Consider the following 57,671-nt stretch of genomic DNA (forward strand, 5'->3'; position numbering starts at 1 on the left):
GAAATTTCTTGACCCATAACACTTTCTATATTTTTTGTAAAATTTTGAAGCTCAAGCCGAATATCTCGGACATCACTAAATGTTCTTATAATAAAACCATTTTCTATTTCTTCTATAGCTTCTTTGGTAATCTCTAATGCTTTATCCTTTAAAAGCCATAAAAAATTATCTGCTTTGACAATGAGGGAATTATAACAGGGATCCATTTCTAATCATTTACGCCTAAAACAGCTTCTAATTTCTCTTTTAGGACCTGGGGAGTGAAAGGTTTAACAATATAGTTATTTACTCCAGCTTTAAGTGCGGTAATAACTTCCGCTTTACCACCTTCTGTTGTAACCATAATAATAGGAATATCTTTAAATCGTTCATCAGCACGAACTTTCTTAACTAAATCTAAACCATTCATCTCGGGCATATTCCAGTCTGTAATCAACACTTTAACATCAGCGTTTTTATCCATTTTATCCCAGCCTTCAACACCATTTTCGCCTTCTAAAATATCATTATAACCTAGTCGTGCCAAAGTATTTTTTATAATTCGTCTCATAGTTGAACTATCATCAACAACAACCATTTTCAAGCTAAACTCCTTAAAATTGCAATCAATGATTCGCTATTTAATCAATGATTCGCTATTTGTTGAATATAATAATAGCATAAATTGCCACTTACAATAATAAATTTTTACGAATTTCCAAATTTTTGGAAGGCTTTTTGTAGATCGATTTTTCTTTCATAAAACGCCTTACCTACAATCACTGCTTTAATTCCATTATCTTTTAATATCTGCAAATCTTCTAGACTTGATAAACCTCCACTAGCGATAGTAAAAACTCCGCTTGCTTTAGCGATTGCTTGGGTAAAACTTATATTAATCCCCTCAAGCATTCCATCTCGTGCAATATCTGTGCAGATAATAGCCTCTATCTTGCTCCCTAAAAACTCCCTAGCAAAGTCTTGGGCTAAAATACTTTGTGTATCTCCCCACCCATTAATAGCAACTTTTCCATCTTTTGCATCAACCCCTATGACAATAGGATATTTCTCCGCCATAGCTAAAGCAAAATCTAGCTTTTGTAATGCAATAGAACCTAAAATTACACGGGTAATTCCCATATCTAAATAGCCCTTAATGGTATCCTCATTCCGAATCCCTCCACCCACTTCAATTTTTAGCTTACAATCCCTGCAAATTCGTTCAATAATAGCTCTATTCTTAGGTCTCCCCAAAAAAGCACCATCTAAATCCACAATATGGAGATATTCTGCTCCCAAATCTTCAAAAATAGCGCAAAGGTTTAAAGGGTTTTTATCATAAATCTTTGCACTTTGCATATCCCCTTGTTTTAGCCTTACAGCATAACCATCTTTTAAATCAATTGCAGGGATAATTTGCATTTTAATCCTTTAAATGTATAAAATTTTGTAAGATTTTCAAGCCCACATTATGTGACTTTTCTGGATGAGGCTGAATCCCAATAATATTATCCTTTTGCACTATAGAGGCAAACTCAATACCATAATGACTAACACCTATAGCATTGCTAAGATTCCTCACACAAAAGCTATGCACAAAATATAAATAAAAATCTGTAGGTATGCCTTTAAAAAGGGGACTATCTTGATGCATCTTAACAAGATTCCAGCCCATATGCGGTATCTTCTCCCCCTTTTTTAATCCTCTAATCTTAAGAACCTCGCCTTCTAACAAACCAAGCCCTAAATGCTCTCCAAACTCCTCACTCCTTTGGAATAAAAGCTGCATTCCAAGACAAATCCCTAATAAATACTTACCACTTTTTACATATTCTAAAATAGCCTCTTGCATACCACTTCTTCTTAAATGCTCCATAGCATCTCCAAATGCACCAACACCGGGCAATACAAGTAAGCTACATATTTTAACCTTCTGTGGGTCTTCTATAAGAACTACCTCTTGATTAAGCCTTTTAAAAGCATTTTGCACACTTGCTAAATTCCCAATTTTATAATTAATAATCCCTAACATAGACTCTTGCATTAACCTTTACGCACTACTGCTGTAAATTTAACATAAAGCGACAAACCAATTAAAAGTGAAGTAACACCAGCAATTAAATACACCGCATAAATTAACTTATCAGGCTCTGTAATTGTCATTTTAAAGACAAGCATTAAGGCTTCAATTGCTAAAGCAATGATAATAGAACCTAAAAATCGAATCATTGTTTGATGCACAACTTTAGAATCTTGGGATTTATGCCTCCCTAAAACTTCTTCTTCGAAAATAGCACTCACTAAATCAAAAATCGCTAAAGAAAGTGTGATTAAAATCGTAGCTTCAAAAACATCTTTAATATCTAAGTTATTAAAATTCCCTAAAGCATCCCACATACTAACACTTCCTTTAACAAGCAATAAAACACAAATCGCAAAAAGGGCTAAAGACATTACAAAATAAACCATTTTTCTAAAATTTGAAGAGATGCCAAAAAGAAAAGTTGGATTAACAAGATGGGGGATTTTCTCTAAGGGTAAATCTATACAGGCAACATATATAAGCTCACCCCTATCATTATATAAAGGATAGGCTGCTGTTACAACTAAAGTCCCACTCGCCACAGAGGGGTAAGGGTCGGTTAAAATACATTTCTTCTCTTTAATAGCACGATAAAAATAAGCCCTATCGTTGTGATTCTCTCCTTTTTTACATTTCAAACTTGTATTGCTTGTAATGCCATCAATAACTAAATTTCCAGCAGAATCTAAAATATAAAGTATCTCAAAAATACCGACTTCTTTTTCAATTTTATGCAATCCCTCAATAATTTTATTAAGCTCAATATAAGGGAGATAATTCTTAATATTGCGTTGGAATAAAAAACATAAATACGCTCTAATCTCATATCTTATTTCATTGAAATGCAAAATCTCTTTTGATAACATACTTTTCCTTATAAACTTTCAATTTGTTGCGTGATTGTATCAAAAAATATCCGATAATATGCTTTATCTTGTGGGAGAGCGTCTCTCCAATGCAATAAAATATTTTGATACTCTTGCACACTTAAATTCCCGGATAAAAGCTCATAATTAAGGTATAATCCATAGGTATTTAAAACATCACTTTGACAATAGGTGTTAATCTTTTCATATTCTTTTTTATAATATAAATCAAGCACCATATGCCCACAAACATCAAACTTACCCGGAAACCCTACAAGATTTGCTAAAACATCAAGTTTCAATCCTCTAGTAGCACCATAATTCCCTAATATATCCAATAAATCGGTATGGAATCGCTCACTATACCTTTGGCGATAATTTTCCCATTTACTCTTATTAAATTGCAGATTCTCTACTTCAAAATAAGCATTAGCTGATAGTTTATACTTCATTGCCCTAAGTAATAGCATTGGCATATCAAATCCCCTACCATTAAAGCTTACAAGCTTAGGTTGATGTTTATTTAAATACTCCAAAAATCCTTTAATAAGCGACTTCTCTTGCTCCTCTTTAGTATTTCCAACACTTGAAAAATTCCCCACTTTCTTAAAGTTTCCATATTCATCACAAAAAACCGCAGCAATAGAAACAACTTGATGATAACAAAGGGGTAAAAACTCACTACCACTTAACTCCTTTTGTATTTTTTGGGCTTCTTTACTAATCTCTAAATCATCTTGTGTAACTATATCCCTACTTTGAAACTCACTTTGAAAAGTTTTTTTAATCAATGCCACATCTGGGATAGTCTCGCAATCAAAAACCATTACCATAACAAACATCCTTTTAAAGTAATTTTAGTTAAAATCTTACACAAATCTACCAAAAAGGAAAAGTATGCTACTTGGAGTAAATATTGATCATATAGCAACTTTGCGTGAAGCAAGAGCTATTAATGACCCCGATCCTTTAGAAGCTATTTTCATCGCTAAAAGAGCAGGGGCACACCAAATCACGATACATTTACGCGAAGATAGACGGCATATTCACGATTTAGATATTCAAAATATTCTACAATCCTCTTTTTTACCTGTTAATATTGAATGCTCTATTAATCCCCAAATTATAGAATCTCTCTTAAATCTTAAACCCCAAAGGATAACCTTAGTCCCTGAAAATAGAGAGGAAATAACAACAGAGGGGGGATTAGATATTCAAGCAAACTTCCAAAGAATCCAAGAAATCATACAAGCTTTTCATTACATTGGCACCGAAGTTTCACTTTTTATCGATACTGATATTGCACAAATTTGTGCCGCTAAAGAAGTTAGAGCAGAGATGATAGAACTACACACAGGCACTTATGCGAATTTGCATTTAATGCTTTTTTCAAACCTCCCTAGAACCCAGCATAGCCTCAAAAGTTTAGAGATTTCAAGAGCATCTCTAAAAGAGCTTTATGAAAAATCTATCCAAGACTTACAAAATGCCGCAAAAGAAGCTAAATGGCTAGGATTAGAAGTCGCTGCAGGACACGGCTTAAACTATCACAATCTAAAACCTATTCTAAAAATCCCAGAAATCTTTGAATTAAATATCGGGCAAAGTATTATTGCTAGAGCTATTTTTAGTGGATTAGAACAAGCCATTAAAGATATGCTTACCTTAATGCAAAATAAAGGGGCTAAAGACTAACTATAGAGGGAAAACGCACAGGAATTCCTTCATCTCTCAAAAATTCCTTTAACTCCATAATGCTTATTTCTTGGTAATGAAAAATAGAAGCCGCCAAAGTAGCATCTGCACCATTTCTAAAAGCCTCAAGGATATGCTCCTTACTCCCTGCACCACCACTTGCAATAAGGGGTATATCTACAAGGCTAGAAACTTCCCCCAAAACCTCTAAATCATAACCACTCTTTGTCCCATCACAATCCATACTTGTTAGCAAAATCTCTCCAGCACCGCGATTATAAACTTCTTTTACCCATTGCAATAAACCAATCTCTGTATTTTTTCGTCCTCCGTGTGTATAAACCTCTAGTTTTGCGGGGTTACTTGCATTTCTTTTTACATCAATAGCTACTATTATACATTGAGAGCCAAATCTCTTTGCACCTTGCGTGATTAAATCAGGATTAGCAAGAGCAGAAGAATTTAAACTTACCTTATCACAGCCCACATTCAAAAGATTATACATATCCTCTAAATTTCGGATTCCGCCACCAACACTTAAGGGAATAAATATTTCTTTAGCAACTGCTTTTACTATCTCAAGTGTAATGTTACGATTATCACTAGTAGCGGTAATATCTAAAAAAACAATTTCATCAGCCCCCTCATCATTATAACCTTTAGCTACCTCTACAGGATCTCCTGCATCTTGCAATCCTAAGAAATTTACCCCCTTGACTACACGTCCTTCTTTAATATCCAAACAAGGTATAATGCGTTTTGTCAAGGGCGAAAACATCAATCTAAAATTCCTAAGACTTGGTAAAGGGGAAGTTTTTCCATAAACTCTTTGACTACTGCTTCAATTTTTTTGATATTTTCCGAATCTTTCTCAATAACAACACCATTTTCTACGACTTTCTTACCATACTTCTTAAAGAGTTCAAAGGTTTTTAATGCAAGCTTATGTTTATCTTTATCCTTATCCTTGTCTTTAACATTTTCTATATAGGTTTTCATAACCAATTGCTCTATAATGCCTACCCCAATGCAAGAATTAATAAGAGGAGCAGCTACATAAACATTTGTTTCATCGTGAAGTTGTTGGTTAAATAAAATCTCATTATAGGCTCTTGCACGTTTCTTGATTGTTTCATCTATGTTTTGTGTAGGGAAAAGCATACTTTGCTTAATTAAAACTAGCACTGATGTCACTAAACTTGAAAAATCTATATCACACTCTTGCATAATCTCTGAACCAGACTTTGGTCTATAAGATTGGGATTGCAAATATTCTAAAACTTTTTTATATAAATCTTTATCTAAAGACAAAGTCCCAAGCACTACATCCATCTCACTTTTAAAGTCCTTAATAAGTGTAATTAAAACAAATTTTGTATTTAAAATCCTTTGCATAGAAATATTCTGTGCAAACCTTTGCATTCCTTTCACAAAAATATCACCCCTAAAATTACGATTGACATAATAATCCTTAAGCTGCTCTCTAAAGATAGGATCGGCTATACCTCTTAGAAACTCTCTTGCCTCCTCACTTAAATTACAACTATCTAAATGATCTAGAGGATCTGTATTAACCGCAAAAGAACATTTAACATTTTCCATCATTTTAGCGATTTCATAAAAATAAAAAGGTTTCCAATCGGCATTTAAATATTCGTGTGCTAGATAAGTAATACCTGAATCTTTCATATCTTGAATTCGTGCCATAAAATTACTAACATCAGAATTTCTCATAAACAACGGATTAGTCTTAGTAAATTCAGAGAGAAAATCCATACTCCTTAAAACCCGATCATTAACATTGACATTAATACTATGGTTTAATTGATAATGTAAAAATAAAATCTCTTTAATAGGCAAAGAATAAGTTTGTTGGGGGAAGCAATTATAGCTATTATAAACCACTCCACCAACTTTTAAAAATTTATAAACAATCTCTAACAAAATCTCTTGATTCTCTTTAGAAATCCAAGAAAAAATCCCGTGAAAGCAAATATAATCAAAGGTTATTTTTTCTTTCTCTAATCTAGCTAAAAACTCTTTAAAACTTTCATTATACAAAGTAATATTATCTGATTTAGCATAGGTATTTGCATAAGCGAAATGTTCAGGATTAAAATCTACGGCACTATAATATCCCCTGCTCGTAGAAGCGTGAATATTAACACTAATCCCCATACCAAAACCAAGTTCAAGATAATTAAACTCTAGGGGGGGGATATATCCTCTGCACTTTCATCTATGGTATTGCTTTTAATACCCGCTAAGGCTAAATGAAAGTTCATTAGCAGTGGATTAATAGCTGCATAATAACCCTTAGTGTAAGAAAAATCTGAAAAATAACCCTCATTCCAATTTTGCATTACTATTCCTTAAAATTTTTGCTTTATTATATAATAATTTAGTTTGCTATTTTTTAATATTTCCTTAAGTAATATATCTATATTGTCCTTTACTTAAACACCATCCCTTCAAATAATTTTATTTTGTTATTCATCTATAAATCTCACATTTAAAACTTATTAAAGTTTCACCAAAACAGGATTCCACGCTTTAGAGCTTAATACTACCAAATCCCCAATTTTTAACCCCTCAATCTCCTCACTAGATGCTGTAATTTTTACAATATTATTCCCTGCTAACACAGAGACGACAAAAACTAAACCGCTCTCCACTATCTCTAATACCACACCATTTTGTAAAAACTTGCCACTAGGAATCTGGTTTAAAAAAACCTGCTCGGGAGGACCTTCTTTATCAACTCTTCCCTTACTTAGATGCAAGACATAATTAGAAAGAGAAAATACTTCACTAAAGTTATGGCTAACTAAAAAAGTGCTTAATCCAAAATGCCGATGAATCCCTAAAAGCTCTGTTTGAAGCTTCTGTGCAGTTACTAAATCTAAAGCGGAGAAAGGTTCATCCAAAAGTAGAACTTTAGGCTTTCTTACTAAAGCTCTAGCTAAAGCTACCCGTTGTTGCTGTCCTCCACTTAAAGCATTAGGCTTGACTTTCCTTAAAGTACCCAACTCTACCATTTCTAAAAGAGTTTCAACAATCCTTTTATCTTCCCCCTTAGGCAGAGCAAAATAAAGATTCTCCTCTACGCTCATATTAGGAAAGAGTGCATAATCTTGAAAAACAAAACCTATTTCTCTCCTTTGTGGAGGAATATTAATCTTAGAATCAAACCACACCTTTCCGCCCACTTCAATAAATCCACAATCAGGATTGACAAGACCGGCTAAAATCCTTAAAATCGTAGTTTTTCCTGCACCACTTTTGCCAAAAAAGGTAATGAGTTGATTTTCCTCTAATTGGGTATCTATTTCTAAAGATAGATTTCCCTCTGTGCTATGCAGTTTTTTTTGGATTTTTAGGGTTATCATAAAGATTTTCTTTTCTTGAGATAAAAAGTAAGGAGCAAAATGCAAAAAGTTATGATAAAAAGTGCTAAGGCGTATTGATTAGCTAAAGCATAATTAAGGGATTCCACCTCATCATAAATAGCAATACTAGCAACCCTAGTTTGACCTTGTATATTCCCCCCTATCATCATCACCACCCCAAATTCCCCGATAGTATGGGCAAAAGCTATGACTACCCCCATCCAAATAGAATGCGAAATATTAGGCAATAACACCCTTAAGAGTATGCTTAAACGACTTTTTCCTAAAGTCAATGCTGCTTCAAAAAGTGATTTTGGCAAACTTGCAAAACCCGCTTGAATGGGATTAACCATAAAAGGTAGGCTAAAAATTACAGAGGCTAAAATCAACCCTTCAAAACTAAAAACTAGTTTAAGGTTAAAATATTCTAATAAAAAACCACCAAAGGCATTTTGTGGGCTAAAGGCAAGTAATAGATAAAACCCTAGCACACTTGGGGAAGCACTAAAGGCATAGAGACTATTGCTTCTAAAACAGAGGTTATCTTATTTTGAGAAAATGCTAAAAAATACGCTAAAGGAATAGCAAAGATTAAAAGTAAAAATGTAGTAATAGTAGCGACTTTAAAAGTCAAAAACATCGTGGATAAAAAACTACTAAACTCCATCATATTCTTAAACTTTATTATCTTGCCAAAACCATAATTTCACTCTCTAAGATATGCCAAAATACCTTTTCACTCCTTATAAGATTCTTTCCACATTCATAAGAGGTTAATACCTTAATATCACCATTTTCTGCGGCTTTACATTCTAAGGATAAACGCATAAATAAATGATCATTTTCAAAAGAGAGAATCTTTGCCTCAAAAGTATTACTAACCCCCTCTATTCTACTAGCAATTACAACATTACTTTCTTTAAAACCTATGCAAATATCTTTATTTAAATAATTTTTTAAAGAGGCGCAATCTTCTAAAAGCAAAACAAAAAAAACCAATTCTTCAGCTTCTACTTCTAATCGCGAAATTCCTCCTTGTGAAACAAAAGCCTTTAATACCCCAAAAATTTTATTCAACACTATACCCAAATTCTAAGAATCTCTTTTTTGCCTCTTTGCTTAAAATATAATTTTTAAACTCCAAAGCAAGTTTAGAATTTTCACCAAATTTAGGGATAATAAGGGCTTGATTGATAGGCTTATAAAGATTCTCATCAATAGCTACAAAACTCATAGTATTAGTATTAATTCCATTATCACCTAGCATAGATAAAGCAGTAAATCCTACTTCAGCGTTTTTAGATTCCACATAAGTAGTAGCAGCCCCGATACTCTCTCCAGTTACAAATTTACCCTCCACGCTCTTAAGCATTTTTGTAGATTCTAAAGCTTCTATACTTGCCCTACCATAAGGAGCTAATTTGGGATTAGGGATAGCAATATGGGTAATTTTTGGATTTAAAATATCTTTGAATTTTGTAATTTTAAAATCCTTATTATTGCTCCATAATACAAGTTTGCCTTTAGCATAAATTTCCTCTTTTTGTGAAGCTAATTTATCTTCATAAAGCTTTGCGGGATAACTAACATCTGCAGAAACAAATAAATGCACAGGAGCACCATTTTTAATTTGTGCATAAGCCTTACCGCTCGAGAGATAAGATATATCAATTTTATCCCCTTTTCTAGACTTTAAAAAATCCTCTTTGATAGATTCTAAAACATATTTTAAAGACGCTGCACCTAAAACCCTAATCTCCTCCGCATAAGCACCATTAAAAACTAATATCCCTACTAAAACTGCTCTTTTAAAAAACTTCCACATTTTATCTCCTTAAATTTAAATTCCTAAAATCACATTATTTGCTTTAAACCCAAACCAAACTCTCTCTCCAACCTCTAAATCTAGGTTCTCTTTAGATTCTTCTGTAATAACCGCGCATAAAGGCACACCATTACTATCAATTTCTACTTCAGCATTAACACTGCCTCCTTTTATAGACTTTACCACCCCTACTAAGATATTTCGCAAAGATAACTGCTTAGGCTCTTCTTTAAAAACTACAACCCAATTTGACTTAATAAGCACATAGCATTGCATTCCAACTTTTAAACCGAGCTCTTTTAAAGAATGTAAAGTGATAGCACTAACAATCATTGTGTTTTCTTTCAACTTTAAAACAACCTCTGCATTGACTTGACCTTCTTTAATGGAAACAATCTCACCATAAAGCTGATTCCTAGCGCTCGTTTTCATTACTACTCCTTTGAATAAGATTTAAGATTTTATCCCTTTGCTCTAAAAACTCTTCCCAAGCATACAAATTTCTTTCCAAAAATTCCAACAATTGTTCGTGAAACTCCCTCATTTGGTGAAAGATTTTAATCATTTCTTGCCCTTTTTGCGTAACTTGAGTTCCACCGCCATTTTTACCACCTTTAATAGTAAGAACTAAAGGCTCTTTAGAAAGTTTATTCATCGCATCAACACAATCCCAAGCTGCTTTATAACTCATTCGCATTTCTTTTGCTGCTTTTGAAATGGAACCGCTCTTTGCTATCCTCTCCAATAATTCAACCTTACCATATCCTAAGAAATTTTTTCCTTTTTCTTTAATCCAGATTCTGCCTTGAATTTCCATAACTAATAAAACCCCTTATTTTTGAGGATTAAGAGCAAATTATATTTAAATATATATCGATTTGTCAAGATAAAAACTCCGCAAATAGTGCTATAATTAGTAGTATAATCCAAATAAGGATATTTTATGACAGTCCTATCACAAGAGACTCAACAAATCTTAGCAGAAGATGTAAAGGTTTCTAGCTTAGAAAACTTAACTTTAAGCATAGAATACATTTTACATTCTAAAGAAATAGAACCCCAAAGAGTGTGTTTTCTAAAAGTTCCACAATCTTGTAAAAAATTCCTTTATAGTAAAGATTGGTTTTGGGATGGGGAAAAACTACTTATTTACCAAGGAGATTAAGGAGAAAATATGCAAGGAAAAGTCTGGAAATTTGGCGATAATATTGATACAGATCTCATTATCGCAGCAAGATACTTAAATACTAGTGATGAGTCTATTCTAGCCTCTCATCTTATGGAGGACGCAAGAGCAGGTTTTATTAAAGAGATTAATAAAGGAGATATTATTGTAGGAGGAGAAAATTTTGGCTGTGGTTCTAGCAGAGAACACGCCCCTGTAGCCATAAAGGCTGCGGGTATTAGTGCAGTTATTGCTAAGAGTTATGCAAGGATTTTTTATCGCAATGCCTTTAATACAGGTTTGCCTATTTTAGAGATTAAAGAAGTGGATTCTATTAATGAGGGGGATAGCTTAGAGATTAATTTACAAGATGGAATCATCAAAAACCTTACCCAAAAAACACAATATACCTTTACGCCTATCCCACCTTTTATGTTAGAACTCCTAAAGAGTGGAGGTCTTATCCCTTATGCAAAAAACCAAAAAAGGGATTAAATAATGAAAAATTATAAAATAGCGGTTATTAAGGGTGATGGGATTGGTCCTGAAATTATCAATGAAGCCATCAAAGTCTTAGAAGTTGTTGCTAAAAAATTTAGTTTTACTCTCACTTTTGAAAATTACTTAATGGGGGGCATTGCTTATGATTTAACTAAAAATCCTCTCCCTGATGAAACTATTGAGGGTTGTTTGGGAGCAGATGCCATACTCTTTGGTGCTATTGGAGGGGATAAATGGGACAACCTACCAAGAGAGTTGCGTCCAGAGAGTGGATTATTACGACTTAGAAAATCCCTAGAAGTTTTTGCAAATTTTCGTCCTACTAAAGTTTATGATGAACTTTTAGAATCTAGTCCGCTTAAAAAAGAAATTATCAAGGGTGTAGATATTTTAGTGGTGCGTGAATTAATCGGGGGAATCTATTTTGGCACCCCTAAGGGTAGAGAAAAAAATAGAGCCTATAATACAATGGTTTATAGTGTTGATGAGATTAAAAGGATAGCCCATATCGCCTTTGAAGCTGCACAAAAACGCAATAAAAAGCTTTGCTCTGTGGATAAAGCAAATGTTTTAGATGTTTCACAACTATGGCGGGAGGTTGTCAATGAAGTCGCACAAGAATACCCAGAAGTCCATCTAAGCCATATGTATGTGGATAATGCGGCAATGCAATTAATTAAAGACCCCAGAGCCTTTGATGTTATCTTAACAGAAAACCTATTTGGCGATATTTTAAGTGACGAAGCGAGTATGATAAGTGGCTCTATTGGGCTTTTACCTTCTGCTTCTATTGGGGGAAAGAGTGCGATTTATGAACCCATACACGGATCTGCACCAGATATTGCGGGCTTAGGCATTGCAAACCCTATTGCAACCATTGCTAGTGCTAGTATGATGTTGCGTTATTCCCTCCAACAAGAAAAAGCAGCAGATTGCGTGGATTATGCTATACAAACCACTCTTAAAGAGGGTTATCGCACAAAAGACATTGCGAGTTTTGGGGCTAAAAAGATTTGTAACACACAAGAACTAGGAAGCATTATCGCACAAAAGATCCTTGATTAAAACTCCCCTAAAATCTCTTGGAGGGATTTTATAATATACACTACTTGTTCTTGTGTAATAATATAAGGAGGCATTAAATAAATCGTATTACCTAAAGGACGGAGCAACAAACCCTTTTTTAGCCCAGCATTAAAAACCTCTAAACCTTTCCTTACACCTTCAAATCCTACCAAATCAAAGGCAAATACCATTCCACAATATCGCAGATTCTTCACACACGCAAAGGTCTTTAAGACCTGCATTTTCTCCCAAATAAACTTTGATAGAATCTTATTAGATTCTAAGATATTATTTTGTTCAAAAATATCTAAAACCGCATTAGCACAAGCACACGCTAGAGCATTACCTGTGTAAGAGTGGGAATGCAAAAAAGCTTTATTTTCATAATAGGGTGCGTAAAAAAGATTATAAATTTCTTGGTGTGTAACCACAACAGATAAGGGTAAATACCCACCCGTAATGCCCTTACTTAAACATAAAAAATCCGGCACAACTCCACATTGCTGATAAGCAAACATACTACCGCTTCTCCCAAATCCTACCGCAATTTCATCAAAAATAACATAGATTCCATAACTTTGCACGAGTTTGGTAGCCTCTTTGACAAAAGCTTTATCATATATATTCATATTGCCCGCACATTGTATGAGTGGCTCTAAAATAAAAGCGGCAATTTCTCCTTTATGGGATTTTAACAATTTCTCTAAATCTTCTAAAGATTCTTCATAATCGTTTCCACAAGGAGCTTTAACCCTCAAACTCTTCAATAAAATAGGCTCATAGACTTCCTTATAAATCCCTAAATCTCCAACACTTAAAGCACCCATTGTTTCTCCGTGATAAGCATTGTGTAGGCATAAAAATTTCGTCTTTTTTTCTTTTTTTAGCATATTTGCGTGAAATGCCATTTTTAAGGCTATTTCAACCGCACTAGAGCCATTATCTGCATAAAAACATTTAGAAAATTTAGAATCTAAAATGTCCATTAAACGCTTGGATAAATCAATAATAGGCTTATGGGTAAAACCTGCAAAAATGATATGCTCTAAACTTTCTACTTGCTCTTTAAGTTTTTGGTTAATATAAGCATTGCAATGCCCAAAAAGATTCACCCACCAACTTGAAATACAATCCAAATATCCCCTATCCTCAAAATCATACAAAACCATACCTTCTGCTCTTTTAATGGGAATTAAGGGGATATTTTCTTTATGATCATACATCTGTGTACAAGGATGCCAAATATAGGATAAATCTAAATCTTTTAAAAAAGTATTCATGGATACTCTTTTAAAAACTTTAAAGTGATTTTATAAAATCACTTTAAATGCCTTCTTTAGTAGGCTTTGCGACCACATTCCCATTCAATCTCTTTAGCAGTATAATGTGTGTTATTTGTTGTATTTGGAGATTGGGTTCCTGGATTTTGTGCTGGTGGATAAGCACCATAATGCACAACTTCAGCCTTTATAAACTTACCTATTGTTAAATCTTTAAAAGTCCCATAAATATCATTCCCAAAAGCACCACAATCATCACCTTTAATCTTTGTATGGGGTAAAACTTGAATGACTAATTGTCCGCCCGGGCTTGCTAAAGTAATAGTTTTATTAATAGAATCCACAGCTGAAATTTGTCCATATACATCAAAATCATTATCCGCCATCATTGCACCTGAAAATAAGGTTACCAAGCTTAAAGCCCCAAGTATTTTTTTAAGTTTCATTTTAAACTCCTTATATTTATTTAAGATTTTGGAATATCTCCCGCTATCTTTATGTATAAAATTATAAAATCCTTTTATCAAGAAAATATGAAGATATCGCCAAATTTGTTTCAAGATAAAGCCTTTGCAATATATTCTCTAATGCTTTGCTTAACCTCTGGGATTATTACTATTTCTAGCTGCAAAACAGAAAGTGGCAACCCAAAAGATTCTAACTTTGGAATATCTTTTTGTGTTACCAACAAAGAAGTGGCTTCAAGCCTTGCATATTCTTCTAAAATCTTTGCTTTATCAAAATAAGAATGATCTTTTAATGTAATTTTGCCAACAACATCTGGCAAATATTCATCTAGCCGTGAAGGATTAGCAATAGCGGTTAAAAGTAGCATTCTTTTAGTAGGATTTACAAGCTTTACTTCTCTTTTATAGTCTATCCCCTCTTTTATTAAAATATCTGCCTTTTTATAAGCACTCTTTCTTTCTCTATATCCTCCACTTGGGATACAAAAATCAAAGTAAGGTTCTAGCTTGGGTTGAAGCAAAATATTTAATTTTTTAAAATTAAATCGGAATCCATCATCTAAAAAAATAATGCTTACTCCCCTTTTCTTAGCCTCTAAAATTCCTTTTTTTCTATTTTCACAAACTATGACTGAAGCATTTTTCAAAGCCTTAGCCATCATAATAGCTTCATCCCCTACATTTGTAGAATCTTCAAATATCTCCCCATTTACACTCACCACTTTAAGCCCCTTACTTTTGCGTCCATATCCTCGTAAAATAATACAAACCTTAGAATACTCTTTAGCAACTTCAAGTATAAAAGGGCTTTTTCCACTTCCACCTATAACAAGATTCCCCACACTAATAATCGGGATTCCAAAATCCTCATACCTTGCAAATACTCTTTTAAGGGTTGCTATAACACAATACAATGCACTAATAGGCAAAAGCACTATTGCTAATGCCTTTTGCCAAGGATTTGGAGCATAAAAATAACGTTCAATGCCTCTCATACACGACCATTTGCAAGTCTTAATACTTGCTTACATACATAATCCACATCTTCTCCACTCATTGCACTATAAATAGGCAAACTCAAAATTTGTTGATAATTCTTTAAAGAAATAGGAAAATCATTAATCCTTAATCCATATTTGCTCTTATAATAAGTTAATAAATGTAAAGGCACAAAATGCAAAGCTGTTTCAATTCCACAATCTTTTAATTCTTTTGCAAAATGATCCCGATTTTTGTCAATTTTGATAATAAAATGCAAGAAAATATGCTCTCTTTTAACTACGGGCATAGAGAGATGCGGGGCATTTTTAAGACTTTGTATATAATACTTAGCAATTTCTTGTCGTCTTTTTATTATAAAATCTATCCTTTGCAACTGACCCATACAAAGAGCAGTATCAAGATAGCTAATATTGTATTTATTCCCAATTCCTACTACATCATACAAGTATTGAGGACGCATACTAGTAACCCTCTCACTTACAATTCCATGGTAACGCAACAAAATAGCAGCCTTAGCTAATTCCTCATCCCCTGTTGTTAAAACTCCCGCTTGGGCGACAGGATTAAATGAATCTAAAACAATACTAAAAATTGTCGCATAGCTTTTATGATTCCCTATTTTTATTCCATTATAGGTTAGTCCTAATGCCATTGTAGCATCTTCTATAACTTTAATATTATACTTTTGGGCTAATTGATAAAAACACTCCATTTCACAAACTTGTCCTGCAATATGGCTTATGACAATAGCACGTAATTTTTTGCTCGCATTTTTTTCGATAATCTCTCGGGCTTTGTCAAAAGATATTTCAAAAGTATCTTCATATATATCCACAAAAATAGGTTCAGCATCAAAATGCCTTATCATCTCTGGAAACATAGGGTGGCAATTAACCGAACAGATAATCTTATCACCCCGTTTTATATCCATAGCAAAAAGGCAAAGATGAAAAGCTGCCGAACCACTAAGGGCAGAAATAGCATATTTTACTCCAATATATTTTTTAAATTCTTCTTCAAACTCATAAACGATATTATGGCTAGGATTCTCAAGCACTTTAGCAATAGCTTTCTTTTCAACTTCCGTAATATCAGGAATAAAATAAGGAATTTTTTTCATCATTTACCTCTACAAAGCTAACTCTGGCATTTTGCGTTTAAATTCCATTGTCTGCATCCTACTTAAAACTAACTCCAAAGCCTCTTTTGATAAGCCTTCATCAAGTATTTCTTCTTGAGAATAACCACTTTCTAAAAATATCATAATCCTATCTAAAACCTCATAAGAAAAGCCAAGCTCCTTTTCATCACTCTGTCCTTCATAAAGGTCTGCACTTGGGGCTTTATCTAAAATCTTCTGTGGCATTTCTAAAACCTTTGCGATTTCATAAATGTCTGTTTTATAAAGATTCCCAATAGGATTTACTCCACAAGCTAAATCCCCAAAGATTGTCCCATACCCTAGCATTCTCTCGCTTTTATTGCTAGTTCCAATAACTAGTGAGTGGTGGGTAAAAGCATAATCATAAAGACAAATCATACGCAATCTAGCACATAAATTACCCATTCTTAAAGGATTATCGCTCAATCCTCCTAAAGTCCCTAAGAATCCCTGCTGCATTTTTTCTAAAGGCAAAATCGTATAAGAAATATTAAAAAGCTTACACAACATTAAAGCATCCTCAAGACTTTGTTTAGAGGATTGTATAGAGGGCATTAAAAGAGCATGGGAATGTTCAAAAAAAGCTTTTTGGCATAAAATAGCCACCACTGCAGAATCAATCCCTCCACTTAATCCAAATACTGCAGATTGAAAACCTCTCTTTTTTGATTGTCCTTTTAAAAAATCTATTAGCTTTTCAACAATACCAACATAATCTTTCATAATAAATATCCCAAAAATGTTAAGACTTCCTTGCAAGGCTTAAGTAAATTGTATCTAAAAAATGTTTAATTACTAACATTTTTATGCTACAATACCTAGCAATCAAAAAATTGTAGTTTTAATCTTAAATTTCTGTAATAATTTTAAAGACAAGGAGTAAGTATATGTTAAAAAAAGTAATTCCGTTATCATTAGTATTGTGTGGTTCGCTATTTGCGGCAAATAATCTATTAGAAGTTACACCGCAAATTGGTGGAAGTTGGCATGTTGATAACCAAAGATACAAAAACGATATTGACCTTACCTATGGCATTAAATTTGCTGGAAGGGTAGCACCAACTGCACTTTTAGAAGTTGGCTATGATAATATTAAAAACGCAAAATATAGCGTTCCAAATAACGATACATCAATCAACCGCTACTATTTAAATGTTGTGAAAGAGTTTGAATCGTGGCAAAATATATCTCCTTATGTGCTAGGTGGTATCGGCTATGAAGATGTATCTAGCACAAAGCAAAGTCTAGATAGTGCTCCTTTTGGTCAATATGGTGCAGGATTAAGATGGGAAACTTTTGAATATTTACATCTTAAAACAGAGCTTAAGCACTTAATAAACTTCGATGGTAGAAGCGATATTGTAGCAATGTTAGGCTTTAGTATTCCATTTGGAACTTTCGCACAACAAGAAGAAGTAGTAATAGAAGAAGAAGTAGTAGTAATAGAACAGCCAATCATACAAGCACCTACTTTATCGCATATACATACCTTTTCTATGCAATTTCCTTTTGATTCTTCAGAAATTTCCCCTCACTATAATGCAGAAATTATGGATTTCGTAAATTATATGAGGGAAAACCCCAATAAAAATGCTATCATTAATGGATATACCGATAATATTGGTAATAAAGAGTATAACCAAAAACTTTCTGAAAGAAGGGCTAAAGCCGTCAAAGATAAAATTGTAGAGCAAGGTATTTCTGCTGAAAGATTAGATGCAAAAGGGCATGGGGAAGACAATCCAATTGCTACTAATGAGACTAGAGAAGGTAGGCAACAAAATAGAAGAGTTGAAGCAGAAGTTTATCATTAACTTTAAATTAGAAATTAAGATTTAATATGAAACCAATAATAGATAATAATGTCGCTATCTATATCCCTGATATAGAACTAGAAATGAAACAAGCCAAGCAAATTTGCGAAGTTTTAGTTTCCAGTAGTGCTACCATTCGTAGTCTTTCATTAAAAGCTATTTATTTTTCTCTTGAAAACATTCAAACTTTTGATGAAAGCTCTCTTATGTTGGTAGCAAAAGCATTGCTTGCTATGCAAAATAAGATTAGCATTGCAGTAGCCTTCATCGGCTACAACTCCAAACAATATACCAAATTAAAGTCTCTATTACCCAATAAAAGTCTTCCACTTTTTAAAACAAGAGCTATGGCAGACTTATTATTGGGACTAAAAATGCCCCCACTCAACCAAACAATCATCTACTATGAAACAGATGGAATGATTCAAACTTTAGTCTCTCAAGAATTAAAAGCTAAAGGCTATGAAGTTCTCTCTATAAATACCCCACAAGAATTTTCAGAAAAGAAAAAGCAATTTTCCGATAAGGCTTTCTATCTTTATGATATTTACTTTGATGTTGCAGCCAACTTTATCCCTATTTCAATCAATAATGGGATAGTAACTTATACACTCTATAAAAAAGTAGATAAAAATATTGCCCTATCTTTTAATGTCCAACGTCATAATGCAAGACTTAAAGAGGGTTACAAAGTTTTCATTTTTGATGCAAGCGAAACACTTAATTTTGATAATACACTCTTAGATTTCATTATGTCTTTAGCCCTTAATGGTAAAAAATTTGATGCTCATATTGCAATTTGTGGATTAAATGTTCCTCTTTCTGATAAAGATAAGCTTGACTCTTACAAACGTGCTCAAATATCTTTCTTTGCTTCCGTGGAAGAATGCAAAAAAAATCCAAAAATTCAAGAATTAGCAAAACAACATCAAATAGCCGAACAAAATAAAAAAAGACTAACTAAGCATTTAATGGCGCAACTTCCTATTTTTATCAACGCAAGTCTTGAAACACTCTCTTCACTCACGGGTGGGGAAGTTAAAAGACTAGATTACAAAGTAAAAACCTATACACAAACTGGTGAAAAAAATATTATGGGTGCGACTATTAGCTTTGAGGGAGATATAAGTGGGACTCTTGCTTTATGCTTTGGTGTTGAGATTGTAAAAGAAGCTTCTACTATGTTATTTGGGGAAGAATCCCAAAGTAATGAAGAGCTTTTAGATGTAATTTCAGAATTTGCTAATATCATAGCTGGACGCTCTAAAGCAATTTTAGCAGAGCATAATATCTCTATTGGTATATCTTTACCAAAATCTTACGCTAGTGAAGAAGAAATGGCTAACCTACTTGTAGATAAGCAAGGTGTACAAATCAATCTATCCCTTAATGATAAACCTTTAAATTTATTCCTTACCTATTAAATAACGTTCTAAAATCATCAGGGCAGCAAGGCTATCTAACTTCCCATCTTTGCTTTTAAATCTCTTGCTTTCTCTTGCTTTCTCTAATGCTTCTACTGAACTAAAAGATTCGTCTATAAAGCAAATTTCAATTTCTTGTGGGAGATTTAATAATCCTATAAAATGTTTGATTCTCATTTCCATATCAGAATTGCTCTCTTTGGGAATCCCAACCACAAGAATATCAATCTTATTGCTTATCACAAAATCTTGTAAAGCTTTTGCAGCTTGATGCCGATTTTTTCTTAAAATTGGAGCAATGGGTAAAGGGATATTTTGCACATATTTTGCTAAACCTATGCGTTTAAGTCCTACATCAATAGCTAAAATATTTTTCATACTACTTCAATCCTACCATTATTTCTCCTTATTTTACCCTCTAATTCGTATTCAAAAATTTTAGCACCAAATTTCAACAAGGCTTCATCAAAAAATGGATTATGCTTACAAAACTCTAAAACCTCATCTTTAGACTGATTATTCACTCTCTTGCCAAAAAGTTTCTCCAAAAATTCATCAATATTCCAAATAATCTCTGCTAAACCCTCTTTAGCAAGGTATTGGGTTCCTTCACTTTCACCTAAGCGGTGGGGGATAACATAGATTTTTTTCTTTAGAGAAAGTGCATATTTAACACTCTGCATTGAACCACTTTTTAAATTTGCTTGTGGAAGTATTATGCATTCCCCTAAACTCACTACCAGTTTATTACGTTCTAAAAAAGAATAAGGTTTAGGATGATAAGAAGGTGAAAATTGGCTTAAAACCAAAGATTCTTTATACATCCTTTGGATAATTTGGGAGTTCGTCTTAGGATAGATAATATCTAAAGAACTTGGTGCAATCATAATAGTTAGCGGTAAAGAAAAAGAATGAGCGATAATATCTATACCCAATGCCCCACCACTTACAATAACTATCCCATAATAGGAAATTTTTTTGGCAATTTCTTGTGTAAAATGCTGTGCATAAATATTTGGATTCCTCGATCCAAGTATTGTAACTTTACGCTTATTAAGCAAGGATAAGTTACCCACATAGTAAATTTTTTGCAAATTTAAATGCTGAAGTTCTAAGGGAACATCAAATAGTTCTTTCAATAATCTTGTTCTTTTTGAATGATATAAATAACAATATCTTCTACAAAATGATGATAGCGGTAACCATCACTATTCCCCTCTTCTTCAAATTTATCTAAAAATTCCTCCATAGGCTTACCTTCTAAAAGCTTAATAAGCTCGATACTCTTACCAAAACGATCACAATAACGTCTTATAGTAATATCCCAATTAACATCGGCTTCATAGGTAGCATCACTGATTTGTTGTAAATAGGCAATCTTCATTAAAGAAGCAATCTTATCTGTCCAATAAGGAATCTCCATATACTCCCCTAAAGTTATCATTACTTGTTTTGCATTGCCTTCATAAGCATAAACTCTAGCAGCCTCATAAACAGTCAAGAAAATTTTAGTGAATTCTTTAAATTGCTTCATAGAACGCAATTGTTCATTATCATTAACCATAGAATAGACTTTTTTAATCTCTCTGTTTTCAATGGCTAATAAAAAGCTTTCTTTTTGTTGAATTAGAACAATTTTTTCTTGAGCAAAACGTTTTAAATTAGGGAATACCAGCAAAGTTTCAGCAATCTTTTTAGCTTCATCATATTGTAGTCTCTTTTCTAAATCAACGGCATTATCAAGCATTTTCTCTCCTAATAATAACACCTTCTTGTATAAATCTGTTTCTCTTAGGAAAGAAAACTTAAAAGTTAATGAAAAATACTCTTTAAAATTACGACTTTTAATGTAGTTATCAGCTTTAACAAAAGCATCAGCATTATGTAAAAGTTGGGCTATTAACTCTTTTTTAGGAGTAGATTCAAAGGGTTGCAAATGCTGTTTTGCTAATCTTTCATTTAATTGTGCATTTTCAATAAGGAGCTTTTTTGCTTCAAAAAAAGCTTTATGCCAAATATTTTCAAGCTTTTCATAAGCTTTAGTTTTAACCAAAAACTTAGCTGTTTTTAACATCTCATAAGCTTTTTTGTAATTTTTATTATCAATATGCTCTAAAAAATCTTTCACTCCATCTTTTTGAGCTAGATAAAAGTCAAAGTCGCTTTTTTTACTTTCATCCACCACAAAAGGCTCCACAAGCTCTACGGCTTGATCTACTTTATCTTGATTTAATAAATTAATGGCTTCATCTAAAATTTCTGGCCAAGCTTCATCAAAAGCAGTCATTAAAGGATGAATGCTTAAAAAAATATTTTTATCAATGATTTCTCTAGCACCTTTATAAGCTTTCCTATCAATACTTTCTTTTAACTCTTCCTTGCCCTCATTATAATCGACAATCAATAATCCCCCATCAACACAGCCGATATATAAAAATCCATTAGAAAACTTCAAGGAAGCAATACCGGGACGTTCATTTTTAATCTCTATCACTTTGCTATTGTTTTTTAAAGAAAGCACATATAAAGTATCAGAACGCGTCCCAATGAGTGCATAATTTTCTTCTTCATCTATGGCAATGCTTGTAGGCCAAAAGGCAAAAGGGGTTTTTGATGAGAGTATTTTTCCTTCTTTAAGACTAAAAATAATACTATCTCCATTACGACATATTAATAATAATTTCTCGCTTTTTTCAAAGAAACAAGAAGCTTCTACAACATCTGGCATTTGAAGATTAAAAGCAACTTTATGACGCAAAAAGTCAAAGATTAAAGTAAATTTATCATATCCACTAATAGCTATAAATTCATTATTATGTGAGAAAGAAATCACAGAAATATAGTCTGAACGTGGCATAAGCGAAGCAATAGGTAAAAAACTCTTACCATCATAAATAAATACTCTACCATCTTGCCCACCTGTAGCAAAAAACTCGCCATTATCAGAAAACTTGCAAGTCTCTATATCTCCATCATGATCATCAAGTGTTGCTATATGTTTTATTTTCTCATTTTCATATTCTAAAATAAAAGATTTATGATTTTCATTAATAGGAATACAAAAATAAAAGTCTCGAGAAATTCCACAAGCGTGGGAATAACGATGAAAAGATTGTGCGTCTTTGGCAAAACAAAGGGTTTTTTCAACCTTTAAGCCCTCATTAATTTGTGTAATAAAAAAAGTATTATCAACACAAAAGGTAGAATTGCCTGTCTGCTCTATCGTAAGAATACTACCTGTTAATTGGTGAGTTTCTTTTAGTTTTATCATTAAAATATTCCTCTCATTTTCTAATCTAATTCTAACATAAATTAACTATAAATTTTTATTATTCATGGCACAATGAGTTCATTTATATAGACTAAATCAACACCACTTTCTTTTAAATAACTAGAAGCATTTTGAAGTGCCAATAAAGTTTCTTTATGCGGATGCCCAATAGCAATAGCATATCCTTTAGTTTTTGCAATTTTAACCGCTTTCATTAAATTTGCAGTAATTTTTTCAACATCTAATTCATTATCTAAAAAAATATCCCTTTCTAAAAAGGGTATGTTTTGACAGGTATTAAAAGATTCTTTAGGATGGTATTGGTAATACTTTCTTGTTACACTTGGTATGGTTCTTGAATCCACAAAAGTAATACCCTCTTGGTTTAATGCTTCCAAAAGAAATTTCATTGCCCTTTCATTTTGGGTAAATTTACTGCCTATATGATTATTAACATAAGTTAAATTAGGAAAGTCTTTTTTGAGAGCTTTAATTCTTCCTTCAATGGTCTCCTTAGTATCTGTACTAAGAAGTAAATGATGTCCCTTTTGGTGAAAATTTAATGCTTCAAGCGGCAAATGTATCATATAAAAAGGTGCAATTTTTGCTATATTTGGAGTATTAGGAGAAATTTTACCCTTAGGGAATATGGAAGGTGTAACTTTAAAAGGCAATTGCATAACCTTATGGTATTGTCGCATAAAAGCTATATCATCAATAATAATAGCAAGTTGAGGTCTTATCCACTTACAATCTCCTATTAAATCCTTAGGATTTAAAGACTCTTTAACAACACTTTTTGAGGATTCTTCTTCTAGGCTATTTGTAATTTTAGGCGTATGCCCTAAAGGATTTTCTTGCGTAAAAATATTATCGCTTAAATCTTGATTGGATTCTAATAAGTCTAAATTTTTCGTTAAAATCTCTACATTTTGATACAACAAATCTTTATTAACTTCTTTAATACCACTTATTAAAGACTTAGCAAGATTATCTTGTGGGACTTCTGCAAGGATAGGGTTAGAATGTTCTTGATAATTCTTAAGCAAAAAACCTAAAATAACTATCGATACCAACAACAATAAGACTAAAGCAACAAAAACTAAAAATTTGCTTTTTTTATTTATCAAAAAGAATCTCAACTTCCAAAGTAGTAAAATTCTGATTAGAATCCGTTTTAATATCAATCTTTTGAGCTTTAGTGTATTTTTTAATGACCTCTAAAATTTCTTGTTTCATCGCATCTATATAAGGAATATTTACAACGCGTTCGTGAGCTAAAATTAAGGTCAATCTATCTTTTGCTTCTTGTGAAGAAGTTTTTTTATTTCCAAAAAATTTCATAAAACTCATGAAAATAACCTTCCAAAAAATCCTTTTTTAGATTTTAGTTCTAAAAAAGGCACTTCTTCACCTAAAAGTCTTTTTGCTATATTTTTATATGCTTGTGCTGTTAGATTATTTGAATAAATAATTGGCTCTCCTAAATTCGTTGAAGAAATGATTTTATCATCTTCTGGAACGACTCCAATTAAAGGAAGGGCTAAAATATTTAAAACATCTTCTATACTTAACATTTCACCTTTTTCTACCATTTCTGGTTTAAGTCGATTAATAATAACAGATTTTTTAACCTCTTCCCCAAATGCCGCCTTTTTGCTCTTAGCATCAATAATGCCAATTACTCTATCAGCGTCTCTAACGCTAGAAACTTCTGGAGTAGAAATAACTAAAGCCTCATCTGCTAAAAACATAGCATGTTCAAATCCCCCTTCAATACCAGCAGGAGAATCAAGTAAAACATAGTCAAATTCATTTTTTAATTTTTCAATAAGATAAACGACTTTATCTTTATCTAAGATATTTTTATCTTTACTTTGGGAGGCGGGGAGAAAATAGAGATTCTTCGTTCTTTTATCATTAATAAGAGCTTGAGAAAGATTACACTCCCCCTCCATGACATTGACAACATCATAAACAATGCGGTTTTCTAAGCCCAAAATCATATCAAGATTCCGCAATCCAATATCAAAATCAACAGCAACTACTTTTTTACCCAAAAGTGCTAATCCAACTGCCAAGTTTGCTGTTGTAGTTGATTTCCCAACCCCACCTTTTCCTGAAGTAATTGTAATAACTATCCCACTCAAAGCATACCTTTTAATTATTTTAGTTAAGAATCTACAAGTTTATAAATCAAGGTTTAGGATAATAACTTCCTAATCAATATTCTAGTTTTTTTCTTTATCGATAAGCTTACCAGAGGCAATCCAAGGCATCATACTCCTTAAATTCTGCCCAACTTTTTCAATAGGATGATTAGCAAGATTTTTTCTCTCTGCGTTCATTCTAGCATATCCCGCTTTACGCTCTAAAATAAAATCTTTAGCAAAACTCCCTTGTTGAATATCTTTTAAAATCTCTTTCATAGCTTTTTTAGATTCTTCATTAATAACTCTAGGTCCACTTATCATATCTCCATATTCAGCAGTATTTGAAATAGAATAACGCATATCACTCAAACCACCTTGATAAATCAAATCCACTATCAATTTTAACTCGTGCAAACATTCAAAATATGCCATCTCTTCAGGATACCCTGCTTCTACTAATGTTTCAAATCCTGCCTTAATAAGACTAGAAACACCTCCGCATAAGACAGCTTGTTCCCCAAAAAGATCAGTTTCTGTTTCATCTTTAAAAGTAGTTTCGATAATTCCACTTCTTCCACCACCAATGGCACTTGCATAACTTAAAGCAATAGCTTTTGCATCATTTCTATCAGTGTCTTGCTCTATAGCGATCAAATCAGGAATCCCTCCACCTTTTATAAACTCTGACCTAACCGTATGACCAGGTGCTTTTGGTGCAATCATAATAACTCCTACGCCTTTAGGAGCTTTAATTTGCCCAAAATGGATATTAAATCCATGCCCAAAAGCAATAATCTTGCCTTCAACCAAATAAGGTTTAATATCTACTTTAAAAACATCAGCTTGGAGTTCATCAGGGATTAATATCATAATCAAATCTGCCCATTTTGTCGCTTCACTAACCTCTAATACCTTGAAATTCTTAGCTTCTGCTTTTGCCCAACTCTTACCCCCTTTATAAAGCCCAATAGCAACTTCAACACCAGAATCTCTTAAATTCTCTGCGTGTGCGTGCCCTTGACTCCCAAATCCTATAATAGCAACTTTTTTCCTTTGAATTAATCCTAAATCACAATCTTTATCATAATAAACTCTAAGTGCCATTTTATACCTTTTTAAAAAATGTTGAAATGGATTATATTCTAATTAAACTTAAGCTATTTTATTGAAACTATTATTCTTTATTTTCAACACTTATTTGGTCTCGTATTTTTTCTACATTTTTCTTACCAAAGCCTTTAACTTTTTCTAACTCATCCACAGACACAAAAGGTTGCTTTTCTCGATAATCAATAATAGCTTGAGCCTTTGCCTCACCTATACCATTAATTTTCATCAACTCTTCTTTACTAGCAGTGTTTAAATCTACTCCACCAAACAAAAACGAAACCATTAAAAAGAATGTGGCCAATAATTTCATTTTCTCTCCTTAAATTAAATCTATCCCTTAATTGTAGCAAAAAGCATTTCTATTCCCCCAAATCTGCTAAATATTTTATTAAAAATATTTATTTGTAACTTTTAGTAACCCTATATTTTACGAAAACTCAAAGATTCAAGCAAATGCTCTTTTGCTATATATTTAGATTGCACTAAATCCGCAATACTCCTTGCCACACAAAGAATTTTATGCTTTTGACGCAAAGAAATACCAAAACGTTCAATCGCTAACTCCAAAGTTTCTTTAACTTCATTTCCCAAAAAGCAAAATTCCTCTAATTTCTCCCCTTCTAATCTTGCATTAAAACAATCCTGCCCTCTTCGTTTTTGAAATTTAAAAGCCTCCAAAACTTGCTTTTGCATTTGCTTAGAAGCAATAATGTTCTTTTCTTGTATGCCCTCTTGCATTTGCACAAACAAATCCAACCTATCCCAAAAAGGTTCAGAGATTTTATTCTTATAAGCATTAATTTCTTTTTGATTACAACGACATTCTTTAGAAATACTTAGGAGATTTCCGCAAGGACAAGGATTCATAGCCCCTACAAACAAAAAATCTGCAGGATAAGTAATTTTTGCGTGGAGTCTTGAAATTGTAAAATAATGATTCTGCAAGGGCTCACGTAAAGATTCTAAAATTGTTTTAGGAAAATGCGGCAATTCATCAAAAAATAATACCCCCAAATGCGCTAAAGCAATTTCTCCTGGTTTCACATTTTGAGCTACTGCACTTCCTAATATCGCTGCTTTTGTTGCACTATTGTGAGGATTCCTAAATACCCTAAAAGGAGAAAGCTGGAGTGTATGTGAAGCCATTTCTAAAATTTCTTGTCCTTTAAGAGGGGGTAAAATATAGGGGATTCGGGAAGCTATCATACTTTTGCCACTCCCAGCACTCCCTTCAAAAAGTATATTATGGAATCCACAAGCTGCTATCATAGCAGCCCTTTTTGCCCTCTCTTGACCAATAATATCTTTAAAATCTAGTGGAAAATCTGTGCTAAAATAATACTTCTCTCCTAAAATCTCCTCTGATAAGAAAGGTAAGTCTTCATAGCTTTGACTCAAAATAGGAGGATTTTTTAAAACCTCAATGCCTTCTTGGAGTGTATCAATGTAATAAGCTTTTAAATGGGGTATTTTAGAATAAAAGTTTTCCGCACTTTTTGGAAGCAGAAAAAAGGATTGCCGATTCTTATCTTTACTAAGCAAAGAAAAAAGCAGCGGATAGATAGCTGGAGTATCTTTTACCCTCCCATCTAGCCCAAGCTCCCCAAAAGCAAACCAAATTCTCTTATCATCTTGCTCACTGATATGTCCATGCAAAGCAATCAAAAGGGCTATAGGTAAATCATAAAAACTCCCTTGCTTTGGTAAATCTGAAGGAGAGAGATTAACAACAATTTTTAAAGGGGGGAATTTAAAGCCATTAGCTAGAAGTGAAGATTGCACCCTTTGTTTAGATTCTTGTATAGCATTTCCCGCCAAACCTGTAATCTGAAAAGCAGGTAGAGCCTTAGTGAAGCTTATCTCTGCCTCAACTTCTTTAGCCTCTAATCCTTCTAATGCAGCGCAATATAGGATATTTAAACCCATGCCTTACAATTCTTATTTTGCTTAAAAGCTTTCTCAAACTTTTTACGCTTTAAGATAGAGAGCTTATCAATAAATAAAACTCCATTTAAATGATCAATTTCGTGCTGAAACACGACTGCTAAATAATCTTGTGCTTCAATCTCTTTAGGATTCCCAAATCTATCTTGGTAGGCAACCTTTACTTTCTGAAAACGTTTAACATCTGCATAAAAATCCGGGACACTTAAACAACCCTCACTAAAAAATATTTCACCACTTTTTTCTAAAATCTCTGGATTAATAACCTCTATTAAATCCTCTTTAACCTGTTTCCCCTCTTCATTAGGCAAACAAATAAGCAAAGCTCTAATAGGTTTTGCAACTTGAATTGCTGAAATTCCAACTCCATTTTTCTGAAGCATCACTTCATACATTCCATCTAGAAGTTTATGCAAATCCTCATCAAATTTTTCAATAGGTTTTGAGATTTGACGCAAAAGAGGACTTGGATAAGTGATAACCTCTAACATTATTTACCCTCAAAGACAACAAATGAAGAATCGCTATTAGCGGCTTTTCTTAACGCTTCAATAGCATTTTTAATAAACTCTTGGTGTTTTGTGTTTTTATTAATCTCTAAGATTCCACTATTGACTGCCAAAATAACTTCTTTACCATCAAAATAGATATTGGTAGAACTAACATTATTACAGATTCTATTAGCAAAACGTTTTGCACTCTCTTTATCAGTATAATACAACAACACCCCAAAAACACCTTCTCCAATATAGGCAATGGTATCACTTTTATTAACAAGATTTTGCAAGATTTTTACAATAGTCTTGTTAATAGCTATGAATTTTTTCTTATCTGCAGTAATTTTCTCAAGCTTCTTTGAAACTTTAAAAATAATAAAGAAATGCGTATGTTTGGTGTCTCTAACAGCATTAAGCATTTTAAGAGCTTTAGACTCCATATATTTTCTAGTAAAGACTTTATATCGAGAATCTAAGATAGAACAAACAATAATATCTTGCACATTGTCAGCACAGGTTTCATAAAGATTTTTAACCTCATCCATTTGTTTTTTTAAGATTTGGTGTAATTTTAGTAATTCTTGTTCAAAAACTAAAATGATATTTTGAAAGGTATTAACATTATTAACTGCAGCAATTTCTTTTTTATGATTTTGGACAATACGATACAATACACTAAAATTTTTATGCATTTCTACAATTGCCCGCAAAAGCTTTGTTATAGTATTATAGTTTTCAGAAACTTTAAGCTCAAGCTCTGCTTGTGCTTCAATCAAACTCTCATCTCTTGGACCAAAAGAAGCCAAAAGATCATCTCTAAACTCTTTAGGTTTGTCATTTAAAAGTTTTTCAAAATAAATTTTATAATTCTCTGGTAAAGGAGCCACCTCATTTGAATTCATAGCATCAAAAACTTCTTTACTAAATCTTTGAATATCTGTAGCAGAAGGATCTTCTATATCTTCACTTACAGAATCATCAATTTGTTGATTTTCATCTATATCAGTTTCCTGTGCTTCAGTCATTTTTGCTAACTCTCCACTCATCATAATTGCCTTTATTATTTCAAACTTTTAACTAATACCGCATCAATCAAACCATAATCTTTTGCTTCTTTAGCACTCATAAAAAAATCTCTATCGGTATCCTTAGCAATTTTCTCTAAAGGTTGATTAGTATTATCAGCTAAAATACTATTCAATATCCCCTTTAAACGTAAAATCTCCTTTGCTTGGATTTCAATATCTGTAGCCTGCCCTCTAGCACCACCTAATGGTTGATGAATCATAATCCTAGAATTTGGCAGAGAATATCTCTTACCCTTCTCCCCACAACTCAATAAAAAAGCCCCCATACTAGCTGCTTGCCCAATGCAGATGGTGCAAATATCAGGTTTAATATAACTCATTGTATCATAAATACTAAATCCACTTGTAATAACACCACCTGGAGAATTAATATACAAATAAATATCTTTTTCAGGATCTTCTGCCTCTAAAAACAACAATTGTGCAACAATAGATGAAGCCAAGCCATCATTTATTTCACCACTTAACATAACAATCCTATCTTTTAATAATCGTGAATAAATATCATAACTTCGTTCTCCACGACCAGTCTTTTCTATAACAATAGGAACATAATAGCTCATTTACACCTTCTTATCCAATAAATTCGTTAAAATTCTATCCTCTAACATAGCCATTTTCACAGCAGGAAGAAGATTATTATTTTTATAATAATCTAAGATTTCTTGAGGATTCTGCCTCATTGCTATAGCTTCATAATAAATAGTATTAACAACCTCATTATCAGGTATATTAATTTTATCTCTTTTAGCAATAGCATCTATAATAAAAGTAATTTTAACGCTCTTTTGTGCATTTTCCCTTTGTTCCTCTCTTTTAGCTTTAAGCATTTGCTCATCTTTAGCTAATTTTTCTTGTTCCTCTTTAGGCAAGGAAGCAAAAATATTCCTAAGCAACAAATCCATCTCTTGTTCTACGATAGTTTGGGGTAAGTCAAAAATAATCATCTTATCAAGATTCTCTACCAAGCTCATTTTTAACTCTTTATTATATATTTCACGTTTCTTTTCATCTTGCAACTGGGCTTTAACCTTTTCTCTCAACATCTCTACATTTGCCTCTTTTTCATCGGGCAATAAAGTTTTTGCGAAGTTATCATCTACCTCAATTTTGCCTTGTGTTTGTATTTCATTAAGCTTAACTTTAAAAGTTGCTAATTTACCCGCTAAATTCTTAGCTTGATAATTTTCTGGAAAAGTTACTTCAATAGCCTTTTCTTCTCCCTTTTTCATACCAATGAGCTGCTCTTCAAATCCTTCTATAAAAGACTTGCTGCCGATTTTTAGAAGATAATTTTCTGCTTTCCCTCCCTCAAAAGGGCTATTATCTATAAACCCCTCAAAGTCTATTTTGGCATATTCTCCATCTTTTAGCTTCCTACGACTATCTTCAATGCTAATTAGGGGGGCTCTAGCCGTAGCAATTTCTTCTATTCTTGCATCAATATCTTTATCGCTAATCTCTGGGATATTCACAGATGGGATACATTTTTCTAAGTTTTCAAGAGGGATAGCGGGGTTTAACCCAATCTTAAGCTCAATCTCTAATCCTTCTTTTGTTGGATTAAATTTAGTAATTTTTGGATCACCTACTAATAAATTAGGTTGCACCTTTAATGTTTCTAAAACTTCTCTTAAAATATCTTGGATACATTCTTTTTGTGTATCTTCTTCAAGTTGCTTTCCATAACGCGCTTTAATGGTTGCAGTTGGAACATGCCCTTTTCTAAAACCATCAATTTTAAGATTCTTTCCTGCAGATTTTATAACCTCTTGTAGCTTTTTATCTAATTTCTCTTGAGAAATAACTGCTTCTGCAATTGCATTTGCACTATCAATTCTATTTACCTTTAAGCTCATTGTGCTTCATACTCCAAAAACATAAAATAAGTAATTAATATAGTTTTTTCATTATAGTAAATATTTTCTTAAAATTTACTATCTTACTCAACAAAACATCATATGAACTCTATATGAACTCTATCAACCTGTATTTCTAATACCCTGTGCTATACCTACTATGGTTGTTACAATCTGCTCAACAATCCTCTCTTTTTGTTGGGGATAATGTGCGTTTTTATATTGTTTAATGAGATAGAGCTGCAAAAAACTAAGGCTTGTCAAGAAAGGCTTACGCAAAAGAATAGATTCTTGAATCATCTTCTCACTAGCTAATAAGCACTCCTCTTGTCTTATAAATAAAAGCCATTCTAAGCTTAAAGTATATTCTCTCTTAATCATCTGCCAGATTCTATCCCTAATCTCTTGTTCCTCTACAAACTCATTATAAAATTTCGCAATTTCTAAATCTACTTTTAAAAATGCTTGCGAAATATTATCAATGGTGGTTTTAAAAAACAAATCCTCCTGATAACATTGCCGGAATATTTCCTTATCGTAAGTCTCATTTGCTTTTTGCAATCCACTACCAAGCCCATACCAAGCAGGGATAATAGCTCTATTTTGTGTCCAAGCAAAAACCCAAGGAATAGCGCGTAAATCCTCTACCCTCTGCGTATCTTTTCGCTTACTAGGGCGTGAGCCAATATTGAGTTGCTGGATAAACTCTATAGGGGTAGCACTCTTAAAATACTCCATAAAACCCTCTGTTTGATAAACTAATACCCGATACGCTTTAAAGGATTCTTCACTAACCTTTCGCATTAAAGAATCATAGTCTTTTTTAGGGGCTAAATGCACCCCACCAAATTTATCATAAACAGATTTTTTCAATAAGGCAGCTAAAATGCTAGAAAAATTAAAAGCTGCTTTTTTAGGGTTAAGGTATTTAACGCTAATAACTTCACCTTGCTCTGTTGTCTTTAAAAATCCTGCCACGCTATTATTAGGGGATGCCATTAGGGCATCACTTAATGCACCTCCACCACGACTAACACTGCCTCCTCTGCCGTGAAACAATCGGAACTTAATGTTTAATTCCTCCCCTAAGGCTATGAGGTTAGAGATTGCTTTATATAAAGAATAATTACTGGCAAAAATCCCCCCATCTTTACTAGAATCAGAATACCCAATCATAATCTCTTGGTAATTTTTTCTTGATTGCAAATATTGAAGATATTGCGTATTCCTACAAAGCTCTCTTAAGATTTTAGGAGCATTTTCTAAGTCTAAAATAGTTTCAAAAAGTGGTGAAATAGAGATTCTAGTCTTTTTTCCCTCTCTCCAAAGCCCTGATTGTTTGGCATACCAAAAAACACATAAAAAATCATTCGCACTCTTACACATTGAGATAATGCACGAATTAATAATATTATCACTAATCCTTGTTTTTGCCCATTGAAAATTCCAAAAAACCAATAATATCTCTTGGGTTTGGACACTAAGCTTATCATAGAATTTATTAAGATCTGGTGATGGTTGATTGAGTGCAAAATCTAAAACCTCCCTTTGTTTATTAGGAGGTAGAAGCAATAAATCCTCTTGTGTATAGCCCAAAATAGAAAAAATTTCAGCTAAAGCCCTCCAAAAGACATCGCGATGTTCTCTAAAATCTAGCTGCATTAAATGAAACCCTGCTAAAAGCACTAAATTCTTTAATCGCTTTAAATATTTTCTACTACGATTATCTAAAGATTCTATAAGCATTTCAATATCTTTTATAAACTCTTTAGGGGTTTGATATTTATAAATCTCACTCTCCTCTAAAGCTATTTGCGGTAGATTTAAAGCAATAATCCTATTTTGTAATTTCACTCTCATACAAGTAAGTTTTGCCCTTATAGGCTCTTGCAAAAAAAGTTTTCTTGCCATATCATCTAAACATTCTTTTTCTTCCTCTAAACTCTCTAATAATTCCTCTGTGGGGCAAATATATTCTCTTGCGTGGGATAGCTCTCGGCTTAATTTATCAATAATCTTTAAATAATGCTCAATAATGGTTTTATGCTGTTGCTTCATAACCGCTAACATTACAGAATTATTCACATAAGGATTCCCATCCCTATCACCTCCAATCCAACTACCAAGCCTAATAGGAGATTTTTTCAAATCCTCCCCCAAAACTTCTTGCACTTCCTCTAAAACCTCTGTCCCACTCTGTAAGATGGAGCTTTCCATAAAATATAATAAATTATCTAATTCAAATAATACCTCTATTTTCTCTCTACGCACAATATGGCTATACCATAAACAACTTAAGCGGTATTTCAAATGCTCTTTTGCCTCTTGCTTACCACAATCAATCCATAAATGCAAATCATCACACATTTGGTGATAACTCTCTAAAAATGTCCTACGCAAAGATTCAGTTGGGTGAGCTGTAAAGACGGGATAAAACTTCATCCTTTTTAAGACTGCTTTAATATCCTCTTCATCATAGCCTTCTACTTTAAGCTCTTGCATAGTTTTTTGTAAATTAACTTTTGGGTTCTTTTTTAAGTGATTTTTCTCATCAATAATATTAAGGAGTAAATGGTATAAAGTAAAAGCTTTAATAAGATTAGGGATTTCCTCTGATGGCAATTTTTGCAATAAATCTTTTTCATAAAGATGAGAAGATTCTTCTTTAAAAACTATGAAAAACTCCTTAGTATTTGCTGAAACCTCATCTAAAAATTCCATCATTAAATTAAAAATAAAATCTGTATCTTTTTTTTGCTCCATTATGACCACCTTTTATTTTTTATCATTATAACGCTTTCTTACAAAGAAAGGCATTTTTTGCTTTAAAAGCCCTAATAATCTTAAGTTTTTCTTGCAAAATATGCTCTTGTATCATTTTTCTACTGGGTTTTGGTATCGTATTTTCTATCCAACTTACAGGGGAATAATTACCAATGGCATAAAAGATTTTCCATATCCTTTTAACAGGTAACTGCAAAGATTGCTTAGAATAAAGGCAATAAACGCTCTCTTGTGCGTAAAAAAACCTTATTTGGCATTGCAAAAGATTCTTATTCCTTTTAAAGCTTTCTAAGACATTTAATATCTCCAAATCATCACTATGCCATAGTGTTTTTATTTTTTGGTGATTATTCATTAAAAGAAACATTGATTTTTTAAGTGTTTTGGGGATTTGTATATCTAAGTGCTTTTCAAAAGATTCCTCCCTTTGCTTAGGAGATAAAGAAGGATTAGCAAGAAACTCTAAAAACAAATAATAATAAAGCGTGCTTAGTTTAAGCAATTCACCCCCTGCTTTTAAAACCTCTAAAACTTTCATTATATAATCAAAAACAGAAATTTCTATATTATCAAACCCTATCTTTAGGGAATTAAGTGAGTAAATAAAGGGAAAAACCCTATCTAAAACACCAAGATCTAACAAGGTTTGAAAAAATAAATAAGATTTTTCATAATGTAAAAGAATTGCTATTTCTTGGTAGAGCCTATTAGGCTCTAGCTCCGCTAAACTCTCCTTCATTGTAGCAATGAGAGCTTTAGTGCGGGGGTGAATTTTCCATAGTTCCCCAAACTTTGCTCTAAATCTCGCAATCCTTATCACACGCAAAGGATCTTCACAAAAGCTCAAGGAGGTATGCTTTAAGACTTTATTGGCTAAATCGTCTCTCCCCTTAAAAGGGTCGATAATCTCTCCACTACTTTCATCTAATGCCATAGCATTAATAGTCAAATCACGTCTTTTTAAATCCTCATAAAGGGTAATATTTTCTATCTCATAACAAAAACCATTATAACCTTTAGCAACTTTACTTTCTCTCCTTGCTAAAGCTATTTGTGTATATTCATCTACTAAATAAACAGGAAAGTTTTTGCCAACTTTGCGTAAATGCAAAAAATCATCTTGGGTATAACCAACTGCTACATAATCTTTATCTTTTATAGGCAACCCTAAAAGCCTGTCCCTAACCGCTCCACCTACAAGATAAATTTTTTTAGTAAAGCCCGTATTTTCCATCGATTCTTTTATAAATCACCCGCATTTTAGAATCTTTATCATTAAAAACAAAAAATTGTTGAGAGCTACTCTTTAAACACTCTAATGCCTCATCAATATCCATAGGTTTATGCAAATACAAATCCATTGGAACAATCTCATCCTCCCCTTTTAAAGTTAAAGCTTCATCGCGTAAAATATCCATTGCCATTAATTCTTCAGTAGGAGTTGTATGCTTTTGATTAATTTTATCGTGATAACGACGCAAAATTTTATGCATTCTTGCAAATGCTAAATCCGCAGCAACATACAAATCTTTATCTTTTTGGCTAATAACAATCATATTAGCCTTTGCCACAGATAAAGCCATATCAATCAAAAAAGACTTTTTCTTTTTCTCTTTTCCCTTTTTTTCTTGAAAAGAAACTACCACACGAAAACTCAAAATATCTAAATGATATTTTTTTAACCCCTCACCTAGATGGATAATATATTCTTTAATGGAATCTGTAAGTTCAAAATGCCTTGAAGTTATCACTATATTCATAAAAATCTCCTTGTTTTTTTATATTGTATCACAATGGAGTTAAAACAATATCTTTAAAAACAGGTTTTAAGATTATTAAAAAAGTTACAACTCAAGGTTTTTCATCGCCTCTCTTAAAAGATTTTTATCAAAGACTACTCCTTGGGATTGCATAAAAATTTCAAAAGCTAAAATCGCTTGATAAACCAACATATCTTTACCATCTTGAATGGGTATTTTTAAAGATTGTGCTAATTGCAAAAAAGGAGTTTCTCTGCCATAAACCAAATCAAAGGCTAATCGTGCTTGTTTCAAAATCTCTATAAGTTGCTCCTTGTGAATCGGAAAAGAATTTTCTAATCCAGAGGGTGTAGCATTAATAATAAGATCATAGGCTTTTTTAGGTTTAAAAGAATCAAAGGTATAAGTTTCAAACCCTCTAAAAGATGTTAAACGCTCACTAGAGCGATTTAAAATCGTTGTATCAATATTTTTTTCTTGCAAAATGCAAGCCAATGCCTTAGCACTCCCCCCAGCACCTAAAATAAGGGCATTTTTAAATTTAAAAGAGGCAATACATTCATAAAAGCCCATCGCATCAGTGTTATATCCAAAAATCTTATTATTACAAAAAACAATAGTATTCACCGCTTGTATTTTTTTCGCAATTCCAAAGGTTTCATCACAAGAGCTAAAAGCTATTTCTTTAAAGGGAATAGTAATATTTGCCCCCTTTAACCCTAAGGTATCTAAAGATCTAAAATCTTTTTCTTTATCTAAACAATAGCGTCCATAGAAAGCATTAATACCCAATATTTCAAAGGCGTAATTATGCAAAAGGGGTGAAAGGGAATGATTAATAGGGTTTCCAACAACAGCAAATTGCATTATTGTTCTATTAGAGATCTACGAAGAGTCCAGCCCTCAAGAGCATTTTTATCCTTAATTCTAGCCCATCCATTGGCTTCCTCAACAATCTCTACACTATCTTGAGGCGTAAGCTTACCCATAATAGGAGAATCTATAGAAGGTTTTTGGCGAATATTTAAACGAGGAACTTTAGCAGTATAGTAAATAGGCTTACCTTGATTTTTTTGGGTATTTTCTGAAGAATTTGGCTGAACTTGTGAAATAAAACTCTCTGAAAAATAGGATCTTGTATAGGCTTTTAAAACCCAGCCTAATGTAGTTTGTGTAATAGTTTCACCAATTAATACCCACTTACCATTATCCTCTAAAATAATCGCTTTAAGTTGCGGGGTGAATTTGCCTATTATAGCAGAAGTTGTATTAGGTTCCTCTCTTATATTAAGAGAAGGTACTTTGGAGGTAATATATTTCTTAGGATCCTCTAATTCATTAGGTATTTCATTATTAATTTCAATCTCTGCATTATTATCAGTTTGATTATCATCAGGTAAAGGCACAATCTCTTTTTGCAGTTGTTGTGCTAAAACATCTAAATTATATTCATTATCCTCTTCTTGGGAAAGCATAGATTCTGCTTCAGTGAGAGGCTGTATTTTGCTATCTTGTCTTTTAATAATTTCAAAAATAGAATAATAAATGGCAAAAGCTAACAATAATACAAAAATAGGTAAAGGATAGATCTTAAAAAAACGTTTTATCCCTTCAAACATATCCATAAACCCTTTTAGCAAATTAAGCTAACATTGTAGCTAAAAAACTCTTATTAAGCAAATTTCACCCTTTTGCTACCTTGTTTTATCTCACCTAAGATATAACCATTACATATTTTAGCAAGGGCATTAGCCTCCTTACAATCACAAACCAAAACCATACCAACCCCCATATTAAAAGTCTGATATTTATCAGAATCTTCTACATATTTTGTAAGCCATTCAAAAATAGGGAGTGTTTGTATCTTTTGCTCTTCAATAATAGCATCAACATCATAGGGCAAGATTCTAGGGATATTTTCTATTAATCCCCCTCCTGTAATATGGGCTAAAGCCTTAATTTTATGCTCAATAGCTTTAAAAGTTTTTACATAAATTTTTGTTGGCTCTAAAAGCTCCTCTATAAGAGTTTTTCCATTAAAGTTAGATTCTAAGTTTATGCGATGCTCTGCAATAATCTTCCGGACTAATGAATAACCATTAGAATGTATTCCATTACTTGGAAGTGCCACTAAAATATCACCAACTTTTATAGAGTTTTCTCTCTCTACTTTTTCTTTTTCTGCAATACCTACGGCAAATCCTGCTAAATCAAAATCCTCTTTTTGATACATTCCGGGCATCTCTGCACTTTCTCCGCCTATTAATGCACATTCTGCCTCTAAACAACCTTTGGTAATCCCCTTAATAACTTCTAAGGCTTTAGTTTTATTGAGCTTTCCAGTGGCATAATAATCTAAGAAAAAAAGCGGGGTAGCAAAATTACAAATCAAATCATTAACACACATTGCGACTAAATCTATACCCACATTCTCTAAAATCCCCCAATCAATGGCTAGACGCAATTTCGTCCCAACACCATCAGTAGCGGCTAAAATTACAGGCTCTTTATAACCATTAGGAATCTTATAAGCTCCACTAAAAGAACCAATTCCTCCTAAAACATTTGCATTAAAGGTAGATTGCGCCAGATCTTTTAAATCCTCTACTAGAGCATTTCCCTCTGCTATATCCACACCGCTATCTTTATAACTTAGCTTCTCCATAATATCCCTCTAATGCAAAATATCAAGGAAATAATACAAAATTACAACTTAAAGCTTGAGAATTTCGCCTATAATTAACAAAATTTAATGCTAGCTACTATATAATTTATCGAAATTATATAGTAGGAGGCAAATATGTCTCAAAACACCCTTAATAAGGCGATAAATTTTATTAACCGCGAATTATCTTGGCTTAGGTTTAACACACGCGTTTTAAGTGAAGCACAAGATAAAAGTAATCCTTTATTAGAGCGTCTAAAATTCCTTGCTATCTATAGAACCAACCTTGATGAATTTTATATGGTAAGAGTTGCGGGATTAAAACGACTTTATAGTGAGGGGATTATAGAAAGCGGGGCGGATAGATTAACCCCCAAAGAACAATTAGAGGAGATTAGAAACTATCTCCAAAAAGAACAAGAATGTCTAGAATCTTGTTACCAAGAAATTAAAAAAGGACTCCAAAATATCGGTTTATCCATTAAAACCTATGATGAAGTTAATAAAGACCAAAAACAAAAGCTTCAAGAATATTTCTTAAACCACCTATATCCCATTGTTGTACCAATTGCTGTAGATGCTACGCATCCTTTTCCTCACCTTAACAATCTTACCTATGTCTTAGCACTCAAACTCCAAAACCTTGATAATCCCAATGAAATTAAATTTGGTATGACAAGAATTTCAAGAATGCTCCCTGGCTTTATCAATCTTGATGATACTTATATCTATACAGATAGTGTTGTAGCAGAATTTACTAGTGAGTTATTTCCGGGATTTAAAGCTATTAATTGGGGTGCCTTTAGGGTAACAAGAAATGCCGATATGGAGATAGAGGAGGAGGAAGCCGATGATTTTATGGTGCTAATGACAGAGGGATTAAAGTCTCGCAGAAAGGGAGAGATTATCCGACTTGAAATTAGCAAAAGCGCGGATGAAGAGTTAAAAGGTTTTATTGCTCAATACATTAAAGTCTCAGCAGAAGATATTTATGAATACCAATTACCGATGAATTCTAATATCCTATGGGAAATTGTAGGGAATAAAAACTTTGCTAATCTGACTTTTCCAAACTATACCGCTAAAATCTTACCCCCCCTAGATTCTAAAGCGAATATTTTTTCTGTGTTAGATACAAGGGATATTCTTTCTTTTCAACCTTATGAAAGCTTTGAACCCATTGTAAATTTCATCCAAAGTGCCGCAAAAGACCCGGACGTTTTTTCCATTCGTATGACTTTGTATCGTGTTGGCAAAAACTCCCCTATTGTTAAATCACTTATTGAAGCAGCTGAAAATGGTAAGCAAGTTACAGCTCTTGTAGAGCTTAAAGCAAGATTTGATGAAGAAAATAATCTTAATTGGGCAAAAGCCTTAGAATCCGCTGGAGCTCATGTTATCTATGGAGTGCCCGGATTAAAAGTGCATGCAAAAATTGCCTTAGTGATTAAAAGTATCGGGAGAGAATTACGCGAATATGTGCATTTAAGCACAGGAAATTATAATCCAAGCACCGCAAAAATTTATACCGATATTAGCTATATGACTTCTAAAAAGGAATTTACCCAAGATGCTACAAAATTCTTTCACAATCTCTCTGGTTTCTCGCATAAATCCAAACTTCAAACCCTCTTTGCCGCCCCTATGCAAATAAAATCTAAGATTTTAGAACTTATCCACAATGAAGCTAAAAAGGGGAATGAGGGGAGAATTATCTTAAAAGCTAATTCCATTGTCGATACGGATGTGATTTTAGCCCTTTATCAAGCCTCTAATGTTGGCGTTAAAATAGATTTAATTATTCGTGGAATTTGTTGTTTAAAACCAAATATCAAAGGCGTAAGTGAAAATATCCGCGTAATCTCTATTGTAGGAAAATATCTAGAACACGCAAGAATCTATTATTTTAAACACTCAAAACCACAAATTTACTTTGCAAGTGCGGACTTAATGCCAAGAAACCTAGAAAGAAGGGTAGAATTAATGACCCCTATTTTTCAACAAGATTTAGCGGATAAGCTCTTTGGGATTTTAAAAATCCAAAGTGAAGATAATGCTAAATCTCACGAACTTCAAAGCAATGGTGAATACAAAAAACTCTCCCCCAATGCTGGAGAGAAAGCTATCAATAGCCAAAAGATTTTAGAAGATTATACTAACTCTACTTATATCTCTTTAAAACGGCAGGAAGAAGAAGTCAAAGCCAAAAAACTTTCAAGACAAATGTTTAAAAAGAATTAGAAACTTAAACTTAAAAGGAATTTTGATGAATCTTAGCCAAACACTCTATAAAGCAAAAATAGCTACCAATATCCTAGCAAAACTCCCCCACCAACAAAGACAACAATTTTTAAGAGATTGTGCCTTAGGTTTAGAGGCAAATATACAAAGTCTTTTAGAGGCTAATCTGAAAGATTTAAACAACGCTCAAGCTATGAATCTAAACAATGCGATGATAGAGCGTCTAAGCCTTGATGAAACCAAGATTAGGAATATGGCACAATCCCTAAGAAAAGTAGCGGACTTTCAAGACCCCTTGCACAGAATCTTAAGTGGTTTTAGTAATGCTAAAGGGCTTGATATTCAAAAAGTTAGCATACCTTTGGGCGTTATTGCTATTATTTATGAATCAAGACCCAATGTAACAAGTGATACAGCTGGATTATGTTTCAAAAGTGGAAATGTCTGTATCCTCAAAGGAGGCAAAGAAGCACAAAACTCTAATGAAAGCATTATACAAATCTTTCATAAAATCCTAAGCCAACACCATCTCCCTTTAGAATCTATTACTTTGCTTCCAAGTATGCAAAAGAGAGAAGACTTAAAAGAATTACTCTATGCCAAAGATTTTATCGATTTAATCATTCCTAGAGGTGGGGAGGGATTGATTAGATTTGTAAGTGAGCATTCTAAAATCCCTGTTATTAAGCACGATAAAGGAGTCTGCCATATTTATGCACACCATAGCTGCAAAATTGAAGAATCTATTGCCATTATCCTCAATGCTAAAACCTCTCGCCCTAGCACTTGTAATGCCTGTGAAACACTGCTTATAGATAAGGCATTTGCTAAAGACTTTTTACCCAAAGTAGCATTAGCACTTAGAGACAGGGGAACTTTGCTTAAGGGTTGTGAAGAATCTTGTAATATCTTAAAACATCACACTATAGAATGTGAGTTAGTCCCTGCTGAAGCTTATCATAGAGAATATAACGACAATATCTTAAACCTTAAAATCGTGCAAAGTTTCCAAGAAGCCCTTTTACATATCCAAACCTATGGAAGCGGACATAGTGATGCGATTTTATGTGAGGATTATAGCCTTGCTGAAGAGTTTTTAAACCAAATAGATAGTGCTTGTGTCTATGTGAATGCCTCGACACGCTTTAGTGATGGAGAGGAATTTGGTTATGGAGCAGAAGTGGGTATATCAACAGCTAGAATCCACGCAAGAGGACCTATGGGGGTAGAGAGTTTAACTACCTATAAATACAAAATAAGAGGAAATGGACAAGTGCGCTAAAACTCCCAATTTTGAGCCCTTATTAAAATATCTTTGGCTCCTAAAGCGATGAATTTTAGAGCCAATGCTCTCCCTAAATTTTGACAATCCTCTACACTCTCAACTTTAGATTCTATACTATCCTCTAAAATCTCCTCTCCACTAGGCAATCCAAGTATAGCCCTTAGGGTAATGCAGCCTTGCTTAAACACAGCATTAGCTCCAATAGGGACTTGACAACCCCCCTCTAGGGTTTTCACAAATTCCCTTTCACAACTCGTTTCAAAGAGGGAATTTGTATCATTTAAAAAGGCAAGTTTTTCATAAATCTCACTATCCCTTTTGCATTCAACACCAAGTGCCGCCTGTCCCATTGCGGGAATCATAAATTCTAGGGGCAAAATATACTTAACCCCCTTTATTCCAAGACGATTAACACCTGCTTGTGCTAAGATAATCGCATCAAATTCCCCATCTTCTAATCGCTTTAAACGCGTCTGGACATTTCCCCTTAAACTTATGCAATCTAAATCACTCCGCAATCTTTTTAACTGCATAGTCCGCCTTAAAGAAGTCGTCCCAACTCTAGCCCCTTTAGGCAAAGATTCTATATCTTTATAAGCAGAGCTTAAAAAACTATCCCGCACATCCTCGCGTTTAGTAATGGCAGCTAAACCTAAGCCGTCTATAAACTCTACGGGGACATCTTTAAGGCTATGCACTGCTATATCAATAACATTTTCTAGCAAGAGCGTTTCTAATTCTTTAGTAAAAAGCCCCTTCCCCCCAATCCTAGCTAAAGGGACATCAAGGATTTTATCCCCTTTAGTTTTCACAATTTTTAACTCCACTTGCCAATTAGGATAAGCCCTTCTAAGAGATTCTTTAACATAATTTGCCTGCCAAAGTGCTAAAACACTCCCCCTAGTCCCAATAACAATTCTCTCCACACTTAAGCCTTAATCTTTTTCAATCACTTCTACATCAATAATTTCTGAATCTTTAGAGGAGACTTTAGTCTTACTCAAGGGCTTTAATAACATAAGGGTAATACTAAATTGCATAAAAATTCCCAAAATATCACTCAATACACCCGGTAAAATTAACAAAATAGCCCCTAAAATCCTAAACACATTGGAGCTAAAAAACACTTCTTGGCTAATCTCCCTTAAATAAAACTTCCCTAACGCCTCTTTAAAAAAGATTCTAAAATTCACCAACAATCCAAGCCCAAAAAGAGCGGTAATAACAACCTCTAAGAAAAACCCAAAAACTCCTATCCATTCAATAAGGGCATAGCTTAATAAAATTTCCAAAAAAATATACAACAAAATAAGTATTAAAGGCATTAACTTCCTATCCTCTCTAAAATTTTTTCTACTACACAATCTCTGCTATCAAGCTTTTCTTTAAGGAGATTTTTTCTTTGGATAAACTCAATATTACCCTCATTTAAACCTTTGCCAACAATAAGGGCATAAGGAATCCCGATTAATTCAAAATCTGCTATTTTTGCCCCATATCGCTCCTCCCTATCATCTAGTATGCACTCTATACCCCTCTCTTGCAAAGCCCTATAAAGATTCATAGCATATTCCATTTGTTGTGTATCTTTTATATTCGAAACAATAATATCTAAGGTAAAAGGTGCAATGGCTTTATTCCACTGCATACCCCTCTCATCATAATGCTGTTCGATAATAGCACCCAAAAGCCTTGATACTCCAATCCCATAACAACCCATTAAAAAGGGCTTTGACCTACCGCTTTCATCTAAAAAAAAAGCTTCAAAGGCACTAGAATATTTATCACCTAATTGAAAAATATGCCCTACTTCAATCCCTTGTGTTAAATACAGTTCCCCTTGCTTATCTTCTCCACACTTAGGGCATAAATCCCCTGCTTTAACCTCTATTAAATCCCTAAACTCTATGCCCTCACAAAGGGATAAATCCACCCCTACAAAGTGATAGTCCTCCTCATTAGCACCCATAATCAAATGCTTACAATCCTCTAATTCCTTATCAAAGTAAATATAAGGGCTTTGGGTAATATTCCTTAGGGCATAAGCCCCAATATATCCCGGGCATAGACCAACACTCCTTATCTCCTCCTCACTCGCTTCTATAATATCATTAGCTCCTGCAATAGCATTAAGTGCTTTGGTAATATTTAAAGTCTCACAACCGCGTATAAAGAAAAACACTAAAGCACTCTCTCCTTTTTCAAAAAGAGCTTTTTTAACAACCGCTTTAATCGTCCAAAAAGAATCTACTTTAAAAAACTCTGCTAAGGACTCAATAGTTGTGGTATTAGGGGTATGGAATTTAGCAAAATCTGCTTGTGGAGGGGGAGTTTTAGCAGTTTTCTTAATCCGCCTTGCTGCTTCTAAATTTGCGGCATATTGGCATTTATTACAAACACAAATCGTATCCTCACCACTTTGGGCTAACACCATAAATTCTTTGCTCCCACTCCCTCCAATAGCTCCGCTATCTGCTTCAACAACACGAAACTCTAACCCTAATCTTGTAAAAATCCTTGTATAAGTTTCCTCCATTACATTAAATTCTCTTTTTAAATCCTCCTTAGAACTATGAAAGCTATAACCATCTTTCATAAGAAATTCTCTCCCCCTTATCACCCCAAACCTTGGACGAATCTCATCACGAAATTTAAGATTAATTTGGTAAAGATGCAAAGGTAATTGCTTATAACTTTTTATATAAGATTTTATAAGCTCCGTAATAACCTCCTCATACGTTGGACCTAAGACAAATTCATTCTCTTTTCTATCTTTAAAACGTAATAATTCTTTTCCATATCGTTCATAACGACCACTTTTTTGCCAAAGGCTCGCAGCAGTTACAAACCCTAATGATACCTCTAAAGCACCTGTCTTATTCATCTCCTCTTGAATAATGGCTTTAATTTTTTCAAGCACCCTAACACCTAAGGGTAAAAAATTATAGATCCCGCTCCCAATTTGCTGGATAAATCCCCCCCTTATTAAATATTCGTGGCTTTTTAAAAAAGCATCTTTAGGTTTTTCTTTTAAGGTTGGTGCAAAAAAGTTTGAAAACTTCATTCTTTCTCCTTTTTATCATTAGTAGTGTCAAAAAGCTTAGTTTCGGTATATTCGCATTTATATTGTTCAACCATTAAAGGATTTTGCTCTCCACTAAAAAGAAATCTAGTCGCTTCAATGACCCCATCTCCTTGGGGGTATTCGCAATAGTTTTTAAACCAACCGTAAAATTATGCAAAAAAGTATTAAAGGCATTATGCAATGTTTTCTCGATATTTTTTTCATACTCTTTAGGTAAAAAGCCTTTGGCAATTCCTCTAGCTAATTCCTTTTGTGCGGATTCTTTTGCCTGTTGCCTTATTGCCTTAATGAGTGGCTCTACATTAAGACTTTGCAACCAAGCAAAAAATTGTTGGGTAAATTTTCCTATAATCGCATAAGCAATGTCTGCTTGTCTTTCTCTCAAAGCAAGATTTTCTTTTACAATATCCTCTAAATCATCAATAGAAAAAACACTTATACCCTCTTGAATAATCCCATCAATATCTCTAGGAACGGCTAAATCAAACCAAAAACGTTTTTGTGAAAAATCCTCTACCATATCTTGTGTGATAATGCTATGAGGTGCTCCTGTAGCGGTAAATAATAAAGGGACTTTATTAATAAGATTCCCTAATTCCTTAAAACTCTCTACACGAATCTTTGCTTGAGGATTTATATGCATTATCTCTTCACAAAGGAAATATGCGTTTTTAATTTCACGATTGATTAAAATAATCTCCGCACCATTATTTATAAGGTGTTTTACACATAATGTGCTCATCTCTCCAGCTCCAATAACCAAAGCTTGTATGCCCTTTAAATCCTTTAAAATCACTTTTGCTTTAGCCACAGCAGCAGAGGCTACAGAAACAGAATTTTTAGAAATATCTGTAGAATTACGCACACTAGCTGCACAACGAAAAGCAAAATGTATAGCCCTTGATAAGGCTAACCCGCAACAACCTAAATCATAAGAAAACCTAAAAGCACTTTTAAGTTGTCCTGAAATTTGGGTCTCCCCTACTACCAAACTATCTAAAGAGCTCGCAACACTAAAGAGATGATGAATGGCTGAAATATTCTCATAAGAATCTGCGGTTTTTTTCAATTCCTCTAAGGTAATTTTTGAATAATCACTTAATTTTGCCAACAAAAACTCTTCAGTTTTTGGGATATTATTCACACTTAAAATAAATTCTATACGATTACAAGTCGATAAAATAACCGCTTCTTGAATAAATTTGTTTTCTACTAAAGCAAATAAAAAATCTTTGGTGTGTTGATTCCTTATTTCAAAAACAAGCTTCTCCCTTAAGCTAAGATCAGTATTTTTATGTGTGTAACTTAAAATATAATATTCCATTTTTCCTCTTAAAAATCTCTATCTATCATCTCTTGCATTATAGCTATAAGTTTATTGCAAGATTGATCGCTTATGCTTTGCATTCCTGCTTCTCCTAAGTTTTTAGCTAGTCTAAAGCTTCGTTTAATCGCATCACTTTGTTGGAATTGTTGTAAAATCCACACCATCTCATCTTGAGATATTTCTTGTTTAAAGGATTTCTTTAAACGTTCTTTATCCTGCTCTTGTAAGGAATGGTAAAGATAAATATAAGGTAAAGTTGTTTTTCCTTCTTTAAAGTCATTTAAAATAGGCTTTCCTAATTTCTCTTGTGTAGCAGTAATATCTAAAATATCATCAATAATCTGAAAAGCTATACCTAAATTTCTCCCATAGTTTCTAAACTTCTTTGCATCTTGGGGGCTTTTTTTAGCAAGCAATGCTGCCGCAAAGGCAGTAGATTCAATAAGTGCTGCGGTCTTTTTTTCTATCATTGCTAGATATTTTTTCTCATCCGTATTGAAAGATTGCGAAAGATAAACATCTTCTATTTCTCCTAAAGCCAATCTTACAACAGAATCTGCGATAATATGTGGAATTTGGGGATACTCTTTATGAAAAGCAACTAACTCACAAAACGCCTTAGAATAAAACACATCGCCTAACATAATCGCATTTTTATCTCCAGCAATAGCATTAATAGAGGGCTTAGAGCGACGCATAAGCGAATTATCAATTACATCATCGTGCAACAAAGAAGCACTTTGTATCATTTCAACAACCGCACAAAGTAAAATACTCTCTTCACTCACTCCAGCGATATTTAATACTAATTTACTCCTTAGCATTTTCCCACTTTGTAAATGCTTACTTAATTCCAAGGTAAGAGGAGAATCTAATGCTTCTAAAAAGCTTTGCATCCTTTCTTTAATTTGCTCCAAAGCCTCCATTTGGCACTATCCTTTCATCAATAATATTAAAATCCCTGCCACCTTCATAAATATAATATTTCAAAGTAGCAATCTTCTCTCCCCTATGATAATCCTTAAAGCACAGCATAAAAAAGGGTTCAAGCGTATAATATTTCTGCTCTGCTTTAAGCAAAGGTAAAGTATAACAATTCCTTTGGTAATCTTGGTAAAGTATAAATTGATGGGGAAAATAATCATAATTTAAATGCATTACCAATCCCTTATTTTTTAACAAGGTCCAACGAAAATATAAAGTCTTTTGTGCTTCATTAACTTTAAAATTCAATAAATAAAATTCATCTTTTTGAAGCTGTAAAAACTTCTCTGCCTTCCACTGCGGTGGAGCAAAAAGCAAAGAAATAAAACTACCCAACAAAAATAAGATTCTACTCATTTTTTGTTAAAATATTTCCCATAGACTCAATTGCTAAATTTTGTGTATGCCTATAAATCTCCTCTGAAGATTCTTCAGAGGAGAGGATATAATTTAGCTCTTCTTCCCAAGATTCTCCTAAACGTTTCTCAAGTAAAATCTCCATACTAGCCAATCGCTCTAAGATTCTTATAAGTTCTGCACTAGCTAAACTCTGTGAAGCATTAAAGACAATTTCTATCCACTTATCTTGCGGTATTCCTTCAAAAATATCCATAATTAGTCCTTTTTATTTAATCGTATTAAAACAGAATGTTTATGTGCATCTAGCCCTTCTGCACAAGCTAGAATCCCACACTTCTCTCCTAACTCATCCATAGCCTTTTTAGAAAAAGCAATAATTGAACTCTTTTTCATAAAATGCTCCGTTGAGAGTGGGGAGAAAAACTTTGCACTACCTCCTGTTGGTAAGGTGTGATTAGGTCCTGCAATATAATCACCAATAGGTTCAGGAGTATTCTCTCCGATAAATATTGCCCCTGCATTTTTAATCTGTGGAAGCACTTCTAAGGGATTGCTTACTAACAATTCTAAATGTTCAGGAGCAATAGCATTGCTTAATTGTATGGATTCTTCTAAAGATTGCGTGAGGATAATAGCCCCTCTGTTATAGATAGACTTTGCCGTTATTTCTGCTCGAGGAAGCTTAAGTAGAAATTCATTAATCCTTTGGGAGACTTCAGAGGCTAACTTTTGACTTGTAGTAACTAAAATAGAACTCGCCATTTCATCGTGTTCTGCTTGTGAGAGCAAATCCCAAGCTATATAATCCGCCCTAGCATTAGAATCTGCAATAATACCAATCTCACTAGGTCCTGCTATCATATCAATATTCACTTCGCCAAAAACACATTTTTTTGCCGTAGCAACATAAATGTTACCTGGTCCGCTTATCATATCTACCTTTTTAATCGCATTATCAATCCCATATGCCATCATACCTATGGCACTAGCCCCACCCACTTTATAGGCTTCTTTAATGCCGCATAAATACATAGCCGCTAGAAGTAGAGAATTTATCTCATTACAGGGTGCAGGTGTGCAAACAACAATTTCTTTCACTCCTGCAACAAGAGCGGGTATAGCATTCATCAAAAGTGAGCTAGGATAAGCGGCTTTCCCCCCGGGGATATATAAGCCAACCCTATCAAGAGGAGTAATTTTCTGCCCTAAAATGCTCCCATTTCCCTCAAAATCAAGCCAAGTTTTAGGCTTTTGCTTCTGGTGAAAGTCAAAAATACGATTATAAGCTTCTTGCAAAGAACACCTAAGCTTATCATCAAGATTGTCATAGGCTTGTTGCATAGAATTTTCAGGGATTTTTAAATCCTCAAAGTTTTTAGGATTCCAATTATCAAATGCTAAAATATGTTCTAAAATAGCCTTATTCCCTTGAAGTCTTATAGAATCTAACATCTCTTTTACAATTTTTTCTACTCCTTGAATATCTAATTTAGCCCGTTTTAAAATCTTATCAAATTGCAAGGAAAAATCACTTTGTTGAGTATTTAATAAAAGAATGCTTTTCATATTACTCCTTAAAGGGTTATTTTAACTTTTTAATGTTTATTTTACTCTTTAGAAAAATCAATTTAGTTTTACGACTTTTAGAATATTTTAACAATCTTTCCTTAACTTTGCTCTCTTTAAATATATTCCAAAACTAACACACAATCATTAACAACCTAGAAAATACCTTAGCTTCTAAAGTAAAGGTTACTATGAATCCTTTTTATACGCTTATATTGCTTCTTTATTGCTCCATTTAAGAGGGAGTAAAAATTGCTTTAACATTATGCTGAAGCTTGCTTAAAGATAAAATCTCTCTTTAAGCTAATTCCACTCACACATTCTACCGCATTAACGCTACCAACATTGCGTATTTTTAATCCCTACCTCTTTTGCTTTAAAGACTGGATTCTTACCCTCTTTTCTTTGTTTTTCATAATCTTTTAACACTTTAATAGCGATATTCCCTAATAACAAAATCGCTATGATATTCACTAAAGCCATAATTCCCATAATTACATCAGCTAAATCCCAAGCTAACCCAAGACTAAGCTGCGCCCCAATAAAAACCATCACCACGGCAGTTATCCTAAAAATCTGTAAGGCTATTTTATTATGTGTAATGAACTTAAAATTGATTTCTGCATAAAAATAGTTTCCAATAAGTGAAGTAAAAGCGAAAAGCACAATAGCAACACTTACAAAGTATAAGCCAATATCCCCTAAATGTCCTTGCATAACCTTTTGCATAAGGGGCATTCCAGAAACTCCACTCAAGTTTTCATTACTACATAACACGACAATGGCACTTGCAGAGCAAATAATTAAAGTATCAATAAAAACAGAAAGTGTTTGCACCATTCCTTGTTTAGCAGGATGGCTTGTATGAGCGGTAGCTGCTGCATTAGGTGCACTACCCATACCCGCTTCATTAGAATACAAACCTCGTTTAATCCCTATAACTATCGCACTCCCTGCAAATCCTCCAAAAATAGCTTCAAAATCAAAGGCTTTAGCAAATACTTCAGCGAGAATACCAGGAATTGCTTCTAGATTCATACTAACAATTATCAAAGAAACAACTAAATAACCAAAAGCCATAATAGGGACAAGAATAGAAGTGATTTTAGCAGAGGATTTATTGCTCCCAAAGAAAAACACCGCACATAAAATAGCCAATAACACACCTATAAACATAGTTGTTTGCCCATTATTATAAGCCTCACTCCCAACAAAAATTTCAAAACTAGAAGTTAAAGTATAAGCCTGCAATCCATTAAATCCATAGGTAAAGCATAAGATTAATGAGATAGCAAAAACAATCCCAAATATCCTAGAACCCAAAGCACTTTGAATATAATAGGCAGGACCGCCTTTATAACCATTCTCTCCATCTTTTTGTTTATATACTTGCGCTAAGGTGCTTTCGATAAATGCACTTGCCCCACCTAAGATAGCGGTTATCCACATCCAAAATAAGGCTCCAGCCCCACCACTACTAATTGCCACCGCAACTCCTACGATATTCCCAATCCCTACACGTGATGCGGTAGAAATCATTAATGCCCCAAAGGGAGAGATATGCTCCTTATGGCTTTTTTCTAACAAAACAAAAAATGCAGAAGGCAAAAAGCGAAGTTGTATGAAACCTGTGCGAATAGTAAAATAAAGACCACAGAGCAATAATGCAAAGACCAAAAAATAGGTATAAAGAAAATTGCTTGCTTCATTAATGAGATTTGTTAATAGTTCCATAAATATTCCTTTAAAGAAATTTTTTAGCGATGCTTAAAAGCTCTAAATATCAATGTTTCTGCATTCTATATTGTGTTAGCTTAATTTTTCTTTTAAAAGCTCATTAACGCGTGCGGGATTAGCCCCTTTAACAACTTTCATAACCTGCCCTACAAAAAACCCAAAAAGCTTATCTTTGCCATTTTTATATTCTGCAACTTTATCCGCATTTGCACCAAGGATAGTTTCAACAGCAACCAATAAAGCACTATCGTCATTAACTTGTGCTAATCCCATAGAATCTATAAGGGCATCAACATCACCACCTTTATCTTCGACTAATTTATCTAAAATCTCTTTAGCGCTTTTGCCACTAATTTTACCCTCATCAATACGTTGGACTAAAACACTAAGGGTTTTAGAATCTATCCCACAATTTTGTAAAGTATTCTCTCCCTTTAATCGCCCTAAAAGCTCTGTAGTAAGCCAAGCAACTGCCCCTTTTGCACTCGCACCATACTCTAACATAGATTCAAAATATAATGCCATTTCTAATTCACTAGTAAGCACTGCAGCATCACTAGATTTAATGCCAAAATCCCTTATATATCTCTCCCTTTTCTCATCAGGCATTTCTGGGATTTGTGAGCCTTCTTGCATAAGCGTATCATCGATAAATACCGGTAATAAATCCGGATCTGGAAAATACTGATAATCCGCAGCTTCTTCTTTACCACGCATAGATTTCGTAATACCTTTAATAGTATCAAAAAGTCTCGTTTCTTGCACGACCTCACTTTCGTATTTCTTATCCTCCCACGCCTCTATTTGACGATCCACTTCATATTCAATAGCCTTTTGGATAAACTTAAAAGAATTGAGATTTTTAATCTCTACACGTGTATAAAGCTTACAATCCCCCTTTGGGCGGATAGAAACATTCGCATCACAACGGAAACTTCCCTCTTGCATATTCGCATCACTAATACCTAAAAATCGCACAATAGAATGCAATTTCTTAAGGTAAGCAATGGCTTCATCGCTATTTCGCATATGAGGCTCACTGACAATCTCTAGCAAAGGGGTGCAAGCACGATTTAAATCAACTTTAGAGCAATTCCCCTCGTGGATATTCTTTCCAGCATCTTCTTCCATATGTGCCCTTGTTACACCAATAACTTTTTTCTCACCATTAACTTCAATCTCAATACTCCCCTCTCCCACAATAGGAATCTCATATTGACTAATTTGGTAAGCTTTGGGTAAATCAGGATAAAAATAATTTTTTCTTGCAAAAATAGAATTTTGATTAATGGTGGCATTAATGGCTCTACCAAAAGCAATAGCCTTTTTCACAACTTCACGATTTAACACAGGCAAAGCACCAGGTAGCCCTAAACAAACAGGACAAACATTTTTGTTTGGCTCTTCACCAAAGCTTGTAGGACAAGAACAAAAAATCTTTGTTTTGGTATTAAGCTGAACATGCACTTCAAGCCCAATAATAGTTTCAAAAGCACTCATAAACATTCCTTAAAGCTAAATCAAATGAATTTTAACATTTTTGTTTTAAATTAACTATAATCTCGCACTAACCTGCTCTTTGGGTAAAATGCCCTTCAAATCATAAATAACCCTATCTCCCTTAGCACTAAAATCTAATGTCCTAAAAGCATTATGTGCCACTGCTATTACCACAGCTAGGTAGTCTTGTAATAAGAAATCTTTGGGTTGCTTTAATTCTAGAGCATACTCTTTTTTAACTTCTGCACTATCTGCAAGAGGATCAAAAATATCCACACAGCAACCAAAATCTTGTAACTCTCTAATAATATCTACAACACGTGAATTACGAATATCAGGACAATCCTCTTTAAAAGTAATCCCCAAAATTGCAACTTTAGAATCATTAATCTTATAACCTTGCTTAATCATAAGCTTAATTAGCTTATTAGCCACAATAACTCCCATATTATCATTAATGTATCTGCCAGAGAGAATGACTTGAGAGTGGTAACCTAAAGATTCTGCTTTATAAGTGAGATAATAAGGATCGATACTAATGCAATGCCCTCCCACAAGACCGGGCTTAAAGGGTAAAAAATTCCATTTGGTGCTAGCAGCTTCTAAAACTTCTAAAGTATCAATCCCTAATCTATCAAAGATTAAAGCTAACTCATTAACAAAAGCAATATTAATATCCCTTTGAGAGTTTTCTATGACTTTAGCCGCTTCTGCTACTTTAATACTTGTTACTTTATGTGTCCCAGCGGTAATGATACTTGCGTATAAAGCATTAATTTCATCAGCAATTTCAGGAGTAGAACCACTTGTTACCTTTTTGATATTTGGCAAGCGATGCGTTTTATCACCCGGATTTATGCGTTCAGGAGAATACCCGCAAAAAAAATCTTGATTAAACCGCAATCCACTTGTTTGCTCTAAAATAGGCACACATTCCTCCTCTGTGCAACCGGGATAAACGGTGCTTTCATAAATAACAATATCCCCTTTTTTAAGCACAGACCCAACACTTTGTGAAGCCTTTTTTAAGGGGGTTAAGTCGGGTTTATTAAACTTATCAATGGGCGTAGGAACCGTGATAATATAAATTTGTGCTGCCTTTAATTTTTTTAGTAATACAGTAAAACTAAGTTTTGTTGCAGAAATTAAAGATTCCCTTTCTACCTCTAAAGTCCTATCATACCCGCCTTTTAACTCATCAATCCTTATCTTATCAATATCAAATCCTATCACGGGATATTTTTTGCCAAATTCCACCGCTAAAGGTAGTCCTACATACCCAAGCCCAATAATTGCTAAAGTTTTCATTGCAATATCCTCTATAAATTCTGTTTTACTTATTTTTTAAAAAAGATTCTAACACAACTTAAAAAAACTCATATTGATTTTAGTCTATAATACCCCTAGCTAAAATTTAGGAAATTGGTTATCTCTGCCTATAAGGTCTTTAAGGATTTATACTTTCATAGGCTTTAATGAGTGTTTTATCAAGGATACAAGAAAACTTTTATCAGCATCTTTTTAGCCTATCCCACAACAAGGGATACAACCAATTAAGAATACAAGAAAAACTAAGATTATAGAGAAAATAGCTAAAACTTAAAAGAATCATTATAAAATCCGATACAAAGGAGCAAGAATATGGATTTAAGCACTTATGGGAATCTCCCTAAAGTTAGTATTATCCTCACAACTTTTAATCGTGAATACTTTTTTACAGAAGCTATTGAAAGTATTTTAGAGCAAGATTATCCTAATTTAGAAATTATCATTAGTGATGATAACTCTAGCGATAATACTTTTGCCTTTGCCTGTGAATATGCTAAAGATAACCCCTCTATAAAAGTCATCTCTAATGCACACACCAAAGGTTCTGCAGGAAATCGTAATAATGGCTTAGACTATGCTAGTGGGGATTTAGTTTTGCTCTTAGATGATGATGATTTACTCTTTAAAGAATCTATTACGCAAATGGTAGAGATCTATTTAAGATTCCAAAAAAAATATGGAATAATTATCGCAAACTGCACTAGAAGTGATGATGGTTATCTCTCTGGTAAGGGTATTGATGAAACAAGAGAAGTAAGCTTTCAAGAGATTTTATGCGGACAATTACAAGGAGAGTTTATTACACTTTTTGAGCGAAAACTACTTGGCACAAGACGTTTTAATGAGGATTTAAAACGTGGTAATATTGGGCTTTTATGGCTTAGGTTACACAAAGGAAGCCCGTGTTACTACCTACATCGCCCCCTAAAATTCTATAGAATCCACGCAGAATCGCTGACCCAAAACCTCAAATACCAACCCTTAGAGATGGTTAAAAACTACGAACAAGATATTTTACTCTTTTATAAAGAACGCAAAGCTTGTTGCCCTAAACATCTAGCAAAGCTCTGTGCAATTGCTGCTTTACTTTATCATCAAGGAGGGAATAGAAAAAAGGCTATCAAAAAGATTTTACAAAGCTTGAGTATTTATCCTAATTTTTATGCGATACAAGCCTGTATTTATTTACTTCTCCCCTCACACTTCCTACCCAAATTAAAAATTCGCCAAAGGATTGAAAAATAATAAAACAGATAACACAGAAGTTTTAATCATTAATATCTAATGCCTTTCCTAAAAGTATCAGAAGCATATTGCCTATCTACATTTTGTGCTATTTCTTGCACGATAACAATAATATCTTCTTCAAAGTTTGCATTATTAAAAGATTAGAAGCTAAGGTTTGCTGATCTAGTTTAGTAAGCTTTGCTATTGCTGCAAAGGTAGCAGTATCATCTTGGGTTTGTGTATTAGGAACATCAAGGTTGTTTTCCACATTTACTTCTTGATTAGAATCTCTACGACCTTTTTGTTCTTACTCTAATTGTTTTTGAATATTACTTAAAACTTCCTCACCTTTTGGATTCCCCATAATTTGTTGGAGGATTTCTTCAGGTGAAGCGGTTAAGTCAATAGATTTAGCATTAATCCCTGCTTTTGCAAGTTCTTTTGCCAAAAGTTTTTTAAGCTTTTTATCCATTTTTTCAAAAGGCTAGAAAAACTCTTGCTAGATAAAGGCAAATCTTCACTAGATGTAGAGTTATCTAAAAGCTTATCTAAGTATCTCCAATATTATCCCTCCCATAATTCATTGATTATCAAAAAACCTTAGCATCCTTATCTAACTTAATCATTCTATTAAGCTCCTCTTCTACAGAGCTAGTGGTGTATTTATCAATCCTTGTCATATCTTGAGAATTAATACTAGAAAACTTTAAATAAACTCATCATTGCCCATATAAAAATTCTTACCATTGGAGCTATACATAAGACCCTTAGAGAAAGAATTAGTATTTTTCTCTCTTGTATATCTAAGAATCCATCTTTGTTTTCATCTGCTTGGATATAGCCCCTTTATAAGCAATATCCGCATACCAACTACTTACAAACTCTTCTGCCTCGCCTTTAAGCAAGGCTTGATTGCCCTCAAGAGCCTTCTCCAAAAACCCCTTTAAGTTTTGTTAAGCTCTCATCACTTAAACCCACATTGACATAGGCATTAGTGAGAGGATCTCTAAAATAACATTGTTTGGATGAAAAGATTCTTGCTCTTTTCTAACCTTAACCCCGCTTACTTGGATTTGATTGGCATTAACATTAGAATCTTGTTGGTTAAGGCTAACAGAGAGGGCAGTAAAGAATGCCTTAGAAACCGTTTAACCTAAGCCTATATAGTTGTATTTACCACTACCCATATCGCATAATCTAACCTCATTGAAAAATCTTAAAAAATCACTAAAAATACCCATACAAATGAGAAAAAACTACAAAAAGTATAAAAGCTATCGCCACCGACACAAACAAACATATAACCTTTATATTTACACAATATAAAGGATTCTATAAGGTTACCAATAAGGTTTTCTAGCATTACCAACGCCAACCCCCTGTATTCCAACTCCATTGTTAATTGGACGGCTCTTGCTAAAAGCACCCCAAGTGGTATATCTAATCCCCCAAGCTACAATAGGTGCGATTCTATCTTGTTGCACTCCTTCCATAGCTTCATTAGCGTTAGCCACACTCATAAGCCCTAAAGCTAATATTGCAGTTAAAAACACTTTTTTATTAATCTGCTTTATATAATTGTTAGGATTTAATCCTAACCGAATATTAATTAAAAAAGCAAAAGCTTTCTTAAAATCTCAAAATTTCCTTTAGACTTGCTATTTATTATACTTCCCTATCCATCTTTTGTGTTTTAAGAAAACTCTCTATGATGAAGTTATCTAACCTGTTGAAAGAAGAATCCACATTGGAGCTTTGATTAAATAGGAGAGAGAGCAAATTCGCTTTTTGTTGGTTTTGTAAGAATTGCAAAGTATTAAAGATATTTGTATCTTGATAGGTTTGATTTTGGCTTTTGCCTTCAATAGGCTTAAAAGGATTTTTTCCTTTTTGTTCCACTAGATTGTTGATTTGCTCTATCTCCACATTTTCCACTCCAATCCCCTTTAGCTGATTCTCATTCTTGGCTTGATATTCTTTTCTCAATTCCTCCCATTGTGCCCTAAACTCTTCTGGAGTTATTTCATTGATAGACTTTCTTAATAGCTCTCCAGCTTTACCCCTATCAAGGATATTCATCCCCAATAAATTATCATTCTCATCTAGGATGTTTGCATATTTGCTTCCAGCCCTCTGCATCTCTCCTGCTATCGTTAAATCACCGACTATATATTCATCATTT

Annotated in this window: 63 protein-coding genes and 1 pseudogene (2 of these 64 only partly in view); 9 read left to right on the top strand and 55 right to left on the bottom strand. The window is 33.5% G+C overall.

From position 1 onward, the window contains the following. The 6 genes from CDV25_RS05925 to CDV25_RS05950 all read right to left on the bottom strand — a co-directional run. Positions 1 to 206 carry the beginning of a 50S ribosomal protein L11 methyltransferase gene (locus CDV25_RS05925; protein WP_108911165.1) on the bottom strand. It extends 625 nt beyond the left edge of the window, so 206 of the gene's 831 nt are visible here — the first part of the coding sequence; it begins with the start codon at positions 204 to 206; the stop codon falls past the left edge of the window. A 2-nt stretch (positions 207 to 208) separates the two neighbouring features. Beyond that, positions 209 to 583, bottom strand: a complete 375-nt coding sequence (locus CDV25_RS05930; protein WP_108911166.1) for a chemotaxis response regulator CheY — start codon at positions 581 to 583, stop codon at positions 209 to 211. Positions 584 to 687: 104 nt separating this feature from the next. Next, positions 688 to 1,401 (bottom strand): 1-(5-phosphoribosyl)-5-[(5-phosphoribosylamino)methylideneamino]imidazole-4-carboxamide isomerase, encoded by a 714-nt coding sequence (gene hisA, locus CDV25_RS05935; protein ID WP_108911167.1) that lies wholly within the window; start codon positions 1,399 to 1,401, stop codon positions 688 to 690. A 1-nt stretch (position 1,402) separates the two neighbouring features. After that, positions 1,403 to 2,011, bottom strand: a complete 609-nt coding sequence (hisH, locus tag CDV25_RS05940; protein WP_108911841.1) for an imidazole glycerol phosphate synthase subunit HisH — start codon at positions 2,009 to 2,011, stop codon at positions 1,403 to 1,405. 11 nt (positions 2,012 to 2,022) lie between these two features. Further along, complete coding sequence (locus CDV25_RS05945; RefSeq protein WP_108911168.1) at positions 2,023 to 2,928, bottom strand: PDC sensor domain-containing protein; 906 nt, start codon at positions 2,926 to 2,928, stop codon at positions 2,023 to 2,025. 8 nt (positions 2,929 to 2,936) lie between these two features. Beyond that, on the bottom strand, positions 2,937 to 3,761 hold the full coding sequence (locus CDV25_RS05950) for a 3'-5' exonuclease (RefSeq protein ID WP_108911169.1): 825 nt from the start codon (positions 3,759 to 3,761) through the stop codon (positions 2,937 to 2,939). A 64-nt stretch (positions 3,762 to 3,825) separates the two neighbouring features. Between CDV25_RS05950 and CDV25_RS05955 the strand changes: the two genes are divergently transcribed. Further along, complete coding sequence (locus CDV25_RS05955; protein WP_108911170.1) at positions 3,826 to 4,623, top strand: pyridoxine 5'-phosphate synthase; 798 nt, start codon at positions 3,826 to 3,828, stop codon at positions 4,621 to 4,623. On the opposite strand, the gene hisF is transcribed toward CDV25_RS05955, so the two are convergent. The 9 genes and pseudogenes from hisF to CDV25_RS10590 form a co-directional block, all read right to left on the bottom strand. Further along, the gene (hisF, locus tag CDV25_RS05960; protein ID WP_108911171.1) at positions 4,613 to 5,401 is read right to left on the bottom strand and encodes an imidazole glycerol phosphate synthase subunit HisF; all 789 of its coding nucleotides are present in this window, start codon (positions 5,399 to 5,401) and stop codon (positions 4,613 to 4,615) included. The two genes, CDV25_RS05955 and hisF, sit on opposite strands and share 11 nt — an antisense overlap. Next, entirely contained in the window at positions 5,401 to 6,801 is a 1,401-nt protein-coding gene (locus CDV25_RS05965; RefSeq protein WP_108911172.1) for a class I SAM-dependent methyltransferase, read from the bottom strand. The genes hisF and CDV25_RS05965 overlap by 1 nt, the downstream gene beginning before the upstream one ends. Before the next feature lie 29 nt (positions 6,802 to 6,830). Further along, the gene (locus tag CDV25_RS10200; RefSeq protein ID WP_162550452.1) at positions 6,831 to 6,986 is read right to left on the bottom strand and encodes a hypothetical protein; all 156 of its coding nucleotides are present in this window, start codon (positions 6,984 to 6,986) and stop codon (positions 6,831 to 6,833) included. A gap of 159 nt (positions 6,987 to 7,145) precedes the next feature. Continuing rightward, positions 7,146 to 8,012: an ABC transporter ATP-binding protein gene (locus tag CDV25_RS05970; RefSeq protein ID WP_108911173.1), complete on the bottom strand. Its 867-nt coding sequence runs from the start codon at positions 8,010 to 8,012 to the stop codon at positions 7,146 to 7,148. Continuing rightward, positions 8,009 to 8,679: pseudogene (gene modB, locus CDV25_RS05975) on the bottom strand (molybdate ABC transporter permease subunit). The gene CDV25_RS05970 and the pseudogene modB overlap by 4 nt, the downstream one beginning before the upstream one ends. Positions 8,680 to 8,696: 17 nt before the next feature. Then, positions 8,697 to 9,089 carry a molybdate ABC transporter gene (locus CDV25_RS05980; RefSeq protein ID WP_108911174.1) on the bottom strand — a complete coding sequence of 131 codons (393 nt, stop codon included), beginning with the start codon at positions 9,087 to 9,089 and terminating at the stop codon, positions 8,697 to 8,699. Continuing rightward, the gene (gene modA, locus CDV25_RS05985) at positions 9,082 to 9,837 is read right to left on the bottom strand and encodes a molybdate ABC transporter substrate-binding protein (protein WP_108911175.1); all 756 of its coding nucleotides are present in this window, start codon (positions 9,835 to 9,837) and stop codon (positions 9,082 to 9,084) included. Before modA ends, CDV25_RS05980 begins: the two co-directional genes overlap by 8 nt. Before the next feature lie 15 nt (positions 9,838 to 9,852). Continuing rightward, complete coding sequence (locus CDV25_RS10585) at positions 9,853 to 10,269, bottom strand: TOBE domain-containing protein (protein ID WP_239056323.1); 417 nt, start codon at positions 10,267 to 10,269, stop codon at positions 9,853 to 9,855. Further along, positions 10,253 to 10,654, bottom strand: a complete 402-nt coding sequence (locus CDV25_RS10590) for a winged helix-turn-helix domain-containing protein (RefSeq protein ID WP_239056324.1) — start codon at positions 10,652 to 10,654, stop codon at positions 10,253 to 10,255. The genes CDV25_RS10585 and CDV25_RS10590 overlap by 17 nt, the downstream gene beginning before the upstream one ends. 126 nt (positions 10,655 to 10,780) lie before the next feature. Between CDV25_RS10590 and CDV25_RS05995 the strand changes: the two genes are divergently transcribed. From CDV25_RS05995 to leuB, 3 genes are read left to right on the top strand one after another with little or no spacing between them, the layout of a single operon-like run. Continuing rightward, on the top strand, positions 10,781 to 11,002 hold the full coding sequence (locus CDV25_RS05995) for a hypothetical protein (protein WP_108911176.1): 222 nt from the start codon (positions 10,781 to 10,783) through the stop codon (positions 11,000 to 11,002). Between the two features lie 9 nt (positions 11,003 to 11,011). Further along, complete coding sequence (locus CDV25_RS06000) at positions 11,012 to 11,497, top strand: 3-isopropylmalate dehydratase small subunit (protein WP_108911177.1); 486 nt, start codon at positions 11,012 to 11,014, stop codon at positions 11,495 to 11,497. 3 nt (positions 11,498 to 11,500) lie between these two features. Continuing rightward, the gene (gene leuB / locus CDV25_RS06005) at positions 11,501 to 12,568 is read left to right on the top strand and encodes a 3-isopropylmalate dehydrogenase (RefSeq protein WP_108911178.1); all 1,068 of its coding nucleotides are present in this window, start codon (positions 11,501 to 11,503) and stop codon (positions 12,566 to 12,568) included. On the opposite strand, the gene CDV25_RS06010 is transcribed toward leuB, so the two are convergent. From CDV25_RS06010 to CDV25_RS06030, 5 genes are all read right to left on the bottom strand, one after another. Then, positions 12,565 to 13,848, bottom strand: coding sequence for an adenosylmethionine--8-amino-7-oxononanoate transaminase (locus tag CDV25_RS06010; protein ID WP_108911179.1), 1,284 nt, complete (start codon positions 13,846 to 13,848; stop codon positions 12,565 to 12,567). The genes leuB and CDV25_RS06010 overlap by 4 nt on opposite strands. A gap of 56 nt (positions 13,849 to 13,904) precedes the next feature. Next, positions 13,905 to 14,294, bottom strand: coding sequence for a hypothetical protein (locus CDV25_RS06015; RefSeq protein WP_108911842.1), 390 nt, complete (start codon positions 14,292 to 14,294; stop codon positions 13,905 to 13,907). Positions 14,295 to 14,404: 110 nt separating this feature from the next. Beyond that, the gene (locus CDV25_RS06020; RefSeq protein WP_108911180.1) at positions 14,405 to 15,310 is read right to left on the bottom strand and encodes a tetraacyldisaccharide 4'-kinase; all 906 of its coding nucleotides are present in this window, start codon (positions 15,308 to 15,310) and stop codon (positions 14,405 to 14,407) included. Continuing rightward, entirely contained in the window at positions 15,307 to 16,437 is a 1,131-nt protein-coding gene (locus CDV25_RS06025; RefSeq protein WP_108911181.1) for a DegT/DnrJ/EryC1/StrS family aminotransferase, read from the bottom strand. The genes CDV25_RS06020 and CDV25_RS06025 overlap by 4 nt, the downstream gene beginning before the upstream one ends. Positions 16,438 to 16,446: 9 nt before the next feature. Continuing rightward, complete coding sequence (locus CDV25_RS06030; protein WP_204161881.1) at positions 16,447 to 17,205, bottom strand: NAD+ synthase; 759 nt, start codon at positions 17,203 to 17,205, stop codon at positions 16,447 to 16,449. 161 nt (positions 17,206 to 17,366) lie between these two features. Between CDV25_RS06030 and CDV25_RS06035 the strand changes: the two genes are divergently transcribed. Beyond that, positions 17,367 to 18,293 (top strand): OmpA family protein, encoded by a 927-nt coding sequence (locus CDV25_RS06035; RefSeq protein ID WP_108911183.1) that lies wholly within the window; start codon positions 17,367 to 17,369, stop codon positions 18,291 to 18,293. A gap of 26 nt (positions 18,294 to 18,319) precedes the next feature. Further along, a complete protein-coding gene (locus CDV25_RS06040; RefSeq protein ID WP_108911184.1) occupies positions 18,320 to 19,717 on the top strand; it encodes a chemotaxis protein CheX in 1,398 nt (465 codons plus the stop codon). On the opposite strand, the gene ruvX is transcribed toward CDV25_RS06040, so the two are convergent. The 19 genes from ruvX to purM all read right to left on the bottom strand — a co-directional run bounded on the left by ruvX (position 19,700) and on the right by purM (position 38,848). Next, positions 19,700 to 20,095 carry a Holliday junction resolvase RuvX gene (ruvX, locus tag CDV25_RS06045; protein ID WP_108911185.1) on the bottom strand — a complete coding sequence of 132 codons (396 nt, stop codon included), beginning with the start codon at positions 20,093 to 20,095 and terminating at the stop codon, positions 19,700 to 19,702. The two genes, CDV25_RS06040 and ruvX, sit on opposite strands and share 18 nt — an antisense overlap. After that, positions 20,092 to 20,856, bottom strand: coding sequence for a DNA-processing protein DprA (locus tag CDV25_RS06050; RefSeq protein ID WP_034552989.1), 765 nt, complete (start codon positions 20,854 to 20,856; stop codon positions 20,092 to 20,094). The genes ruvX and CDV25_RS06050 overlap by 4 nt, the downstream gene beginning before the upstream one ends. Continuing rightward, positions 20,853 to 22,988, bottom strand: coding sequence for a WD40 repeat domain-containing protein (locus CDV25_RS06055; RefSeq protein ID WP_108911186.1), 2,136 nt, complete (start codon positions 22,986 to 22,988; stop codon positions 20,853 to 20,855). Before CDV25_RS06055 ends, CDV25_RS06050 begins: the two co-directional genes overlap by 4 nt. A 62-nt stretch (positions 22,989 to 23,050) precedes the next feature. Then, positions 23,051 to 24,118, bottom strand: coding sequence for a divergent polysaccharide deacetylase family protein (locus tag CDV25_RS10595; RefSeq protein ID WP_239056325.1), 1,068 nt, complete (start codon positions 24,116 to 24,118; stop codon positions 23,051 to 23,053). Next, positions 24,108 to 24,341 carry a cell division topological specificity factor MinE gene (gene minE / locus CDV25_RS06065; RefSeq protein ID WP_034552979.1) on the bottom strand — a complete coding sequence of 78 codons (234 nt, stop codon included), beginning with the start codon at positions 24,339 to 24,341 and terminating at the stop codon, positions 24,108 to 24,110. Before minE ends, CDV25_RS10595 begins: the two co-directional genes overlap by 11 nt. Beyond that, the gene (minD, locus tag CDV25_RS06070; RefSeq protein WP_108911187.1) at positions 24,338 to 25,138 is read right to left on the bottom strand and encodes a septum site-determining protein MinD; all 801 of its coding nucleotides are present in this window, start codon (positions 25,136 to 25,138) and stop codon (positions 24,338 to 24,340) included. The genes minE and minD overlap by 4 nt, the downstream gene beginning before the upstream one ends. Before the next feature lie 81 nt (positions 25,139 to 25,219). Continuing rightward, positions 25,220 to 26,245, bottom strand: coding sequence for a ketol-acid reductoisomerase (gene ilvC / locus CDV25_RS06075; RefSeq protein WP_108911188.1), 1,026 nt, complete (start codon positions 26,243 to 26,245; stop codon positions 25,220 to 25,222). Positions 26,246 to 26,315: 70 nt separating this feature from the next. After that, positions 26,316 to 26,561 carry a ComEA family DNA-binding protein gene (locus tag CDV25_RS06080; protein ID WP_108911189.1) on the bottom strand — a complete coding sequence of 82 codons (246 nt, stop codon included), beginning with the start codon at positions 26,559 to 26,561 and terminating at the stop codon, positions 26,316 to 26,318. A gap of 110 nt (positions 26,562 to 26,671) precedes the next feature. Continuing rightward, positions 26,672 to 28,177: a YifB family Mg chelatase-like AAA ATPase gene (locus CDV25_RS06085; protein WP_108911190.1), complete on the bottom strand. Its 1,506-nt coding sequence runs from the start codon at positions 28,175 to 28,177 to the stop codon at positions 26,672 to 26,674. Next, the gene (gene def / locus CDV25_RS06090; RefSeq protein WP_108911191.1) at positions 28,168 to 28,686 is read right to left on the bottom strand and encodes a peptide deformylase; all 519 of its coding nucleotides are present in this window, start codon (positions 28,684 to 28,686) and stop codon (positions 28,168 to 28,170) included. The genes CDV25_RS06085 and def overlap by 10 nt, the downstream gene beginning before the upstream one ends. Beyond that, positions 28,686 to 29,738 carry a GGDEF domain-containing protein gene (locus CDV25_RS06095; RefSeq protein ID WP_162550455.1) on the bottom strand — a complete coding sequence of 351 codons (1,053 nt, stop codon included), beginning with the start codon at positions 29,736 to 29,738 and terminating at the stop codon, positions 28,686 to 28,688. Before CDV25_RS06095 ends, def begins: the two co-directional genes overlap by 1 nt. 14 nt (positions 29,739 to 29,752) lie before the next feature. Then, positions 29,753 to 30,343 (bottom strand): ATP-dependent Clp endopeptidase proteolytic subunit ClpP, encoded by a 591-nt coding sequence (gene clpP / locus CDV25_RS06100; RefSeq protein WP_108911193.1) that lies wholly within the window; start codon positions 30,341 to 30,343, stop codon positions 29,753 to 29,755. Continuing rightward, positions 30,344 to 31,639: a trigger factor gene (gene tig / locus CDV25_RS06105; RefSeq protein WP_108911194.1), complete on the bottom strand. Its 1,296-nt coding sequence runs from the start codon at positions 31,637 to 31,639 to the stop codon at positions 30,344 to 30,346. A 123-nt stretch (positions 31,640 to 31,762) separates the two neighbouring features. After that, positions 31,763 to 34,402, bottom strand: a complete 2,640-nt coding sequence (locus tag CDV25_RS06110; RefSeq protein WP_108911195.1) for a phosphoenolpyruvate carboxylase — start codon at positions 34,400 to 34,402, stop codon at positions 31,763 to 31,765. A gap of 25 nt (positions 34,403 to 34,427) precedes the next feature. Continuing rightward, the gene (locus CDV25_RS06115) at positions 34,428 to 35,657 is read right to left on the bottom strand and encodes a tRNA nucleotidyltransferase/poly(A) polymerase-related protein (RefSeq protein WP_108911196.1); all 1,230 of its coding nucleotides are present in this window, start codon (positions 35,655 to 35,657) and stop codon (positions 34,428 to 34,430) included. Next, positions 35,635 to 36,183: a ribosome hibernation-promoting factor, HPF/YfiA family gene (gene hpf, locus CDV25_RS06120; protein ID WP_034552958.1), complete on the bottom strand. Its 549-nt coding sequence runs from the start codon at positions 36,181 to 36,183 to the stop codon at positions 35,635 to 35,637. Before hpf ends, CDV25_RS06115 begins: the two co-directional genes overlap by 23 nt. An 84-nt stretch (positions 36,184 to 36,267) precedes the next feature. Next, positions 36,268 to 37,050: a shikimate dehydrogenase gene (locus CDV25_RS06125; protein WP_108911197.1), complete on the bottom strand. Its 783-nt coding sequence runs from the start codon at positions 37,048 to 37,050 to the stop codon at positions 36,268 to 36,270. Continuing rightward, positions 37,050 to 37,802, bottom strand: coding sequence for an SH3 domain-containing protein (locus CDV25_RS06130; RefSeq protein ID WP_162550456.1), 753 nt, complete (start codon positions 37,800 to 37,802; stop codon positions 37,050 to 37,052). The genes CDV25_RS06125 and CDV25_RS06130 overlap by 1 nt, the downstream gene beginning before the upstream one ends. Before the next feature lie 53 nt (positions 37,803 to 37,855). Next, positions 37,856 to 38,848, bottom strand: a complete 993-nt coding sequence (gene purM, locus CDV25_RS06135; RefSeq protein WP_108911199.1) for a phosphoribosylformylglycinamidine cyclo-ligase — start codon at positions 38,846 to 38,848, stop codon at positions 37,856 to 37,858. A gap of 135 nt (positions 38,849 to 38,983) precedes the next feature. Here purM and CDV25_RS06140 point away from each other — a divergent pair, with 135 nt between their 5' ends. Beyond that, positions 38,984 to 41,089: an RNA degradosome polyphosphate kinase gene (locus CDV25_RS06140; protein WP_108911200.1), complete on the top strand. Its 2,106-nt coding sequence runs from the start codon at positions 38,984 to 38,986 to the stop codon at positions 41,087 to 41,089. A 25-nt stretch (positions 41,090 to 41,114) separates the two neighbouring features. Continuing rightward, positions 41,115 to 42,371: a glutamate-5-semialdehyde dehydrogenase gene (locus CDV25_RS06145; RefSeq protein ID WP_108911201.1), complete on the top strand. Its 1,257-nt coding sequence runs from the start codon at positions 41,115 to 41,117 to the stop codon at positions 42,369 to 42,371. Here CDV25_RS06145 and hemC read toward each other — a convergent pair. From hemC to CDV25_RS06200, 11 genes are all read right to left on the bottom strand, one after another. Continuing rightward, positions 42,368 to 43,300, bottom strand: a complete 933-nt coding sequence (hemC, locus tag CDV25_RS06150; RefSeq protein WP_108911202.1) for a hydroxymethylbilane synthase — start codon at positions 43,298 to 43,300, stop codon at positions 42,368 to 42,370. The genes CDV25_RS06145 and hemC overlap by 4 nt on opposite strands. A 9-nt stretch (positions 43,301 to 43,309) precedes the next feature. Then, on the bottom strand, positions 43,310 to 43,699 hold the full coding sequence (locus tag CDV25_RS06155) for an FxsA family protein (protein WP_108911203.1): 390 nt from the start codon (positions 43,697 to 43,699) through the stop codon (positions 43,310 to 43,312). Beyond that, positions 43,699 to 45,438, bottom strand: coding sequence for a proline--tRNA ligase (locus CDV25_RS06160; RefSeq protein WP_108911204.1), 1,740 nt, complete (start codon positions 45,436 to 45,438; stop codon positions 43,699 to 43,701). Before CDV25_RS06160 ends, CDV25_RS06155 begins: the two co-directional genes overlap by 1 nt. A gap of 73 nt (positions 45,439 to 45,511) precedes the next feature. Beyond that, positions 45,512 to 46,783, bottom strand: coding sequence for a glutamyl-tRNA reductase (hemA, locus tag CDV25_RS06165; protein WP_239056326.1), 1,272 nt, complete (start codon positions 46,781 to 46,783; stop codon positions 45,512 to 45,514). An 8-nt stretch (positions 46,784 to 46,791) separates the two neighbouring features. Then, a complete protein-coding gene (locus tag CDV25_RS06170; RefSeq protein WP_108911205.1) occupies positions 46,792 to 47,712 on the bottom strand; it encodes a polyprenyl synthetase family protein in 921 nt (306 codons plus the stop codon). After that, positions 47,690 to 48,127, bottom strand: coding sequence for a hypothetical protein (locus tag CDV25_RS06175; RefSeq protein ID WP_108911206.1), 438 nt, complete (start codon positions 48,125 to 48,127; stop codon positions 47,690 to 47,692). Before CDV25_RS06175 ends, CDV25_RS06170 begins: the two co-directional genes overlap by 23 nt. Further along, positions 48,120 to 48,383, bottom strand: coding sequence for a DUF2018 family protein (locus tag CDV25_RS06180; protein WP_108911207.1), 264 nt, complete (start codon positions 48,381 to 48,383; stop codon positions 48,120 to 48,122). Before CDV25_RS06180 ends, CDV25_RS06175 begins: the two co-directional genes overlap by 8 nt. A gap of 2 nt (positions 48,384 to 48,385) precedes the next feature. After that, positions 48,386 to 49,687 (bottom strand): histidinol dehydrogenase, encoded by a 1,302-nt coding sequence (gene hisD / locus CDV25_RS06185; protein ID WP_204161882.1) that lies wholly within the window; start codon positions 49,685 to 49,687, stop codon positions 48,386 to 48,388. Between the two features lie 345 nt (positions 49,688 to 50,032). Next, complete coding sequence (locus tag CDV25_RS06190) at positions 50,033 to 51,436, bottom strand: alanine/glycine:cation symporter family protein (protein ID WP_432805895.1); 1,404 nt, start codon at positions 51,434 to 51,436, stop codon at positions 50,033 to 50,035. 69 nt (positions 51,437 to 51,505) lie between these two features. Continuing rightward, complete coding sequence (gatB, locus tag CDV25_RS06195) at positions 51,506 to 52,933, bottom strand: Asp-tRNA(Asn)/Glu-tRNA(Gln) amidotransferase subunit GatB (RefSeq protein ID WP_108911210.1); 1,428 nt, start codon at positions 52,931 to 52,933, stop codon at positions 51,506 to 51,508. Between the two features lie 54 nt (positions 52,934 to 52,987). Then, positions 52,988 to 54,241: a nucleotide sugar dehydrogenase gene (locus tag CDV25_RS06200; protein WP_108911211.1), complete on the bottom strand. Its 1,254-nt coding sequence runs from the start codon at positions 54,239 to 54,241 to the stop codon at positions 52,988 to 52,990. Between the two features lie 333 nt (positions 54,242 to 54,574). Here CDV25_RS06200 and CDV25_RS06205 point away from each other — a divergent pair, with 333 nt between their 5' ends. Next, a complete protein-coding gene (locus CDV25_RS06205) occupies positions 54,575 to 55,507 on the top strand; it encodes a glycosyltransferase family 2 protein (RefSeq protein ID WP_108911212.1) in 933 nt (310 codons plus the stop codon). A gap of 88 nt (positions 55,508 to 55,595) precedes the next feature. Here the strand turns inward: CDV25_RS06205 and CDV25_RS10205 are convergent, their stop codons facing one another. From CDV25_RS10205 to CDV25_RS06215, 5 genes are all read right to left on the bottom strand, one after another. After that, on the bottom strand, positions 55,596 to 55,757 hold the full coding sequence (locus CDV25_RS10205) for a hypothetical protein (protein ID WP_162550458.1): 162 nt from the start codon (positions 55,755 to 55,757) through the stop codon (positions 55,596 to 55,598). Positions 55,758 to 55,796: 39 nt separating this feature from the next. Continuing rightward, positions 55,797 to 55,961, bottom strand: coding sequence for a hypothetical protein (locus CDV25_RS10210; RefSeq protein WP_162550460.1), 165 nt, complete (start codon positions 55,959 to 55,961; stop codon positions 55,797 to 55,799). A gap of 331 nt (positions 55,962 to 56,292) precedes the next feature. Next, positions 56,293 to 56,424: a hypothetical protein gene (locus CDV25_RS10760; protein ID WP_269149102.1), complete on the bottom strand. Its 132-nt coding sequence runs from the start codon at positions 56,422 to 56,424 to the stop codon at positions 56,293 to 56,295. A 405-nt stretch (positions 56,425 to 56,829) separates the two neighbouring features. After that, the gene (locus tag CDV25_RS06210; RefSeq protein ID WP_108911213.1) at positions 56,830 to 57,042 is read right to left on the bottom strand and encodes a hypothetical protein; all 213 of its coding nucleotides are present in this window, start codon (positions 57,040 to 57,042) and stop codon (positions 56,830 to 56,832) included. Between the two features lie 112 nt (positions 57,043 to 57,154). Beyond that, positions 57,155 to 57,671, bottom strand: partial view of a Cj0814-related protein gene (locus tag CDV25_RS06215; RefSeq protein WP_108910523.1) — the 3' portion only. It continues 518 nt past the right edge of the window; only the last 517 of its 1,035 coding nucleotides appear in the window; its start codon lies off the right edge, out of view; it ends in the stop codon at positions 57,155 to 57,157.

It is taken from the genome of Helicobacter apodemus, from assembly GCF_003097575.1.
Lineage (GTDB): Bacteria > Campylobacterota > Campylobacteria > Campylobacterales > Helicobacteraceae > Helicobacter_D > Helicobacter_D apodemus.

Bases quoted from the DNA above. Each gene is read 5' to 3' on its own strand.
- CDV25_RS06055 (WP_108911186.1), bottom strand. From the start codon at position 22,988: ATGATAAAACTAAAAGAAACTCACCAATTAACAGGTAGTATTCTTACG.
- minE (WP_034552979.1), bottom strand. From the start codon at position 24,341: ATGAGTTTTATGAAATTTTTTGGAAATAAAAAAACTTCTTCACAAGAA.
- CDV25_RS06130 (WP_162550456.1), bottom strand. From the start codon at position 37,802: ATGTTTGAAGGGATAAAACGTTTTTTTAAGATCTATCCTTTACCTATT.
- CDV25_RS06000 (WP_108911177.1), top strand. From the start codon at position 11,012: ATGCAAGGAAAAGTCTGGAAATTTGGCGATAATATTGATACAGATCTC.
- CDV25_RS06205 (WP_108911212.1), top strand. From the start codon at position 54,575: ATGGATTTAAGCACTTATGGGAATCTCCCTAAAGTTAGTATTATCCTC.
- leuB (WP_108911178.1), top strand. From the start codon at position 11,501: ATGAAAAATTATAAAATAGCGGTTATTAAGGGTGATGGGATTGGTCCT.
- def (WP_108911191.1), bottom strand. From the start codon at position 28,686: ATGTTAGAGGTTATCACTTATCCAAGTCCTCTTTTGCGTCAAATCTCA.
- CDV25_RS05945 (WP_108911168.1), bottom strand. From the start codon at position 2,928: ATGTTATCAAAAGAGATTTTGCATTTCAATGAAATAAGATATGAGATT.
- CDV25_RS06160 (WP_108911204.1), bottom strand. From the start codon at position 45,438: ATGAAGTTTTCAAACTTTTTTGCACCAACCTTAAAAGAAAAACCTAAA.
- CDV25_RS06015 (WP_108911842.1), bottom strand. From the start codon at position 14,294: ATGAAACTTAAAAAAATACTTGGGGCTTTAAGCTTGGTAACCTTATTT.
- CDV25_RS06085 (WP_108911190.1), bottom strand. From the start codon at position 28,177: ATGGGTTTAAATATCCTATATTGCGCTGCATTAGAAGGATTAGAGGCT.
- ruvX (WP_108911185.1), bottom strand. From the start codon at position 20,095: ATGAAAAATATTTTAGCTATTGATGTAGGACTTAAACGCATAGGTTTA.
- CDV25_RS06170 (WP_108911205.1), bottom strand. From the start codon at position 47,712: ATGGAGGCTTTGGAGCAAATTAAAGAAAGGATGCAAAGCTTTTTAGAA.
- CDV25_RS06080 (WP_108911189.1), bottom strand. From the start codon at position 26,561: ATGAAATTATTGGCCACATTCTTTTTAATGGTTTCGTTTTTGTTTGGT.
- CDV25_RS05965 (WP_108911172.1), bottom strand. From the start codon at position 6,801: ATGGGGATTAGTGTTAATATTCACGCTTCTACGAGCAGGGGATATTAT.
- CDV25_RS05970 (WP_108911173.1), bottom strand. From the start codon at position 8,012: ATGATAACCCTAAAAATCCAAAAAAAACTGCATAGCACAGAGGGAAAT.
- CDV25_RS10200 (WP_162550452.1), bottom strand. From the start codon at position 6,986: ATGCAAAATTGGAATGAGGGTTATTTTTCAGATTTTTCTTACACTAAG.
- CDV25_RS10585 (WP_239056323.1), bottom strand. From the start codon at position 10,269: ATGAAAACGAGCGCTAGGAATCAGCTTTATGGTGAGATTGTTTCCATT.
- CDV25_RS06140 (WP_108911200.1), top strand. From the start codon at position 38,984: ATGTCTCAAAACACCCTTAATAAGGCGATAAATTTTATTAACCGCGAA.
- CDV25_RS06020 (WP_108911180.1), bottom strand. From the start codon at position 15,310: ATGAGAGGCATTGAACGTTATTTTTATGCTCCAAATCCTTGGCAAAAG.
- CDV25_RS06035 (WP_108911183.1), top strand. From the start codon at position 17,367: ATGTTAAAAAAAGTAATTCCGTTATCATTAGTATTGTGTGGTTCGCTA.
- hisH (WP_108911841.1), bottom strand. From the start codon at position 2,011: ATGTTAGGGATTATTAATTATAAAATTGGGAATTTAGCAAGTGTGCAA.
- CDV25_RS06040 (WP_108911184.1), top strand. From the start codon at position 18,320: ATGAAACCAATAATAGATAATAATGTCGCTATCTATATCCCTGATATA.
- gatB (WP_108911210.1), bottom strand. From the start codon at position 52,933: ATGAGTGCTTTTGAAACTATTATTGGGCTTGAAGTGCATGTTCAGCTT.
- hpf (WP_034552958.1), bottom strand. From the start codon at position 36,183: ATGAATATAGTGATAACTTCAAGGCATTTTGAACTTACAGATTCCATT.
- CDV25_RS06175 (WP_108911206.1), bottom strand. From the start codon at position 48,127: ATGAGTAGAATCTTATTTTTGTTGGGTAGTTTTATTTCTTTGCTTTTT.
- CDV25_RS10210 (WP_162550460.1), bottom strand. From the start codon at position 55,961: ATGGATAAAAAGCTTAAAAAACTTTTGGCAAAAGAACTTGCAAAAGCA.
- CDV25_RS06125 (WP_108911197.1), bottom strand. From the start codon at position 37,050: ATGCAATTTGCTGTTGTTGGAAACCCTATTAATCATTCCCTTTCACCC.
- clpP (WP_108911193.1), bottom strand. From the start codon at position 30,343: ATGAGCTATTATGTTCCTATTGTTATAGAAAAGACTGGTCGTGGAGAA.
- CDV25_RS06010 (WP_108911179.1), bottom strand. From the start codon at position 13,848: ATGAATACTTTTTTAAAAGATTTAGATTTATCCTATATTTGGCATCCT.
- CDV25_RS05955 (WP_108911170.1), top strand. From the start codon at position 3,826: ATGCTACTTGGAGTAAATATTGATCATATAGCAACTTTGCGTGAAGCA.
- CDV25_RS05995 (WP_108911176.1), top strand. From the start codon at position 10,781: ATGACAGTCCTATCACAAGAGACTCAACAAATCTTAGCAGAAGATGTA.
- CDV25_RS06180 (WP_108911207.1), bottom strand. From the start codon at position 48,383: ATGGATATTTTTGAAGGAATACCGCAAGATAAGTGGATAGAAATTGTC.
- CDV25_RS06095 (WP_162550455.1), bottom strand. From the start codon at position 29,738: ATGAGTGGAGAGTTAGCAAAAATGACTGAAGCACAGGAAACTGATATA.
- CDV25_RS05950 (WP_108911169.1), bottom strand. From the start codon at position 3,761: ATGGTAATGGTTTTTGATTGCGAGACTATCCCAGATGTGGCATTGATT.
- hisA (WP_108911167.1), bottom strand. From the start codon at position 1,401: ATGCAAATTATCCCTGCAATTGATTTAAAAGATGGTTATGCTGTAAGG.
- CDV25_RS06200 (WP_108911211.1), bottom strand. From the start codon at position 54,241: ATGAAAACTTTAGCAATTATTGGGCTTGGGTATGTAGGACTACCTTTA.
- hemA (WP_239056326.1), bottom strand. From the start codon at position 46,783: ATGGAATATTATATTTTAAGTTACACACATAAAAATACTGATCTTAGC.
- CDV25_RS06145 (WP_108911201.1), top strand. From the start codon at position 41,115: ATGAATCTTAGCCAAACACTCTATAAAGCAAAAATAGCTACCAATATC.
- CDV25_RS06025 (WP_108911181.1), bottom strand. From the start codon at position 16,437: ATGAAAAAAATTCCTTATTTTATTCCTGATATTACGGAAGTTGAAAAG.
- CDV25_RS10590 (WP_239056324.1), bottom strand. From the start codon at position 10,654: ATGGAAATTCAAGGCAGAATCTGGATTAAAGAAAAAGGAAAAAATTTC.
- ilvC (WP_108911188.1), bottom strand. From the start codon at position 26,245: ATGGCACTTAGAGTTTATTATGATAAAGATTGTGATTTAGGATTAATT.
- purM (WP_108911199.1), bottom strand. From the start codon at position 38,848: ATGGAGAAGCTAAGTTATAAAGATAGCGGTGTGGATATAGCAGAGGGA.
- tig (WP_108911194.1), bottom strand. From the start codon at position 31,639: ATGAGCTTAAAGGTAAATAGAATTGATAGTGCAAATGCAATTGCAGAA.
- CDV25_RS06110 (WP_108911195.1), bottom strand. From the start codon at position 34,402: ATGGAGCAAAAAAAAGATACAGATTTTATTTTTAATTTAATGATGGAA.
- CDV25_RS06155 (WP_108911203.1), bottom strand. From the start codon at position 43,699: ATGCCTTTAATACTTATTTTGTTGTATATTTTTTTGGAAATTTTATTA.
- modA (WP_108911175.1), bottom strand. From the start codon at position 9,837: ATGTGGAAGTTTTTTAAAAGAGCAGTTTTAGTAGGGATATTAGTTTTT.
- CDV25_RS06115 (WP_108911196.1), bottom strand. From the start codon at position 35,657: ATGGAAAATACGGGCTTTACTAAAAAAATTTATCTTGTAGGTGGAGCG.
- hisF (WP_108911171.1), bottom strand. From the start codon at position 5,401: ATGTTTTCGCCCTTGACAAAACGCATTATACCTTGTTTGGATATTAAA.